Source organism: Arthrobacter sp. W4I7, assembly GCF_030816215.1.
Lineage (GTDB): Bacteria > Actinomycetota > Actinomycetes > Actinomycetales > Micrococcaceae > Arthrobacter > Arthrobacter siccitolerans_A.
In genome coordinates this window covers 2,637,023-2,694,560 of sequence record NZ_JAUSXU010000001.1, presented here as the reverse complement: position 1 = coordinate 2,694,560, position 57,538 = coordinate 2,637,023, and the positions used below count along the sequence as shown (strand labels likewise).

Below are 57,538 nucleotides of genomic sequence, written 5' to 3'. Positions count from 1 at the left end.
TGCCGGGCTTTTTCACCAATGCGGCCTACATCGTGGCGATGGTGATCTCGATCCTGGTCAAATGGCCGGTGGCCGGCCTGCTCTTCGGCTTCATCCGCAACGAGGGCCTGGACTGGCGCAAGGACCCCGCCCGGCTGAAGGCGTACCGGCTTGGCACATGGATCATCGTTGCCGTCCTGGTGCTCCGGCTTGTGGTGCAGGTCCCGCTCTATCTCCTGGGGCCGGAAGGGCTCGCCGCCCTCGCCACCACCAGGCTCATCATGGGCACTCCGCTGTACATCCTGGGCATCTGGGCCGCCTGGCTCATCACGAGACCGGCCCCGCCGGGCATCGACGGGGAGGACGGCGCAGCCCCAACGGATGCAACAAGCCGCGACTAGCCGTCGAAGAGACTAACCGTCGAACCCGTCGTCCTCCGGGGCCTGCTGGTCCGCGTGGCCCGTGCCGGCGTCAACCCGTGGCCTCGGCGGTTCCGAGGATTCGGGGGAGAGCAGCGCGCGCAGCTCGTCTTCCGCGGCAATGGTCGTGACGAAGAACAGTTCGTCGCCGCCGTCGATGACGTCGTCACGGCTTGGCGTAATCGGTGCATGGTCCCGCAGGATGGCCACCAGGGTGGAGTCCTCCGGCCACTGGATGTCTCCCACGGTGCTGCCGATGACGTGCGAATCGTGCGGGACGGTGAACTCCACCAGCGAGGACACACCGGTCTGGAGCGTGAGCAGCCGGACCAGGTCGCCAATCTCCACGGCTTCCTCCACCAGCGCGGTCATGAGCTGGGGAGTGTTGACGGCAACGTCCACGCCCCATGAATCGTTGAACATCCAGTCGTTTTTAGGATTGTTCACCCGGCCCACGGTGCGGCCGACCCCGAATTCTGTCTTCGCCAGCAGGGATACCACCAGGTTGACTTTGTCGTCGCCGGTGGCTGACACCACCACGTCCGCGTCCTCCACCTTGGCGCCCTGGAGCGTGCTCAGCTCGCAGGCATCACCGACCAGCCAGTGCGCACCGCGAAGTCCGCTGCGCCCAATCACCTCAGGCTTGAGGTCGATCAGCAGGATTTCGTGCTTGTGCGCCAGGAGTTCCCGGGCGATGGACGATCCGACGCTGCCGGCACCCACAATCACAACTTTCACTGGTACTCCTTGGCGGGTGCTTTGGCGAGGATCTGGGAGACCTGGGCGCTCCGGTCAACCTGCAGCATGGCATGTACGGTGTCGCCGTCCTGGTAGGCGGTACCGGCGTCGGGAAGCAATCCTTCGCCGAACCGGGTGAGGTAGGCGACGCGGACGCCGGCCGCTTTTTCGATGCTGCTGACCCGGTGGCCGATCCAGCCGGCGTCGAGATCCAGTTCGGCCAGCACCAGGCGCCCGGAAGGCTCCCGGAAGTCACCGGCCAAGTGCTGTTCCGGGAGGATCCGCCGCAGCACCTGGTCCGCGCTCCAGCGGACCGCCGCCACGGTGGGGATTCCCAGGCGCTGGTAGATTTCGGCCCGGCCGGGATCATAGATCCTGGCCACAACATGGGGCACGTGGAAGGTTTCCCGGGCCACGCGGGTGGCGAGGATGTTGGAATTGTCACCGCTGGATACTGCAGCGAAGGCGTATGCATCGGCAACGCCGGCCTGCTTGAGGGTGTCCCGGTCGAAGCCCACCCCGGTGACCTTGCGGCCCGTGAAGCCTTGGCGGAGCCTGCGGAAAGCCCGGTCGTCCTGGTCGATGATGGCCACGGAATGCCCGGCGTCCTCAAGGGTGTGCGCCAGCGTGGCCCCCACCCGGCCACATCCCATGATCACGAAATGCGCCACCAGTATCTCCTTATGTTTCTTTCCCGTTCGTCCTGCCGCTAGAACTCTACCGTCAGCGTCCCGGATGCCGCTGTTGACCGGCCGTCATGACACAGACCGGGAATCAGACTAGCTTTGTGGAGTGCTGACAATATTCAATGCGGTCAAGCGCGTGCTGGTGGGCAGGCCATTCCGAAATGACCGGATGGCCCATACCCTGCTCCCGAAAAAGATCGCACTTCCGATTTTCGCGTCGGACGCGCTGTCCTCGGTAGCGTACGCGCCGGATGAAATCCTGCTGACCCTGGCCCTGGCCGGGGTCAGTGCCGTGGCCTTCTCGCCGTGGGTGGGCCTGGCCGTGATGGTAGTGCTGCTGACCGTGGTGGCCTCCTACCGGCAGAATGTCCACGCGTACCCTTCCGGCGGCGGTGACTATGAGATCGCCAATGAGAACCTGGGCAAGTTCGCGGGCCTCACCGTGGCGTCGGCCCTGCTGGTGGACTACGTCCTGACGGTTGCCGTGTCCATGTCCTCGGCAGCGTCCTACCTGACGACGGCGGTCCCGTCACTGCACGGCCAGCAGGCCATGATTGCCACCATCGGCGTTGTCATCCTCGCCCTGGTCAACCTGCGCGGCATCAAGGAAGCCGGCAGCGTGTTCGCGGTGCCCACCTATATCTTCATGGCGTCCATTATTGGTATGACGGCCGTGGGCATCTTCCAGGCCGCCACCGGGCAGCTGGGGCAGGCGCCGTCCGCTGCCTTCACGATCGTCCCGGCGGCGGGCTTCGATGAAGGCCTGGTGGGCCTGGCGGGAGCCTTCCTCCTGCTGCGGGCCTTCTCCTCCGGAGCCGCGGCACTCACGGGCGTGGAGGCCATCAGCAACGGTGTCCCGAATTTCAAGGTCCCCAAGAGCAAAAACGCTGCCACCACGCTGCTGCTCCTGGGCGTGATCGGCGCGGCGATGCTGGCGGGCATCATCTACCTGGCCAACGCCACCAAGGTCCACATTGTGCTGGACCCGGCCAAAGAGTTCCTGCTCAACGGCAACCCGCTGCCCGAGGACTACATCCAGAATCCGGCCATCAGCCAGATCGCCCAGACCATCTTCGGGCCCGGCTCCATCCCGTTCTACATCGTGGTGGCCGCCACCGGCGTCATCCTGGTCTTTGCCTCCAATACTGCCTTCAACGGCTTCCCGGTCCTGGGCTCCATCCTTGCCCAGGACGGCTACCTTCCCCGCCAGCTCCGCACCAGGGGCGATCGGCTCGCCTTCAGCAATGGCGTCCTTGCCCTCGCCGCCGGTGCACTGGTGCTGATCATCGCGTTCGACGCCGATGTCACTAAACTGATCCAGCTCTACATCGTGGGCGTCTTCATCTCCTTCACTGCCAGCCAGCTGGGCATGATCCGCCACTGGGGCAGGGAACTGAAACTGGCCAAGGACAAGGCCGTGCGGCGCCGCATGGCGAAGTCCCGCGCCATCAACACCGTGGGCTTCGGCATGACCGCCCTGGTGCTGGTCATCGTCCTGATCACCAAATTCGAGCAGGGCGCCTGGATCGCGCTGCTGGCCATGTTCGTCCTCTTCCTGATCATGTGGAGCATCCGGGCGCACTACGACAATGTGGCCAGGGAACTTGCAGTGGACGCGGATTCCTCACCGCGTGCCCTGCCCACGCGCGTCCATGCCGTCCTGCTGGTGTCCCACGTCCGCAAGCCCGTCCTCCGTGCCCTGGCCTACGCCCGGGCTTCCCGCCCGTCGCGCTTAGACGCGATCACGGTTGACATCGATCCCGAAGAAACGGCACACACGGTGGGCGACTGGGAAAAGCTGGACATTCCCGTGCCGCTGACGGTGCTGGCAAGCCCCTACCGTGAGACGGTCACGCCCATCATGGAGTACGTCAAACAGATGCGGCGGGATTCGCCGCGCGACCTGGTGGTGGTGTACATCCCCGAGTACGTGGTGGGCAAGTGGTGGGAGCAGCTGGTCCACAACCAGACCGCACTGCGCATCAAGACCCGGCTGCACTTCGAACCCGGCGTCATGGTGGCCAGCGTTCCCTGGCAGCTCAAATCATCCGAAGAAGCGAAAAACCTGCAGGACGTCCAATGATTTCAAAGACACAACTCCAGCCGGCACCTGCCGGAGAAGCCGGCACTGAAGTAGTGCTCGACGTCGGACCCGTGGCCCACGGCGGGCACTGCGTGGCCAGGCATGAAGGCCGCGTCATTTTTGTCCGCCACGCCATCCCCGGCGAGAAGGTGCGGGCCCGGCTCACGGACGCTGACGAGAAGGCCAAGTTCTGGCGTGCTGACGTAGTGGAAGTCCTCGAAGCCTCGCCGGACCGCGTGGACCATTTCTGGCACGCGGCGGATTCACGCAGAGCCTGGAGCCACGGCCACCCGCCGGTGGGCGGAGCGGAGTTCGGCCATATCGCCTTGGCCCGCCAGCGCAGTCTCAAGGCAGACGTACTCGCCGAACAGCTCAAGCGGCTCGCCGGCGTCGAGCAACTGCCGGAAAGTCCGGCAGGAACGTCCGTGGAAGCCGTGGGCGGAACGTCCGACGGCGGAAGCGGCCTCGGGTGGCGGACGCGGGCGAGCTTCTCCGTCACCCCCGCCGGCAGGCTGGGGATGCACGCCCACCGTTCCGGGCACATCATCCCGGTAAGGGAGATGCCCCTGGCCACGGACGCCGTCAACAACCTGCGCCTGTGGGACATCGACCTGCAGGGGGTGGACCGCGTGGAGGTGGCTGCGCCGGCGAACGGCTCGCGTCCGCTGGTGCTCCTGGCCCCGGCGGAGGGCACCAAACCCAAGCGGCTCGCGGCCATCGCAGCCCAACTGCCCGCCGACGTATCCGTCGCGGCCTTTGATCCGTTAACGGAAGCCGTCGAGCAGTTGCGCGGACGGCTGTGGGTGCAGGAATCAGCAGCCGGACATGAGTACCGCGTGACCGGCGCCGGGTTCTGGCAGATCCATCGCGACGCGCCCGGGACACTTGTGGGGGCTGTCACAGAATTCCTGCAGGGCGGCGGCTTCCTCCATCCCGGCGCTGTAGTGGCGGACCTGTACGCCGGAGCGGGCCTTTTCACGGCGGTCCTTGCCGACGCGGTCGGCGACACGGGCTCGGTCCTTTCGGTGGAAGGCGCCCCGGGAACGAGCCGCGACGCACGAAAGAACCTGCACGCGGCGCCGCACGTGGAGATCGTCCAGGGCCGTGTTGAGCGCGTCCTCCGCCAGAAACCGCGGGATTTCGACGCCCTGATCCTGGACCCGCCCAGGGCGGGGGCCGGGAAAGCGGTGGTGGGGCAGCTTGTTGCCTCGAACCCCCGGGCCGTCGCCTACGTGTCCTGCGACCCGGCGTCGTTCGCCCGTGACGTGGGGTACTTCCGCCAGGCCGGCTGGGAGCTCTCTGCCCTCCGGGCCTTCGACCTCTACCCGCACACCCACCACCTGGAGACGGTGGCCCTGCTGACTCGGCGTCCCTGATGCCCTAACGTATTTCGACTACTATGGCGGTAGTAGTCCCACGTCGCGCTCCGTAATCACGGCCGGCCGTGTGCAATTTTCGGGCCCGGACATATTAGGGCCTCCTAACTAGCAGGCGGTCAACCGCGCGACAAAGATGAAACTGTTGCGAGAGGAGTCCTGCGATGAGCACTGTGGACAGCTTCGGTTCAAAAGGCAAACTTAATGTAGCCGGAACCGAATACGAAATTTTCCGGTTGAACTCCGTTGAAGGTGCAGAAAACCTTCCGTTCAGCCTCAAGGTATTGCTTGAAAACCTGTTGAGGACCGAGGACGGCGCGAACATCACTGCCGATCACGTCCGCGCCTTGGCAGGCTGGGATCCCAACGCCCAGCCCGATACAGAAATCCAGTTCACGCCGGCACGCGTGATCATGCAGGACTTCACCGGCGTTCCCTGCGTGGTTGACCTGGCGACGATGCGTGAAGCGGTCAAGGAACTGGGCGGGGACCCCAAGCGGGTGAACCCGCTGGCACCTGCCGAAATGGTCATTGACCACTCGGTCCAGATCGATGCCTTCGGCAACTCCGGCGCGCTGGAGCGCAACATGGAGATCGAATACCAGCGCAACGGGGAGCGTTACCAGTTCCTGCGCTGGGGCCAGACGGCGTTTGACGACTTCAAGGTGGTTCCCCCGGGAACCGGCATCGTGCACCAGGTCAACATCGAGTACCTGGCCCGCACCGTGATGACCCGCGAAGTTGACGGCGTTGTGCGCGCCTACCCCGATACCTGCGTGGGCACCGACTCGCACACCACCATGGTCAACGGCCTGGGTGTACTCGGCTGGGGCGTCGGCGGCATCGAAGCCGAGGCCGCCATGCTGGGCCAGCCCGTTTCCATGCTGATCCCGCGCGTTGTGGGCTTCAAGCTGACCGGGTCCATCCCGGCCGGCGCCACCGCCACCGACGTGGTGCTCACCATCACCGAACAGCTGCGCAAGCACGGTGTTGTGGGCAAGTTCGTGGAGTTCTACGGCGAAGGCGTGGCCGCTGTGCCGCTCGCCAACCGCGCCACCATCGGCAACATGAGCCCGGAATTCGGTTCCACCGCCGCCATGTTCCCGATCGACGACGTCACCCTGGACTACCTGCGCCTCACCGGCCGCTCGGAGCAGAACGTGGCCCTCGTGGAGTCCTACGCCAAGGAGCAGGGCCTCTGGCACGATCCTTCCCGCGAGATCAAGTTCTCCGAGTACCTGGAACTGGACCTGTCCACGGTAGTTCCGTCGATCGCCGGCCCCAAGCGCCCGCAGGACCGCATCGAACTGACCGAGGCCAAGGACGAGTTCCGCCACGACCTCAAGAACTATGTCTCCCACGATGCCAACGCCGGCACCCTGGACGAATCGCTGGAAGAGACCTTCCCGGCGTCGGACTCGCCCTCCTTCACGGCAGGCTCCACGCACATCTCCGACACCGACCGTGAACCGCCGAAGTACTCGGCAGCGCACGGGGGAGCGGGACGCATCTCCAGCCCCGTCCCCGTGAAGATGGCTGACGGCCGCGAGTTCGAACTGGACCACGGTGCAGTCACCATCGCCTCCATCACCTCGTGCACCAACACGTCCAACCCCTCGGTCATGCTGGCCGCTGCGGTCCTGGCGCGCAACGCCGTCGAAAAGGGCCTCACCGCCAAGCCTTGGGTGAAGACCTCCGTTGCCCCCGGCTCCAAGGTGGTCACGGACTACTACGAGAAGTCCGGCCTGACCCCCTACCTGGAGAAGCTCGGCTTCTACATCGTGGGCTACGGCTGCGCCACCTGCATCGGCAACTCCGGCCCGCTGGAAGCCGAAATCTCCGAGGCCGTCCAGGCCAACGACCTCGCCGTCGCGGCCGTCCTCTCGGGCAACCGCAACTTCGAAGGCCGCATCAACCCGGACGTGAAGATGAACTACCTGGCCTCCCCGCCGCTGGTCATCGCCTACGCCCTGGCCGGCTCCATGGACTTCGACTTCGAAACCGACGCCCTGGGCAAGGACGAGGCCGGCAACGACGTCTTCCTGAAGGACATTTGGCCGAACCCGGTGGAGGTCCAGCAGGTCATCGATTCCTCCATCGACAAGGAAATGTTCGCCAAGGGCTACGAAGGCGTCTTTGAGGGCGACGCGCGCTGGAAGGCCCTGGACACCCCCGCCGGTGACACCTTCGCCTGGGATCCGAACTCCACCTACGTCCGGAAGCCCCCGTACTTCGAGGGCATGCAGGCACAGCCGGAGCCGGTCACGGACATCACGGGCGCCCGCGTGCTCCTGAAGCTCGGCGATTCGGTCACCACCGACCACATCCTCCCCGGCCGGTTCCTTCAAGTCCGACACCCCTGCCGGGCAGTACCTGCTGGCAAACGGCGTGGAGCGCAAGGACTTCAACTCCTACGGTTCCCGCCGCGGCAACCACGAGGTGATGATCCGCGGAACGTTCGCGAACATCCGCATCAAGAACCAGATCCTGGACGGCGTCGAAGGTGGCTACACCCGCGACTTCAGCCAGGAAGGCGGCCCGCAGGCGTTCGTTTACGACGCCGCGCAGAACTACCAGGCAGCCGGCACTCCGCTGGTGGTCCTGGCCGGCAAGGAATACGGTTCCGGCTCATCCCGTGACTGGGCTGCCAAGGGCACCGCCCTGCTGGGCGTGAAGGCTGTCATCGCCGAGAGCTACGAGCGCATCCACCGCTCCAACCTCATCGGCATGGGCGTCCTGCCGCTGCAGTTCCCCGCCGGCGAATCGGCCGCGACCCTGGGCCTTACCGGCACGGAAACGTTCTCCGTTGAGGGTGTCACCGCCCTGAACGAGGGCACCACGCCCAAGACGCTCAAGGTCACCGCCACGGCTGAAGACGGATCCGCAAAGTCCTTCGACGCAGTCCTGCGCATCGATACCCCGGGTGAAGCGGACTACTACCGCAACGGCGGCATCCTGCAGTACGTGCTGCGCCAGATCTCCGCAAACTAGCGGTTTCTGCCCAGCAGTCAGCACCTCCCGAAGCCCCGGCCGGTCACCGACCAGCCGGGGCTTCGGCTTTGCATTCGAGCTTTTCTGCTGAGTCTGGTCCTGCGGACCGAGGCGTTAGAGTTAAACGGCACGTCTACCACCCGAAGGAGGGGTCATTTGGGAATCTTGGACACCATCCGGAATCCGCAGGACCTGAACGAGTTGTCTGAAGAACAGCTGAACCAGCTGGCTTCAGAGATCAGGGATTTCCTGATCACTAACGTCTCCCAGACGGGCGGCCACCTCGGGCCAAACCTCGGCGTGGTGGAGCTCACGCTCGCCGTGCACCGCATTTTCGACTCTCCCCGCGACAGTATCGTCTTTGACACCGGGCACCAGTCCTACGTCCACAAGCTCCTCACCGGGCGCCAGGACTTCAGTACCCTCCGCCAGCAGGGCGGCATGTCGGGCTACCCGTCCCGGGCAGAATCCGATCACGACATCGTCGAAAGCTCCCATGCTTCCTCGTCGCTGTCCTGGGCTGACGGGATCTCCCGGGCCCGCCAGCTCACCGGTGAAGGCGACCGGCACGTCGTCGCGGTGGTGGGCGACGGCGCACTGACCGGCGGCATGGCCTGGGAAGCGATCAACAACATCGCCGCGGACAAGCGGCGCCGCGTGGTCATCGTGGTTAACGACAACGGCAGGTCCTACGCCCCCACTGTGGGCGGCTTTGCCGATTACCTCGCCTCCCTGCGTCCCACCATCGATTCCTTCCGCGCCACCCCCGCCTATGAACGGGCCCTGGACTGGTGGAAGAAGAAGCTGCAAAACGGCGGACCCATGGGCCAGTTCACCTACAAGAGCCTGCATGCCATGAAGAAGGGCATCAAGGACTGGTGGGCCCCGCAGGGCATGTTCGAAGACCTCGGCATGAAATACATCGGTCCGGTGGACGGCCACAACCTCCAGGCCATGGAACACGCACTGTCCACTGCCAGGCACTATGCCGGGCCCGTCATAGTCCATGCCATGACCGAAAAGGGACACGGCTACGCCCCGGCCCGCGCCCACGAGGCTGACCAGTTCCACGCGGTGGGCATCATCGACCCCGAAACCGGCGAACCCACCGGCAGCGCCGGGGCCCAGTCCTGGACTTCCGTATTCGCTGACGAGATCGCCGCCATTGCTGATGAACGCAAGGACGTTGTGGGCATCACCGGCGCCATGCTCATCCCCGTGGGCCTGCACAAGTTCGCCGCCCGGCACCCGGACCGCGTGATCGACGTCGGCATCGCCGAGCAGCACGCCCTGACCTCGGCAGCAGGCATGGCCTTCGGCGGCCTCCACCCCGTGGTGGCTGTTTACGCAACGTTCCTGAACCGCGCCTTCGACCAGCTTCTGATGGACGTTGCCCTGCACAAGGCCGGCGTGACCATCGTCCTGGACCGCGCCGGCGTCACCGGCCCGGACGGCGCCAGCCACCACGGCATGTGGGACATGTCCATGGTGCAGATCGTCCCCGGCCTGCACCTGGCCGCGCCCCGCGATGCCAGCAGGCTGCGGGAGGAACTCCGCGAAGCCGTGGCCATCAGCGATGCTCCCACGGTGGTCCGCTACTCCAAGGGTTCAGTCGGAGCCGAAGTGGAGGCGCTGGAACGGCTCAGCGACGGCGTGGACGTCCTCTCCCGCCGGCCGTCGGGTTCCACTGAGAACGATGTGCTGATCATCTCCGTTGGCGCCATGTCCGAGCTCGCGCTGGATGTTTCCAACCGGCTCGGCGCCCAAGGCATCAGCACCACGGTGGTGGATCCGCGCTGGGTGCTTCCGGTCCCACGGTCCATCGTTGCGCTGGCATCGCACCACCGCCTGGTGGTCTGCATCGAGGACGGTGTCCGTGCCGGCGGCGTGGGCTCCCGTATCCGTCAGGAGATGCGCGCGGCCGGAGTGGACACCGCCCTGAACGAGGTGGGCCTGCCGGTCGAATTCCTGGACCACGGCACCCGCAACCAGGTCCTGGAGCGCGTGGGCATGACGGCCCAGCAGATTACGCACGACGTCGTAGCCCAGGTTCTGGGGACAAAGGTCCCCTTTGCGCGTCCCCTGCCCGGCCAGCAGCATCCCACCACCGGCAGCCTTCCGATCCTGTGAGGGGAGAGGACCTACTGAAGTATCCGGGCGTTGTGGGGGACCCTGCAGGAGGAAAGCATCCGGGGCCCAGCCGCGAACCGCAGGGCCTTGTTCCCGGCCACCTCGTGGTGGCGCGCAATCGCAAATGGAACGGCAAAGCGCATTGGGTGGTCCCCGGACGCTACCTGGGTGAGGACCGGCACGGCTGGTGGATCTTCCAGGGAACCAACGAATTCTGCTCCCGGCCAGGCGCCGCGTTCTATACAAAGTCTGACGCCGTCCTGCTCATTCCCCGTGAGGGCGACTGGGTGGCCACGTTCTACGACGACGCCCACCCCGGCGGCGTCCGGATCTACATCGACCTGGCCGTGGCGCACGAATGGAACCCGATCCGCCCGGCAGTCACGGAGTTCCACGTCATCGACATGGACCTGGACGTGGTGCGGACAGCGGACCGCGGCGTGTTCATCGACGACGAGGACGAGTTCGCCGAACACCGCGTGGCCATGGACTACCCGCCACACCTGGTGGAAGCACTCGAGGCCTCCACCGGACAGCTTTACCAGGCCGTGAAGGCGGAGCAGGCACCCTTCGACGGCACCGATATTGAATGGTTTACCAAGGGACGGTTATGAGCGGCATTGTCAGGGTCTACAAGCGCGACGACGAGGGCACGCTCCACTTCCGGGAAGCCTGGTTCGACGAGGACTACAGCCAGTTCGTGATGAACTACGGCGCGGTGGGCCACCAGAGCAAGACCGAGGAGACCGACATTCCGGACGCCGCGGCGGCCGAGGGGCTCCTGGACGCTTTTGCGGTCCAGTGCGCCGAGGACGGCTACGCCGAGATCCCCGATGAGGAGCAGTTCTGGGTGGTGGCCCAGTTTGCCCTCAAGACCAGGGAAGGTACCGAGAGGGACCACTACCTGGAGGAAAAAGCCAAGGACGCCCTGATCAGCCACCTCGCCTGGCGGGGGCTCGGCACCGTGGAACGGTCCGAATTCACGGACTTCAAGCTCAACATCTTCTGCCTCTGCCCGGAGGTCAACAAGGCCGTCAACGCCATCAAGGTCTGTGCCCGGAACGAGGACCTGGACTTCACCAAGCTGAGCATCGGCGCAGCCCCGCACAGTGATCCCCGGAACTTCAAGCTCAAGCACTCCGCCAAGCCCGCCACCACCTTCAGCCTTTAGGAGTCTCCGTGACCACCTACCGCCGTGTCGGAAAGTCCGGCCTCACTGTTTCCACCGTTGGCCTGGGCTGCAACAACCTTGGCCGCGCCAACACCCTCACCGAGTCGCAGGAAGCAACCGACGCTGTGGTCCATGCTGCGGTGGATGCCGGAATCACCCTGTTCGACGTCGCGGACACCTACGGCAGGGAACCCGGACTCAGCGAAACAATGCTCGGCAAGGCCCTCGGCAGCAGGCGGGCCGGCGTCGTCGTTGCCACCAAGTTCGGCATGGACATGAAGGGCGCCAGCGGCCCCGACTTCGGCGCCAGGGGCTCCCGCCGCTACATCATCCAGGCCGTGGAAGCCTCGCTCCGCCGCCTGGGCACCGACTGGATCGACCTCTACCAGTTCCACACGCCGGACCCGCTCACCCCAATAGATGAAACCCTGTCCGCCCTGGACACGCTCGTCACCAGCGGCAAGGTGCGCTACATCGGGCACTCCAACAGGGCCGGATGGCAGATCGCACAAGCGGAGTACGTCGCCCGGGAACTCGGGGGTACACGCTTTATCTCAACCCAGAACCACTACAACCTCCTGGACCGGCGGGCCGAGCTTGAAGTCACCCCGGCAGCCGAGGAATTCGGCCTGGGCGTCCTTCCCTACTTCCCTTTGGCCAACGGACTGCTGACCGGCAAGTACGCGCCGGGCTATGCCCCGGACGGCTCGCGGCTCAGCCACACCCGCCAACACATGGTCCACGACGCCGACTGGGACCAGCTGGGCCGGTTCAGCAGCTTTGCCAGGGAACGCGGGCTGAGCGAGATCCAGGTCGCCTTCTCCTGGCTGTCAGCCCAGCCGTCCGTCGCCAGCGTCATCGCCGGCGCCACCCGGCCGGAACAGGTGCGGCAGAACGCCGAAGCAGCGGACTGGATTCCCTCCGAAAAGGACCTCGCGGAGCTGGACAGCATTTTCCCCGCAGTGCCCAAGGTGGCGCTCTTCTAGGACCGCCATGACTGCCTTCCTCCTGGACGTGGACACGGGCATCGACGACGCCCTGGCCCTCGCCTACCTCGCCGCCCTGCCGGACACGGAGTTCGTGTGCGTCACCGCCACGCCCGGAAACGTGGACGCGGACCAAGTGGCGCGCAACACCCTGGCGCTGCTGGAGCTGTGCGGCCGCCCCGGAGTGGAAGTGGCCATCGGCGCCCGCGCACCGCTGTCCATACCGCTGCTGACCACGCCCGAAACCCACGGCCCACAAGGCATCGGATACGCCGTCCTGCCGGAGCCCGCCGGGGCTGTTTCGGAGCGGAACGCCGTGGACCTGTGGGTTGAGCACGCCCGGGCCCGGCCCGGGGAGCTCACCGCCCTGATCACCGCACCCCTGACCAACTTTGCGCTGGCACTCCGGCAGGAACCACGGCTGCCCGAGCTGCTCGCGAAGGTGGTCATCATGGGCGGCAGCTTCTACCATCAGGGCAACACAACACCCACTGCAGAGTGGAACACGCACGTGGACCCGCACGCGGCCAAGGAAGTCTACGCCGCCTTTCAGGGCCGGCCGCTGGAAAGGCTCCCGATTGTCTGCTCGCTGGACACCACCGAGCGGATGGAACTGCACCCCGACCATGTCCGGCAGCTGGCGGAGGCCGCCGGCGCCACGGTTCCCGAACTGGTGCTCCCCGGCCAGCCGGAGGGCCTGCGCAGCACCTCCGGCACCACGCTCGTCCGGCACTTGTCCGACGCCCTGCGGTTCTACTTCGAATTCCACCGGCACTACGACCAGGGCTACCTGGCCCACGTCCACGATTACTTCGCCGCCGGCGTCGCCGCAGACACCCTGGACTTCGAGGCCCGGCCCGCCACCGTGGACGTGGAAACTGGTTCACAGATGCTGATGGGCACCACCGTTGCCGACTTCCGTGGCCTCTGGGGAATCCCACCGAATGCCCGAGTGGTGTCCGCAAACCATCCCGAAGCTGCCTTCCGGGAGCTGGTGACCGCCGTCGGCAGCCTGGCCCGCCGGCTGGGTTGAGCAGTCCCGGTGGTTGAGCCTGTCGTCCGGGTGGTTGAGCCTGTCGTCCCGGTGGTTGAGCCTGTCGAAACCCCGGGGGTTCGACAGGTTCAACAACCGAAACTCTTCGCGCTGCCGCAGGGGGCGCCGCGGTAGAATTATCCACGGACCGGACAGGCGCAGATTGCCTGCCGGCTGCTGCTGAGGTGACATAGGCGGCGCTCCATGCGGCACGGGCTTCCCGGGCCGTCCGTGCGCACCCTGAAGGAACTCCATGTCATCGCACTCCCTGACGTTGCCGTCCACGTCACCTGCAGCAGTCCGCAAACGCCGGCTGCTGGAAATCCTTGGCGCCGTGGCCATTGCCGGCACCTACCTTTATCTGGTCCTCAACCAGCCTGCTGACATTACCGGCGGACCGGGAAGTGCCTCGGCCCTGATCGCTTTGTCCGGCTTCCTGGCCGGTGCCATCCTGCTCATTGTTGCCGTCCTGCCTGCCTTGCCGACGTCCACCCTGGTGTTGATTCCGGTGGCCCTGGTGCTCAACATCGTCCTCGGCCAGTTCGTTGGCAGCACCCTGGTGCCGTTCTACCTCGACGCGATCGGTACCGTGCTGGTCGCGGTCCTCGCTGGCCCGGCCGCCGGTGCGGCAACCGGTGCCCTGAGCAGCATCGTCTGGTCCTTCTTCAACCCCACCGTGCTGCCGTTCGCCGCCGGGGCCGCGTTGATCGGGTGCCTCGCCGGCCTCGCCGCCCGCTACGGCCTTTTCCGCCGCTTCTACCTGGCACCCGTGGCCGGATTTGTCACCGGCATCGTCGGCGGAGTGGTATCTGCCCCCGTGGCCGCTTTCGTCTTCGGCGGCACGTCCGGCCTTGCCACGGGCGCGATTGTCAGCGCCTTCCGCTCCATGGGGGACAGCCTCCTGGCAGCCATCACTAAGCAGGCCCTCATCTCCGACCCCATGGACAAGGCCATCGTGTTCACCGTCGTGGCCGTGCTCATCTACGCCCTGCCCCGGCGTGCGAGCCTGCAGTTCCCGTTTGTCCGGCGGCACCGCGTGCTGGCCGGCAAGGCTTCGGAACAGGGCGCCTGACAGACTCCCGATGCGACTGCATCCGCTGACCTCCCTCGCGGCCGCCGGCAGTACCGCAATCATCACGACGGCGGCAGCGTACCTGCCGTTGTCGCTCACCGTGATAGCGGCGGCACTGGGCCTCGCCGGCTGGAGCGGCACGTTGCGCCGGCTGGTGCCGGCGGCAGCTGCCATCCTGGTACCGCTGTGTGTATCGCTGCTGGTGCTGCATGGCCTGTTTTTCCCGGAAGGCCATACCGTGTTGGCCCAGTGGGGCCCGGCGCGCGCCACGTCCGAGGGGCTCTCCTTCGCACTGCAGCGGGCGGCCCAGCTTTCCGCCGCGGTCCTGGCCCTCCTGGTGTTCTCCTTCAGCGTAAGTGTGCCCGACCTGGTGGCGGCCTTGTCGGCCAAAGGCGTTCACGGACGGTTTGCCTTCGTGCTGGCGTCCACCCTGACCTTGCTGCCTGCCATCACAGCCCGGCTGGAGCGCATCCGCCAGGCCCAGGAAGCACGCGGGCTGGTGATCCGGCATGGCCTCCCGGCCCGGGCCGCGGCCTTCCGCCTGCAGGTGGTTCCGCTGGTGACCGCCCTCGTTGAGGACGCGGCAACCCGCGCCGCGGCCCTGGAAGCCCGCGGCTTCGGCAGCACCGGCCCCCGGACCAGCTACCGCGACGTACCGGACCGGCCGGGGGAGCGATGGCTCCGGATTGTCCTGCTGCTGGCCGCCGCCGCTGCGGTTGCCGCCCGGTTGTTCCAGCCGGGAGCCTAGGTGAAATCCACCATCGGATTGTCCTGCTGCTGGCCGCCACCGCTGCCGTTGCCGCCCCGTTGTTCCAGACGGGAGCCCAGGTGAAATCCACCATCGCCCTTGCCGCTGGCATCGGGAGCTTCGCTTTCCATGACAACGACGCGCCGGTCCTGCGTGACGTGCACATCTCCTTCCAGCCCGGAACTTTTACGGCAATCCTCGGGCCGTCCGGCAGCGGCAAATCAACGCTGGGCCGGCTCCTGGCAGGTTGGCTTCCCCCAGGACCGGGCGGACGGCTGCAAGGGTGGCTGACCCTTGCGGAAACGACGCTCGAGTTCCAGGGAGCAGCGGACGATCCGCGAATCAACCCCGCCCAGTGGGCCCGGCGGGTGGGTTTCGTTCCGCAGGACGCATCAGCCATCCTGTCCACAGTCCGGGCCACCGTCGCCGAAGAACTGGCGTTCGGCCTGGAAAATGGCGGCACGGAACGGTCTGCCATGGAGGCCGCCGTGGCAAGGACTGCGGGACTGCTTGGCCTCAGCCAGCTGCTGGAGCGCCACCCGGACACGCTCTCCGGCGGACAGCTGCGGCGCCTCGCCATCGGGTGCGCCGTCATCGCGGAGCCCGAAGTGTTGATCATGGACGAGCCCTTTGCCTCCCTGGACGCAGCCGGGGCGGACGAACTCGCCATCCTCCTGAACTCGCTCGTAACGCGGGGGACCGCCGTCGTGATCCTCAGCCAGGCCATTGACGAGGCAATCCTCCGGGCAGAACGCTGGATTGTCCTCGACGCCGGCACTGTGACGGCAACCGGAACTCCGGCTGAGCTTACTGCCGCGGCGGGACGGCTGCCGGCCGGCATTCGCTGGGCCGGCACCAGGCCGGGTGCAACGCGGGATCCCCGGCCGGTTCCCCGCCAGAATCGCGGGGCAAGGTTCCGGAACGGTGACGCCCCGGATGATCAACGGGATCATCATCCTGCCGGCGCTCTTCCTGTCCTGGAGCTCCGGGGTGTGGGCTTCGGATACGCGGACAAGTCACGGCGAAGCAGGAAGGCCAGGGCAGCCGCAGACGGGGCTCCGGCGGAAGGGCCTCAACAAGTGCTCCGGGACATCGACCTTGAGCTCCTTGCAGGGGAGATCGTTGCCGTGACCGGACCCAACGGGGCGGGGAAATCCACCTTCCTGCGGCACCTCAACGGGTTGCTGCGGCCCACCTCGGGCTCCGTCCTGGTGCACGGTGAGGACATTGCAGCCAGGCCGGTGGGTGAGGTGGCGGCGTCCGTGGGCCTGCTGTTCCAGAACCCGCGCCACCAGTTGTTCGAACAGACTGCCGCCCGGGAGGTGCGGTTCGGCCTGGACCGGCGCTTCGGCGCCAGTGAAGCGGCAGCCAGAACCGGGGCCGCGTTGGCTGCTGTCGGATTGTCCGCAGCTGCAGGTGAGCACCCCGCTGAGCTGCCGGCTTCGCGGCAACGGCTGCTGGCCCTGGCGACCGTCCTGGCCCGCAAGCCGGCGGTGCTGGCTTTGGACGAGCCCACCGTGGCCCTGGACGGGGACGGGCTTCGGCTGCTGGACGCTGCGGTGAGGAGCGCAGCAGCGGCGGGCGCCGCCGTCGTCCTGGTCACCCATGACGTGCCCTACGCGCGTTCGGTGGCGGACCGATGGTTGACGCTCGACGGCGGGCGGCTTGCAGCGCGCTGAGCCCGGGACGACGCGAAGGGAGAGGCACTGCACACGGCACGTACATCAAGGGCTGCGTCCGGAAGAACCGGACGGAGCCCTTGCTGTGTGCGCTGATCCTGCCGGGCGCTGGAGTTAGGCGCTGGTTCCCAGGAGTTGATTCCTAGGCCTTGGCAGGTTGGCTTGCGCCCGGACGGGAAGCCGCGCCGGGCGGCAGGAACCGCTTGCCGTTGACCCGTTCTGAGGCTCCCACCCGGTCCAGGTAGGGGGTGATGCCGCCCAGGAAGAGTGGCCAGCCGGCGCCGAGGATCATGCAGAGGTCGATGTCTTCCGGCCCCGCAACCACACCTTCCGCCAGCATCAGGCCGATCTCCTCGGCGAGGGCGTCCTGGGTGCGGCGCAACACCTCGTCCGCGGTCGAGGGGCTGGTTCCGAAGGACATCAGGGACAGCGTGGATTCGGGGATCACCTGTGAGCCGTCCGGACCTGGAGCCCACAGGCTCTTGACGCCGTTGTCGATCAGCTTCTGCAGGTTGGCGGACACCGTGAAGCGCTCACCAAACGCGGCATGCAGTGATTCCTGCACGTGCTGTGCCACCGGAAGGCCGACCATCGCGCCGAGGGTGAAAGGCGTCATGGGCAGGCCCATGGGGCGGAGCGCGTTGTCGGCCACTTCGGCGGGAGTGCCTTCATCGAAGGCAGCCGTCACCTCGCCCATCAGCCGCAGCAGGATGCGGTTGACCACAAAGGCTGCGGCGTCCTTGACCAGCACCCCCGTTTTCTTCAAGGCCTTTGCGAGTTCAAATGCGGTGGCCAGCACGGCGTCATCGGTCCGCGGGGCACGGACGATCTCCAGCAACGGCATCACGGCCACCGGGTTGAAGAAGTGGAAGCCCGCCAGCCGTTCCGGGTGCTGCAGGTCCTCAGCCATGGCCGTGACGGACAGCGAGGAGGTGTTGGTGGCGAGGATGCATTCCGGGGTAACAATCTGCTCCAGTTCGGCGAACACCTGCTTCTTGACGTTCAGCTCTTCAAAAACCTGCTTCGATCACAAAGTCTGCGTCCGCGAAAACATCCTTCGAGACGGACCCGGTCACCAGGGCCTTGGTGCGGTTGGCGGCGTCCTGGCTGATGCGCTTCTTGGCCAGGAGCTTGTCCACTTCGGCGTGGACGTAGCCCACGCCTTTGTCCACCCGGGCCTGGTCGATGTCCGTCAGCACCACGGGCACCTTCAATTGGCGGGCGAAGACCAGCGCCAGCTGGCTTGCCATCAGGCCTGCGCCAACCACGCCCACTTTTGTGACCGGGCTGGCCAGTGCGCGGTCCGGGGCGCCGGCCGGACGCTTGGACCGCTTCTGGACCAGGTCCAGGAAGGCGTACACGGTGGCACGGAATTCGTCGGTCTGCATCAGTTCGGCGAGCGTTTCGCACTCCAGCGCCGCGGACTCGGCCCGGGTCATGGTGCGGTTGGCTTCCAGGATGTCCAGGACCTTGCCGGGAGCGGGGGCTGCGTTGGACATTTTCGCTTCCACCAGTGCCCGTCCGGCTGCCACCGCTGCCGACCAGCGCGCGGCCGTTTCCGGATCAGCGGGGTCGACGGCGTTGGGACGCTCAGGCGCCACCTCGCCGGAGATGACTTTCGCGGCCCAGGCAAGGGATTGTTCGAGGAAGTCCGCCGGTTCGAACATGGCGTCGGCAATGCCGAGCGCGAACGCCTGCTGGCCGGTGAGCGTGCGGTTGTTGCTGAGGGCGTTCTCGATCATGACCTTCACCGCGTTCTCCGGGCCGATGAGCCGGGGCAGGAGGTACACCCCGCCCCAGCCGGGAACCAGGCCGAGGAAGGCTTCCGGCAGGGCCAACGCCCCCGCGCCGGTGGACACAGTGCGATAGGTGGACTGCAATGCGATCTCCAGGCCCCCGCCCAGCGCCAGGCCATTGATGAACGCGAAGCTTGGCACGCCGAGGTTGGCGAGGGTGGCGTACACATCGTGGCCCAGCTGGGCCATCCACAGTCCATGCTCGCGCTCTTCCAGGTTCTTGACGGCGGAGAGGTCAGCACCGGCCACCAGGAAATACGGCTTGCCGGTCACGCCCACGCCCGCTATCTCGCCTCGCCGGGACCGCTCCCGGAGTCCCTCAAGCACCGTTCCCAGCTCCACCAGCGTGTTCGGCCCAAGGGTGGTGGGCTTGGTGTGGTCCAGGCCGTTGTCCAAAGTGATGAGGGCGAAGGTGCCGGGGCTGGGCTTGCCGGCCGGTGCGGGGAGTTCGATGTCCTGGACGTAGGAATGCGTCACGGTCTCATGGGGGAAGAGATCGGCAAGCCTGGTGAAATCTGCGGCGCTCATGCGGCTCCTTCAGTAGCGGTTTCGGCGGCGGTAACTGAATCAGCGGCGGTAACTGATTCGGCGGCGGATCCCGGCAGGGCGCCGCTGTAGCCGGCGTGGTGGGGGTTCTCCCAGATCACTGTGGCACCCATACCCAACCCGACGCACATGGTGGTGATGCCGTACCGCACGGAGTGATCCTCCTCGAACTGCCGCGCCAGCTGGTTCATTAGACGCACGCCCGAGGATGCGAGCGGATGGCCCACCGCGATGGCGCCGCCGTAGCGGTTGACGCGGGGATCGTCGTCGGCAATGCCGAAGTGCTCCAGGAAACTCAGTACCTGGACGGCAAAGGCTTCGTTGATTTCGAACAGGCCGATGTCGTCGATGGAGAGGCCGGCGTTTTTCAGCGCCTTCTCCGTGGCGGGAACAGGACCGATGCCCATCACCTCGGGTTCAACCCCGGCATAGGCGTAACTGACCAGCCGCATCCGGACCGGCAGCCCCAGTTCGGCGGCGGCATCGGCGGATGCCAGGATGGCGGCGGTGGCGCCGTCATTGAGTCCCGCGGCATTTCCTGCGGTAACGCGCCCGTGCGGACGGAACGAGGTGCGGAGCGCCGCCAGGTCTGCGGCCGTGGTGCCCGGGCGTGGTGGCTCGTCAACCGTGTTGAGGGTCCAGCCCTGGCCTGGCTTCAGGGTTGCCACGGGAACGAGGTCCGGCTGGATCCGGCCGTTGCGGCGGGCGGCGTCAAACTTGGCCTGTGACGCGACCGCATACGCGTCGGTCCGGTCCCTGGTGATGGACGGAAACCGGTCGTGCAGGTTCTCCGCCGTGTTGCCCATGTTCAGCGCTGCCGGGTCCACCATGCGTTCGGACATAAAACGGGGATTGGGGTCGGCGCCCGAGCCCATCGGGTGGTTGCCCATGTGTTCCACACCGCCGGCGATCACCACGTCGTAAGCGCCAAAACCGATACCGCCGGCGGTGGTTGTTACGGCGGTCATGGCGCCGGCGCACATCCGGTCGATCGCAAAGCCGGGAACGGTCCTGGGAAGACCAGCCAGGAGGGCCGCGGTCCGGCCCAGGGTGAGGCCCTGGTCGCCGGTCTGGGTAGTGGCGGCGATGGCAACCTCGTCAACGCGTTCGGGCGGCAGCGACGGGTTCCGGCGCAGGAGTTCGCGGAGGCATTTCACTATCAGGTCGTCGGCCCGGGTTCCGGCATAGATGCCTTTTTCTCCCGCCCGGCCAAAGGGGGTACGGAGGCCGTCGACAAAAATGACGTCCCGGACACTGCGCGTGGATGCGCTGCTGTTTTCTCCGCTGGAGCGGGCTTGGCTCACGTGTAACTCCTCATCGAGACGTAGGCGCCGGCGCATGCCGCAATACGGCAAGCAGCCAAACGGCAATACCTGCGATGTTACTCGTGAGTAACTTAGTCGGCAAGGCCCCCGTGGAAGGACGCTCTCTCACTTAAGGCGCCTTTTTGGCCAACGCTCGCTCGCTTTCTTCAAGAAAGTGGGAGAGCGTTGCTCAAATCCACGCATCAAGTGATCGAGCGTTGCCCAAATGCACGCATCAAGTGATCGAGCGTTGCTCAAATCCACGCATTAAGTGAGAGAGCGTTTCCAAAATTCATGCATCAAGTGGGAGGGCGTGGGGATTCGGTTTGGGAGCCCGGGGCCCCATCAGCGCCTGTTACCCCGCTGCGGCTACGTCCGGCTTGGGTTCCTTGGCCGGCAAGGGCTGCGGATGGAGGAACGCGTCCGTGATGAGGGGCGCTGCGAGGTCCACCTGCCATTCGCGGGCGCCCAGAGCGCGGAGTTCGGCAGCGAGGGATGCCTCGGTGATCTCTGCCGGAGGCCGCCAGGCGACGCGGCGCAGGTAATCGGGGGCCAGGAGGTTTTCCAGCGGCAGGTTCAGCTGGTCGGCTTTCTCCTGCAGCATGGGACGGGCGGTGGCCAGCCGTGCGGCGGCTTCCGGGTCCCGGTCGGCCCAAACACGCGGCGGCGGGGGTGCGTTGGTGGCCAGGTGCAGCGGCGGAAGTTCAGCCAGGTCGCGGGCCGTGGCGATGCACCGCAGCCAGCGGGGAGCTTCGCGTTGGGCTGCGCGCCCGTGGAAGCCTTTGGTGCCCAGCAACTGGGGCACGGTGGACGGCATGGCCTTGGCAGCGGCAACCAGGGCCGAGTCGGGGATCAGCCGGCCCGGGGCCACGTCCCGCTTCCGGGCCAGGGAATCGCGTTCCAGCCACAGCTCCCGGACGGCTGCCAGCTGGCGGCGGTCACGGATCTGGTGCAGGCCGGATGTTTTCCGCCACGGGTCAATGCGGGCCGGGGGCAGTCCTGCGGCCAGGATGGCGGCAAACTCCTGCTCCGCATACTCCAGCTTGCCGTCTGCCTCGAGGAGTTCGATCAGTTCCTCCCGCAGCTCGGTGAGGACCTCAACGTCCAAGGCGGCGTACCGCAGCCACGGCTCGGGCAGGGGCCGGGTGGACCAGTCCGCCGCGGAGTGCTCCTTGGCGAGCCCGAAGCCCAGCAGCTGTTCAATGACGGCGGCAAGGCCCACCCGCGGCAGGCCGGCCAGGCGGGCTGCCAGTTCGGTATCAAAGAGCTTGTCCGGCCACATCCCCAGCTCGGACAGGCAGGGGAGGTCCTGGCTGGCCGCGTGCAGGATCCATTCAACGCCGTGCAGGGCGTCGTTGATGATGTCCAGGTTGTCAAAGGGTTCGGGGTCGATCAGCCAGGTCCCGGCGCCTTCGCGGCGGATCTGGACCAGGAAGGCGCGCTGTCCGTAACGGAAACCGGAGGCGCGCTCCGCGTCCACTCCGGCCGGTCCGGTACCGGCGGCGATGGCGGCTGCGCAGCGCTCCAGTCCGGCTTGCGTTTCGATGACCAGCGGAACGCCGTCGCGGGGCGAATCGAGCTCAATGATTTCGGGGATGGGGGCGTCAAAGCCCTCCACCGTGATGTGGGGTGCGGTCTCAGCAGCCGGGACGCCGGCCGTGGTGTTTTCCGGAATGTTAGGGGTCATGATGCCCTTAGTTTACCGGCCGGCCGGATCCGGACTGCCGCCGAAAGCCCCCACGGGCTTTGCCTGCCCTTCGCCACGCGCCGCGCCATTAGTTCCGGCGCCGCTGCGGGAGCGGGGTGACGCCGTCCGGAAGGGGCGGCAGGCCGGCGAACGTGCACACCATGTCGGACCAGGCTTCGAGGTGGGCGGTGACATCGGAGGTGGCGGGGGTCCAGGAGGCGCGGAGTTCGATGTCAATGGACCCGGGCCTGTCCGCCAGGGTTCCAAAGCTTTCGGAAAGAACCCGGGTTGCCGTGCCGCCGGCGGCGCGGTACGGCGCTTTGTGGTTCTCAAGCGCCTCGACAAGCCAGGTCCACGCCACTTTTCCCAGCATCTCGTCGTTGCCCATCTCCGGTTCGAGCTGTGCCCGGATATAGGTGACGATGCGGAACTCGCCGTCCCACACGGCCGAGCCCTCGGGGTCATGGAGCAGGATGAAACGCCCCGTTGCCAACTCTGTCCCGTCGTCGTCCGCGGTTCCTGAGGCAGCTGCCAAGGCCATCGCGGCAGGGCCATGCACGGGAGTGGAGGCGGTTCCCGGCCCCGGTGCCAGGACCTCCGCGCCCAGCGCTACGGCGAAAGGCGCCAGGCGTGCGGGCGCCGGGATCTCCGCAAGGTGGAGTTCCCCGCGGCACCGGGCTTTCCTGAGGGTTCCCAAGGCGTGGAGAAATTCCGGGGGAACCTGGTCAAGTGCGTTCACCTTCGCAGGTTACGCAACCGGGCCGGTGACGGCGGGAAGGCTCGCCGTCGTCCTGCCGTCACTGGCCGGCCTGCCCGCTCCCGTCAGCGCCAAGTTCGTGCCGGATTGCTGCAGCAAAGGCATCAATATCCTCCTCGGTGGTATCAAACGAACACATCCAGCGCACTTCCCTGGCTGCCTCGTTCCAGTCGTAGAAACGGAAGGACGTCCGCAGCCGGTCCGCTACACCTTCAGGAAGGATGGCAAAGACGCCGTTGGACTCGGTTTTCTGCGTCGGCTCCACACCGTCGATGGTGTCGACGGCGGCGCGCAGCCTGGCTGCCATCGCGTTGGCGTGCGAGGCGGACCGCAGCCAGAGGTCACCTTCCAGGAGGGCGATGAACTGCGCTGACATAAAGCGCATCTTGGAGGCCAGTTGCATGTTCATCTTGCGCAGGTACACCAGCCCGTGCGCCGCCTCGGGGTTCAGTGCCACCACCACCTCACCGAACAGGAGCCCGTTTTTGGTGCCGCCGAAGGAAAGGATGTCCACGCCGGCGTCCCGGGTGAATGCGCGCAGCGGGACCTGAAGGTGCGCTGCCGCGTTCGCCAGCCGGGCACCGTCCATGTGGAGCTTCATCCCCTTGGAATGGGCGTGGTCGGCGATGGCCCGGACCTCCTCCGGGGTGTAGCAGGTGCCCAGTTCGGTGGTCTGGGTGATGGAGACGGCGAGCGGCTGGGCCCGGTGTTCGTCGCCCCAGCCCCAGGCCTCGCGGTCGATCAGTTCCGGCGTCAGCTTGCCATCCGGTGCGGGGACGTGCAGGAGCTTGATTCCCCCGATACGTTCCGGCGCGCCGTTTTCGTCCATGTTGATATGGGCGGTGGACGCGCACACCACGGCGCCCCAGCGGGGGAGCAGCGACTGCAGGGACAGGACATTGGCGCCCGTGCCGTTGAAGACCGGGAAGCTCTCGATGCCGGGGCCGAAATGGTCCTCCAGCACGTCCTGCAGCCTCGCGGTGTACTCGTCCTCGCCGTAGGACACCTGGTGGCCCTCGTTGGCGGCGGCCAGTGCCGCCAGGATTTCGGGATGGACACCAGAGTAGTTGTCCGAGGCGAACCCGCGAATGGTGGGATCGTGCAGCCGGATTCCGGTGGCAGTTTCAGCTGTTGTTGTCATGGCTTTGGTCACGCTTTCAGTCTAAGTACAGTCATGAGGCCACCTGGTTCGCCAGCACGATCCGGCTGCCGTTCAGCTTGTCGGCCGGGCTTTCAAAGAGACCGACGACGGCGCGGGCAAGGTCCGCCACGTCGGTGGCGCCGGGGAAACTGCGTTCCGGATGGTTGCGGCGCATCGCGTCGTCCACCAGGGCCTTGACCACCAGGACGACGGCGGCCGGCCCGCCTGGGTTGTTGCCTGAGCCAGGGTCTTTGTTGTCGGTGGCGCCGTTGGCGGCTGCCCGGCGGAAGCCGTCCGCCATGGCCATTGTCCAGGCTTCGGCCGCGGCTTTGGCAGCGACGTAGCTGGCGGTTGCTGCCGCCGGCTTGTCCACGGCTGTGGAGGACACCATCGCAAAGCGGCCATGGTGCGAGGCGGCAATATCCCCATAGAACACGCGGGAGACGTTCCGGAGCGTGGTGATGGCGCCCCGTTCCAGGAAGTCCCAGTCCTCGTCCGTCTGGTCGGCGATGCCTTTGGCTCCGCGCCAGCCGCCCACCAGGTGGATCAGGCCGTCTACGTGCCCACCGGCCGCGAGCACCGACGTCCGCAGCTGCCGCACATCCGCCAAAGCGGCGAGGTCGCACACGAGGCCCGTGACGCCGTCGCCCGCCTGCTGCACTGCGGCGTCGATCCTTGCCTGGTCCGAACCGACGGTGAAGACCCCGTGGCCGGCGTTGTGGAGCGCCCGAGCGACGGCGATGCCGGACGGTCCACTGCCGCCGGTTACCAGGATGTTCAGCCGCGGGACCCCGGCTTGCGGTGCCGCTGACCCTGATTCTGTTGTTGCCGGTTCCTCCGTCACAGTGCGGAGGCTCCGGTGATTCCGGCGGTGGATTCGATGACGTGGCGCATCTTCTTCTCTAATGCTTCATAGAACATGGACAGCGGAAACTCGTCCTCCAGCACCTGGTCCGTCAGGCCGCGCGGCGGACCAGCCAGTGCCAGCGCTTCGGGACCCTTGGCCCAGAGGGATGCCGGGTTAGGAGTAACGGTAGCGGAGATGAGCTGGTACGCGGCGAGCCAGTGCGCGGTCTTCGGCCGGTCGATGGAACGCCAGTACAGTTCATCGATGGTGGCTCCCAGGGCGATGACGGCATCCGCCACCTCGTCCCAGTCGATGGTGAGCCGTGTGTCGGTCCAGTGCAGGACGTGCTGCTGGTGCAGCCAGGCGAACAGGAGCTGGCCGCCGAGTCCGTCGTAGTTGCGGACGCGGCTGCCGGTGATCGCAAAGCGGAAAATCCGGTCGAAGATGATGGCGTACTGCACGAGCTTGGCGTGGCGGCGCGCCTCCAGGTCGGCGTCGTCATCCTTTTCGATCCGGACCGATTCGCGGAAGGCGGTCAGGTCGCAGCGCAGCTCTTCCAGTGAGTACAGGAAGTACGGCATCCGCTGCTTGATCATGAACGGATCGAACGGAAGGTCGCCGCGCATGTGGGTCCGGTCGTGGATGAGGTCCCACATCACGAAGGTGGCCTCCGTCAGGTCCTGGTCAGCGAGGAGTTCCGCCGCTCCTGCGGGGAGTTCCAGGCGGGTGGTCTCGGCGGCGGCCTTGAGCACCCGGCGGAACCGGGCGGCTTCCCGGTCAGCGAAAATGGCGCCCCAGGTGAACGTCGGGGTTTCGCTGACCGCAACGGTCTCCGGGAACAGTACTGCGGAGTTGGTGTCGTAGCCGGCAGTGAAGTCCAGGAAACGGATGGGGACGAACAGCTTGTTCGAGTACTCAGCGGCCTCCAGTCCGGCAATGAACTCTGGCCAGATCACTTCAATCAGGACGGCCTCAACCAGCCTGTTGCTGCTGCCGTTCTGCGTGTACATGGGGAAGACCACCAGGTGCTGGAGACCGTCCTGGCGCTGTTCCTGGGGCTGGAAGGCGAGCAGCGAAGACAGGAAGTCTGGGACGGCGAAACCTGTGGCCTCCCAGGCGGAAAAGTCTTCGACGACGGCATCCAGGTAGGCGGCATCGTGCGGGAACGCGGGGGCAAGGCCGCGCACCGCATCAACGATGCCTCGGACGTACCGGGATGCCTCACCATGGTTTGCCGGGTCGGGAATGGAGCCGTCCTTCACCTGAAGCGCCTGGATGGCAGTGGCTGCCTCCTTGAGCTTGGCCCAGTCCTGGTTTTCTGCGGAAATCCGGGTGGAAGCGGTGATCAGTGTTTCGGTCATCGTCGGCGCCTTTCTGGTTGCTTGCTATCTACGGCGAGCGTAACAAGCAACCAGCAGAACTAATCTGAAAAGCGGCCTAGCCTAAGAAAAGCTTTTCCTTCCGGGTGCTGCGGCAGGAAGAAGGTCCAGCCTTTCGGTGATCTCAGGCCTGCGCTTCCTGCCCGCTGACCTCGGGTTCTTCGCGCGGAACGAGTTTCAGCGAGACGGAATTGATGCAGTAGCGCTGGTCCGTGGGTGTGGGGTACCCCTCGCCGTCGAACACGTGCCCCAGGTGCGAGTCGCACGTGGCGCAGCGCACCTCCACCCGTTCCATGCCAAGGGTCCGGTCGTGGATGTAGCGGACGGTACCTTCTGCCAGTGGGGCGAAGAAGGAGGGCCAGCCGCAATGGGAATCGAACTTCTCGTTGCTGGTGAACAGTTCTGCGCCGCAGGCCCGGCACTGGTAGACGCCGGCAGTATGCGTATCCCAGTATTCGCCGGTGAAGGGACGCTCGGTTCCGGATTGGCGGAGTACGTGGTATTCCTCCGGGGTGAGCTCCTGCCGCCACTCGGCGTCGGTTTTGTGAACGCCGGGACCGGCGGCCGGGGACTCGGGAGCTGCGTCCTTGTTTCCGAGGATGTTCTTGCCCAGGATGTTGTTTCCGAAAATGCTCATAGCCTTCTCAACGCTCAGGAGTCGCCGATAAATCCCGAACCTGCGTACAGATGCAGGACGGGCAGGCCCAGTTGGTCCTGGGCTTTGTTGGCCCAGTCGGTGTGGAACGTATCCGCCACTGCATGCGGGCGGGTGACCACCACGGCCTGCGCAGCACCGGATTCCTTGACCTTGGCTACCAGGGCCTGCACCGCACCGCCGTCGACTACTTCTCCCGTGACGCCTGCACCCAGCCCCGCCAGCGCCGCCAGCGACACCGCAAGGGTCTCCGCCGCCTGGACGCGCTCGGTGGCAGGATCCGGCGCGTGGGACGTCAGTTCACGGAACGCCTTGGCTATGTCCAGCATGGAAAGGTTCTCGAGGAAGTCCACCAGCAGATGCCGTTCGGTGTTCGCCGGAACCAGGACCAGGAGTGGGGTATCTGCTCCGTCCACGAGGCGCTCGATGTTCAGGCGGTCGTCCGCCCCCAGGGGTTCTTCGGTCAGGATGACGATGGGATCACTCATGGCCTTAGCCTAGCCCGTGCATGATGCGGCGGCACCGGTTCAGGGATGCGCCGGTTTTGGCGCCCTCCCGCGGAAATGCGGACTGCCGGCGCCGGGGCGGTAAGAATGGTTCCATGGCACTTTTCCAGCGCAGCAGTCCGGCACCCGTCCTGAGTATCAAGGATTCCGGCGCAGGCCTGTCGCTGCGGACGAAATGGGCCATTGGTGGGGCAATCGGCGGAGGCGCACTGGCGGGACTGCTGGCCACGGGATCGTCAGCCCTGGCTGTGTACTTTGCCCGCCGCGTCATCACCCCCGCGCGCCAGAGGGCGGCAAACCAGGAAGTACTGGCAGTGGTCAGGGACGGGCAGCAGCAGCACGTGATCATGGCCGCCAACGAAGACACCACCGTGGACGGGGTGTATGGGTTCTTTTTCGACGGCGGCAAGGGGCACGCCCGCATTGGCCGCATCGTCTCGTACTCTCCGGCTGAGCGGACGGTGTCCCGCGAGGTGGAGGCGGTTTACGCCGGGGATCTCAGCACGGCCCGCTGGGGATGGTGGAGCGGTGCTGTCTACCCGGACCCGGCCGCCGTCGGAATCCCTGCCGAAGATGTGATGATCGAAGTAGACCGCGGGCAGGCCCCCGCCTGGCTGGTCCGTGCGGGCGGGACGGCGCGGACTTGGGCGGTGATGGTGCACGGGCGCGGTGCAAGCCGGCAGGAAGCCCTGCGCGCCGTCGGGCCCGCCCTCGAGCTGGGACTGACAAGCCTGGTGGTGTCCTACCGCAATGACGGTCTGGCGCCATCTGCCGACGACGGGCGCTACGGCCTGGGTTCCACCGAGTGGCGCGATATAGAAGCCGCCATCGAGTACGCCCTGGCAAACGGGGCCGAGGAGATTGTGCTGTTCGGCTGGTCCATGGGCGGCGCCATCTGCCTGCAGACTGCCGATTTGTCCCGCTACAGGCACCTGATCCGGGCCATGGTGCTGGACGCCCCGGTCATTGACTGGGTGACAGTATTGGCCCATCACGCGCAGCTGAACAGGATTCCCTCCCTGGTGGGCCGTTACGGCCAACTGATGCTGGGGCATCCGCTGGGGCGGCGGCTCACGGGACTGTCCGCACCGGTGGACCTCAAGGCGATGGACTGGGTGTCGCGGGCAGTCGAACTCCGGACTCCCACCCTGGTCATCCACAGCGTGGACGACGAGTATGTTCCGTACGGCCCGTCCGTGCAATTGGCTGAACGCAACCGGGAAATGGTCACCTTCGAAGCCTTTCACCATGCACGCCACACGAAAGAGTGGAACGTTGATCCCGAGCGGTGGGAGCGTGTGGTCAAGGCGTGGCTGCGGAAACAGCTGGCGCCACGCCTGAACCCGGGTGGAGCCCGGCAGGGCCAGGGTCCTGCCCTTGGCGGGGACCGCGCTCAGTAGTCGCTGGTCGGTATGTCCGGCAGGGCATCATGCGGGGGATGATCTCTGGCTGACAGCCGATCCGGCCAGCGGGCGACGTGTGCGTCGACTTTTCCGCAATTCACGCAATGCCGGTTGAAGTTGCCGTCAGGGTCCGCTGCAGCCACCCAATGGTGTCCCACGTTGATCTTGCACAGCAGGGTTTTGAGCATGATGTCGCCCCTGTGGAAGCGGCCTCGCCGGCTAACGGGCCGATTGATAGTCGATGAGTGTCAGCCGATCGGGTGACCCTGGCTGCAGGTGTTTTCTCCTGGCAGGATCTCGTGTCCTTGAAGGCACGTCGCTGACGGGGGCGGCGGGTTTTCGTGGGCGATGAAGAAGAGGCTGCTCCTGCCGTGGCTTATGCCGGCATCTTCGCGTTGGAGCCAGGAAGAATGGTGAACACTATTTTTCGTGCCTTCGCCGGCTTCGTGCGGGTGTTTGAAGGGATTCTTGACCACGGTGACCGTGACCTTTCCTACCGTCGCTGCTCCTGCAGCAAATTGAGCGGTGCAGTGATTATAGGCCTGCGGCACGAAGATCAGCCTCCCCTTTTTCTAGTTCTTCGTGGCCTGCACCGAGCTGATGGGTGCTGTCACGGCGTCCGTGAGGCGGATCAGGTCGGCAGGAGCCAGTTCGATGTCCAAGCCGCGTTTGCCGCCCGACACCAGCAGGGTCTCCAAGGCCAGGGCGCTGTGGTCCAAAACCGTGGGGGAGGGGAGCCGCTGGCCCAGCGGGGAGATGCCGCCGAGCACATAGCCGGTGCGCCGCTGGGCTGCGGCGGGGTCCGCCATCGCCGCCTTCTTGGCTCCCAGGGCGGCTGCGACCGCTTTGAGGTCCAGTGTGCCGCTGACCGGCACGATGCCCACCGCCAGCTTGCCTTCGACCTCCACCATCAGCGTTTTGAACACCTTCGACGGTGCGAATCCCAGGACCTGGGCAGCTTCCGCGCCGTAACTTGCGGTGGCGGGATCGTGATCGTACGGGTGCAGTACAAAGGGAACCCCGGCTGCCGCCAGTACGGCGGTGGCCGGAGTTCCCTGTGATGTGTTCTTGCGTCCCATCGATACCGGGCTGCCGGTTAGGAGCGCACGGCGCTGGATGCTGAAACCTTGCGCTTGATCCTTCCGAGCATGGCCGTCATTCCCCGCATCCGCAGGGGCGTGATGGCGCGGGTGAGGCCCAGCAGTTCCGGCATGTCATCGGGTACCGAAAGGATTTCTTCGGCGGACAGTCCGTCCAGGCCTTCGTGCAGGACTCCGGCGAAACCGCGGGTGGTGGGAGCCTCGGCCGGGGCCTTGAAGTAGAGCCGCACGGCGCCGGCCGCGCCGCCGCCTTTTTCCGTCTCGATGGTCAGGAACAGCGGGGACTGGCACTCCACCACCTGTTCGAGCAGTTCGGGATGGTCCTTGAGCCGGTCCGGCAGCTCGGGGAGTCCCTGCGAGAACTCGAGCAGCAGTTGCAGCCGTTCGGGCTCGGTCAGGGCCTGGAAGTCGTCCACAATGGCCGCAAGGGCGGAGGGCAGTGCTTGAGTAGTCATCATTCCAAGTTTACGCGCCGAACTTCGGGTGAGGCCGCGTCAGGCTCCGACGGCGACGGGAAAGGACCCGCGCTCGGCGCCTTTGACGATCGGCACGCGGACGGCGTTGCCCCACTCGGTCCAGGAACCGTCGTAGTTGCGGACGGACTCGAAGCCCAGGAGGTACTTAAGCGCGAACCAGGTGTGGCTGGAGCGCTCACCGATGCGGCAGTAGGCCACAACGTCGTCACCCTCAGTCAGGCCGGCCTCGCCCAGGTACAGCGCGTCGAGTTCCTCGCGGCTGCGGAAAGTTCCGTCGGGCGCGGCAGCCCGGGCCCACGGAATGGAGGCGGCGGTGGGAATATGGCCGCCGCGGAGCGCACCTTCCTCGGGGTAGGCCGGCATGTGGGTGCGCTGGCCGGTGTACTCCTCGGGTGAGCGGACGTCGATAAGGGGCTTGCCCAGGTGGGCCAGGACGTCGTCCTTGAATGCCCGGATGGGAGCATCCTCGCGCTCAACCACCGGGTACTCGCCCCTGGCCGGTGCCGGCTTTTCCGTCGTCAGTTCCCTGCCCTCGGCAATCCACTTGTCACGGCCGCCGTCGAGCAGCCGCACGTCCTGGTGCCCGAAGAGGGTGAAGACCCACAGCGCGTAAGCAGCCCACCAGTTGGACTTGTCACCGTAGATCACTACGGTGCTGTCGCGGGAAATACCCTTCGACGCCGCCAGTTCCGCGAACGCGGCCCCGTCCACGTAGTCGCGGGTCACTTCGTCGTTCAGGTCGGTGTGCCAGTCGATCTTGACGGCGCCGGGGATGTGCCCCGTTTCGTAGAGGAGCACGTCTTCGTCGGACTCCACCACTACCAGCTGGCCGCTGGCGACGGCACCGTTTTCCACGGCGGCTGCAAGCCATTCAGTGGAGACGAGGCGCTCCGGGTGGGCGTAAGCTGCAAACTTTTCGTTCTGTTCAACGGGGTAGGACATAGCTTTGCCTTTCATCGAGAACACGGGTGATCCGCGGGACCGGATGGGGACCTGCTCCCACACTAGCCACCGTCACCGGTGATGTGCGGTTTCCGTTAACAGGAGGAAATGTTGCCTTCATCACGCCTGCGGCCAGTGTGGCCGGGGTCATCGGGAGCGGCAGTGCATTGCCGGTATCCTTTCTGGGGACCAACAACCAGCAGAACGGACCACCTTGGTACAGATTGAACAGCTTGCCGCCCGCACTCCGGCAGTATCGGTGGACGAACTCCTCAAAGGCTTCTTTCCCTCGTCCCGGTTCGGCCAGGTCTCCTTTGCAAGCTACCGCCCCGATCCCAAGCAGCCCAGCCAGGCGCAAGCTGTCCGTGCCCTGCAGGGATTTGCCGAGGGCGTGGGGTCCGGTGACGGCGGGGGCCTGTTCAAGAAGCTGTTCGGAAAAAAGGAGACTTCCCGGGCCGGCATCTATCTGGACGGCGGCTTCGGCGTGGGCAAGACCCACCTCCTCGCCTCGCTCTGGCACGCAGCGCCAGGGCCGAAGGCCTTTGGCACCTTCGTGGAGTACACCAACCTGGTGGGCGCCCTCTCCTTCCGCAAAACGGTGGATGCGCTGAGCGGGTACAAACTTGTCTGCATTGACGAATTTGAGCTCGACGATCCGGGCGACACCGTGCTGATGTCGCGGCTGATGCGCGAACTCGCGGACGCAGGAGTGAAGCTGGCCGCCACGTCCAACACGCTGCCGGGCTCACTTGGTGACGGCAGGTTCGCTGCGGTGGACTTCCAGCGTGAAATCCAGGTCCTCGCGGACCAGTTCGACGTGGTCCGGATCGACGGTGAGGACTTCCGGCACCGCGGACTCCCGGCGGCCCCCGCGCCCCTCAAGAACAGCGAACTGTCCGCGCACATGAAAGCGGAGTTTGACGGCAAGACTGTTGCCCAGGACGAGTTCAGCACCCTGATCTCCCACCTGGCCGGTGTGCACCCCAGCCGCTACCGGCAGCTGATCGACGGCATCGACGGGGTGGTGTGGCGCAATGTTGGCACCATCACGGAGCAGGCCGTGGCACTGCGGTTCGTGGTGCTTGCTGACCGGCTCTACGACAAGGATGTGCCGATCCTCGCCAGCGGTGTTCCGTTCGATCAGCTGTTCACCGAAGAAATGATGACCGGCGGCTACATGAAGAAGTACTTCCGTGCAGTCTCGCGCCTTACTGCCCTGGCCCGCGAAGGCCAGAACCACGAACCTTCGTAGCCCGCACAGCCAGTAGGCCGCCCCAGCCGGCCACCCGCCGTCGGACGTTCAACAACAGCGGCAGGGCGATTCCCGGAGCGGCGCCCTTAAACGCCAAAGGTGCGGGTGCCGCCTCCCGGCGGGACCCGCACCCCCTTGACGTACTAGGGCAAAGCCCTGGCCAAATCCTTTTTACGGAGCCTTGTCAACCGGCGGAACCGGGTTGACCGGCGGAACCTGCTCAGCGGCAGGTGCCGCGCCCGGGGTTCCGTTCTTGTCAATGAGCTTGGAAGCGCCATCCTGGATCTTGTTGACGTGGCCGGAGTACTTGCCTCCGGTCTTGGTGTCGACGAGATCGCCGGCCTTGGTGATGCCGTTCTTGATGGCCTGCTCGTTGCCATGGATGAGACCTTGAGCTTTGCCCTTTAGATCGTCAATCAGTCCCACGAGCACCTCCCTTCAATCGCGGAGCCAGGTCGCTCCTCCGCATTCGATCCTAGCCCTGCCGGGAAGGCGTGCCAAGGAAATCAGGGGCTTTGGGCGTTCGCCCGGAGCGGATGCAGCGTTCCCCTCCACTGGTTGCCCTATCAGGTTTAGTCGTCAAAACACCGTGTTGGGGACCGTAAGTGACAGGGCAACGGTGGCAGGGCAAGAAAAAAGCAGCTCCGGGGAGCTGCTGAATGTGGGCGATACTGGGATCGAACCAGTGACCTCTTCCGTGTCAGGGAAGCGCGCTACCGCTGCGCCAATCGCCCGGGACCGGAAGACCGGCTTATGGGGTGGTAAGAAGTAAGAGAGCGGACGACGAGATTCGAACTCGCGACATCCACCTTGGCAAGGTGGTGCTCTACCAGCTGAGCTACGTCCGCGTATGCAGTGCGTTCCGGCCGGGGCCGGGGGACTGCATGAAGCAAGTTTCCTTGCTTGGTGGGCGATACTGGGATCGAACCAGTGACCTCTTCCGTGTCAGGGAAGCGCGCTACCGCTGCGCCAATCGCCCATGTTCATCCGGAAGTTATCCGGAAACCATGGTTTTCACCGAGGTGGGTACGGGATTCGAACCCGTGTATACGGCTTTGCAGGCCGCTGCCTCGCCTCTCGGCCAACCCACCGTGTTAGCGCCGGTTCCGAGGAACCTTTGCCATGACAGTGTCCTGCGAGCGGACGACGAGATTCGAACTCGCGACATCCACCTTGGCAAGGTGGTGCTCTACCAGCTGAGCTACGTCCGCATTTTGGAGGGCTGATTCGCTGCCGTTCCCGGCATTTCCTCGCTTTCCAACGAGTAAAAACAATATAGGAGGTTCCGGGATTCTCCAAATCGGCCCCGGGCGCGGCGGACATAATGGGGCTGCATCCCAGTAATAGCGCGGATCTTCCGAAGTTACAGGCATGTAATTTGCGACGGCGACACGAGGCTTTGTGGGTGCCCCGGCTGCTAGGGAGGGGCAGCGCAAGCGGACCATCCCTGCGGTTCGCCGCTCCAACATGGACCGCCGCGTGCCCCTGGTTGGCTGGCGTTTGTGCCGCGACTCCGGGCCGATTTCCGAAATGGCCGGAAGGTCGGCTAACATTCAAATGCATCAGGGCGATTGGCGCAGTGGTAGCGCGCTTCGTTCACACCGAAGAGGTCACTGGTTCGAACCCAGTATCGCCCACCGCATATTGGTCCGTTTCCGCTCATCTGCAGCGGAAACGGACCTTTTTTGTGCGCGCGGACATTCTGTCAGCCCCTTGTGAAAGAGTTTTTCTTATGACAGCTCCACTTCTTGCCCACGCCACGGACTATGGGCGGATGTACGCCCGGTCCACCTCCGAGCATTTCTCCGCGCCGTCCATCACCACTGTGATCGGCCAGCAGCCGCACGGGCTTGATGGCTGGTTTGGATACATGGGCGCCAGCAGCCTGGCCAAAGATCCGTTGCTGGCCGACTGCCTGGGAAGCCCGGCCAAAATCAAGCAGGCCGTCAACCGTGCGGCCAAGGCGGCTGAAACTTACCGTGACGATGCCGCCAAGCGCGGGGACCGCGTCCATTTCTACTGCGAGCAGGTTGCCCTGCGGGCCCTGGGCCGTCCCCACGGCATGAAGGAAGCGCGCGAAGCCTTGGCAGCCAACGGCGAAGAAGCCTTCGCGGTCCGGTTTGACGAATGGTGGGAGCTGTTCAAGGTTGAGCCCATCGCCCCCGAGATCACCGTCTGGAACAACTCGGTGGGCTACGCCGGAACCCTGGACCTGGTGGCACGGATCAACGGCCGGATCTGCCTGATCGACTACAAAACCAAGGGCACCACCAGGGACGGCCAGGTCAAACCGCTCGACGACAAGGTGGTTATGCAGCTCGTGGCCGGCATGAAGGCGGAGGAGAGCCTGGTTGACCCGGAAGAAGGGACCTGGGAACCCTGGAAGTTCGGCGAAAACCCCGTCCTGCTGGCGGTGGCCATTGGCGAGACCGAGGTCCGTCCCGTCCGCGCCAACCCCGACGTCCTCAAGCACCACTGGTGGAAGTTCTGCGCCCTCCGGCGAGTCTGGGAACTGTCTGCGGACACCACCTCAGCTGGTACGGCGCTCCTGCCCATTGCCCCTCCGCCGCTCGCACAGGTACAGCCCGCCTAGGAATGCCGGGCGCGGACAGCCCCGGAGTTGTCTGCGCCTAAACTGGATGGGTCCCCTTTGCCGCCTACCGTAAGGAAAAACAGCGCATGGCTATTCTGAATATCCGCATCATCGGTGACCCTGTGCTCCGCACAGTTGCCGATCCTGTGACGGATTTCGGGCCTGAGCTGGCCAGGCTGGTGGCGGACATGACCGAAACCATGGAGGACGTGGACGGGGCCGGCCTTGCCGCACCCCAGATCGGCGTCAGCAAGCGCGTTTTCACCTACCGCATCGACGGGGTGGAAGGGCACATCATCAACCCGGTGCTGGAAAACAGCGAGGACTTCCAGCCGGACCACGTGGAAGGCTGCCTGTCCATCCCGGGCCTGGGCTTCCCGGTGAAGCGATACCGTGCCACGCGGGTCACCGGCGTGGACATGCACGGCAACCCCGTCACCCTCCAAGGCGAGGGGATGCTGGCACGCTGCTTCCAGCACGAGAACGACCACCTGGACGGGATCCTCTACACGGACCGGCTTGAGGGGGAGGACCGCAAGGCGGCCCTGCGTTCCATCCGCAACGCCAACTACGACTCCATCACGGAACAGACGACGGCGAAGCGCGCCAGGACCGTCGGCTCCAGTTTCGGGGGTTCCAGCTTCGGCGGTGCAGCTTCCGGGTCAAGTTTCGGTGGCGGAGCCGCCGGTACCAACGGGTGAGGGTCCTCTTCGCGGGAACCCCCGCCGTCGCCGTCCCGTCCCTCAACGCGCTCGTTGAAGCAGGATTCGACGTTGTCGCGGTCCTTACCAGGCCGGACGCGCCAATCGGACGGAAGCGCGTGCTCACTCCGTCGCCGGTGGCCGCCCGGGCCGCCGAGCTCGGGATCGAGATTATTCACGCTGCCCGGATCAACGAAGACACCATGGCCAGGATTTCCGCTGCCAGCCCGGATGTCGCGGCGATCGTGGCTTACGGCGGGCTGGTTCCTCCGGCTGCACTCAGCATCCCGCGGCACGGGTGGATCAACCTGCACTTCTCCCTCCTTCCGGCCTGGCGCGGCGCCGCACCTGTCCAGCGTGCCGTGATGGCCGGCGACGACGTCACCGGCGCTGTGACCTTCCAGCTGGAGGAAGGCCTGGACACCGGGCCCGTGGTTCGGAACCCTGACAGAAACGGTGGGCCCCGAAGACACCGCCGGGGAACTGCTGGAACGGCTGTCCCGCAGCGGCGCCGTGCTGCTATCCCAGACCCTGTCCGCCATCGAGGCCGGCAAGGCCGCCGCTGTGCCGCAGACCGGTGAAGTCTCGCTGGCACCCAAGCTGACCCTCGAGGACGGCCGCCTGGACTGGAAACACCCGGCCCTGGCCATCGGACGGCAGGCGCGGGGAGTCACTCCGGAACCGGGAGCCTGGACAGTGCTGGAAGGCCAGCGCATCAAGCTGGAACCCGTCCGGCTGCGGCCGGATGTTCCACAGTTGGTGCCCGGCGCCGTGTCCGTCCAAGGCAAGAGCGTTCTGGTGGGAACCGGTTCGCACGCCGTGGAGCTGACCCGGGTCCAGCCCGCCGGCAAAAAAATGATGGCCGCTGCCGATTGGGCACGTGGCATGGCTTCCCTTGAAAGCGTGGTGTTCGAATGAGCGGTTCCGGCGACAACCAAGGCGGTCGGGGAAGAGCCGGCGGCGGCGGCTCAGGCGGCGGCCAGCGGGGCGGAAGCGGCGGCTCAGGGGGTGGCCAGGGCGGCGGCCAGCGCGGAGGAAGCGGCGGCCGCGGCAACGGCGGACCGCGCGATTCCAGCAACCGCAACGCTAAGGGGCGGGAACGGAACCGTGCGTCCCAGCGCAGCTTTACTGACAGCGCACCTTCCCAGCGGACGCGCCGGGCCGACCCCGCCCGGCTGGTGGCGTTCGAAGTCCTGCGGGCCGTGGCGGCCGAGGACGCGTACGCCAACCTGGTACTGCCGGCGCGGATCCGGCACCACGGACTGGATAAACGCGACGCCGGGTTCGCAACAGAACTCAGCTACGGGGCACTGCGCAGCCAAGGAACATACGACGCTATCCTGGCCCGGTGCGTGGACCGTCCCCTGGACCAGCTGGATCCGGCCATCCTGGACGCCCTCCGGCTCGGAGTCCATCAGCTGCTGGCCATGCGCGTTCCAGCGCACGCAGCACTGGACCAGACCGTCGGACTGGCCCGCGCGGTCATCGGCGCGGGACCCTCAGCCCTCATCAATGCCGTCCTGCGCAAGGTCGCTGCGCATCCCATTGAAGAGTGGCTCGAGCTGCTGACCGGCGGAGAGACAGACGAGACCAAGACGGCGTCCCTCCGCTACGCGCATCCTGAGTGGATCGTCCGCGCCATGCGCCAGTCGCTGGTGGCCCATGGGCGTCCAGCCACGGAAATCAACGACCTCCTGGAGGCCGACAACGCCGCCCCGGTGGTCAACCTGGTGGCCCTGCCCGGCATCGGAAGCCTCGATGAGGCCCTTGAGAACGGAGCCACTCCCGGTGAACTGGTGGAAGGTTCCGCTCTCTCCAGTGGCGGGGATCTGGGCCGGCTTGCCTCCGTAAGGGAGGGCAGCACCAGGGTGCAGGACGTCGGCTCGCAGCTGGTGGCACGCGCCATGGCCGCCGTTGACATCGGCGGCCATGGCGGGGACAACGCGGCCGGCACTGTCGGAGCTGAAGGGGCTGACACTGCTGAGGCGGCTGGCAGGACAAACGACGGCGAGGCCTGGCTGGACCTGTGCGCTGGACCGGGCGGCAAGGCCGCCTTGCTCGGTGCCCTGGCGAGCCAAAGGGGTGCCACGCTGCTGGCCAATGAACCTGCCCCACACCGGGCCAAGCTGGTCAGCCAGGCGCTCTCGGCCGTACCCCGCGAAACATGGCAGGTCCGGACCGGCGACGGCCGCGACGTGGGCACCGAGAAGCCGGAAACTTTCGACCGGGTACTCGTCGACGTTCCCTGCAGCGGGCTGGGAGCGCTTCGGCGCCGGCCCGAGTCGCGCTGGCGCCGCACGCCAAAGGACCTGGCCGATCTGGGCCCGCTTCAGCGCGAGCTGCTCGCGTCGGCACTCGCTGCTGTCCGCCCGGGTGGAGTGGTCGCCTACGTGACCTGTTCGCCCCACCCTGCCGAAACCACCGCCGTGGTCACCGATGCACTCCGCAAACGCGATGACCTCGAACTGCTGGAGGCCGGGCAGGTCCTGGACAGCGTGAGTTTGACCGGGAACCTTGGCGCCGGGCACGAGTCCACGGCCCAGCTGTGGCCCCACGTCCACGGTACCGACGCCATGTTCCTTGCCCTGATCCGCAAGAAGCCCTGATCCGCCAACGTCACTGATTCTCTTAGAGCCCTGATCCGTAGAAGTTCCTGTGCCGTCAAAAGCACTGACTCCAGCAGTCCTGCCCCGTGAAAGGTGTCCCTGTGACGCAATGCTGCATCAACCCGAGCATCCTCTCTGCCGACTTCGTCAACCTTGAGGCGGAGCTCAAGCGCATCAGCAATGCCGATGCCGTGCATGTGGACGTGATGGATAACCACTTTGTGCCCAACCTCACCATCGGGCTGCCGGTAGTGCAGCGGATCCAGGCAGTCAGCCCAGTGCCCCTCGATGCGCATCTGATGATTGCCGATGCGGACCGCTGGGCGCCCGGCTTCGCCGATGCCGGCCTGGCCTCCGTCACGTTCCACGCTGAAGCCGCCATCGCCCCCATCAAGCTGGCACGCGAACTGCGGGCAAGGGGTTCGAAGGCAGGCATGGCACTCCGCCCGGGCACACCGGTGGAGCCGTATCTGGACATGCTGTCAGAGCTGGACATGCTGCTGATCATGACGGTGGAACCGGGCTTCGGCGGCCAGTCGTTCCTGGACGTGACCCTGCCCAAGATCCGGCGCGCCAGGAAAGCCATCGACGGTTCGGGCATCAGTGTGGCCATCCAGGTGGACGGCGGCATTACCGAGGACACCATTACCCGCGCGGCAGAGGCGGGTGCAAACGTCTTCGTCGCCGGCTCCGCCGTGTATGGTGCCGAGGACCCCGCTGCCGCCATTGACCGGTTACGCCAGGCGGGAAGCGAAACGTTACGTTCCGCGGCGGAATAGCGGGGAGCCCTCGCTCGTTATGGCACAATAGCAACACACATACGTGCTCCGGGGTCGGTGTAAGTCCGAACCGGCGGTGACAGTCCGCGACCCGCGAGCCGGTGCTTTCCTTCGGGAGGACACCGGCAGACGGTTGAACCGGTGAAATTCCGGTACCGACAGTTAAAGTCTGGATGAGAGAAGCACGTACAGCTGTATCTGCGGCGTCCTGCGACGCCGCGGCCTTCTGCTGTCGTATACCCCCGGAGCCATCGCGGTTCGAGAGGGAAGGAACGACACAAGCATTATGAACCGTTTGCGATGGCTCTTTGAGGCCACTATTCCTGCTGCCGGCGTGCCTGCCGGCCCACCCATCGAGGCTGCCGCGTGACGGCCGGAGTGGTCACAGCGTTTACCGCTGCCGAGACCACCGCCATGGCGACCGCCCTGAAGGCGGCCCTCAACGGCCCCCGCGGTGCGAACCCTTTGGTGGGTGCCGTCGTCGTCAATCCTGAGGGCCGCGAACTCGTCACGGGCTTCCATCGCGGCGCCGGTACCGCCCACGCCGAGGTGGATGCCATTGCGCAGGCAGTTGCTGCCGGGATCGATCTTTCCGGCTGCACCATGCTGGTCACCCTTGAACCCTGCAACCACATCGGCCGCACCGGACCCTGCGCCCAGGCGATCATTGACGCCGGCATCACGGACGTGATCTATGCGGTGGACGATCCGCATGATCCCGCGGCGGGAGGCGCAACCACCCTTCGCCAAGCCGGCGTGAGTGTCCGCAGCGGACTCGGTGCCGGCGAAGCGCTGGACCTGAACCGCCAGTGGTTTGAGGCGGTGGCCGCAAAGCGTCCGTTCGTCACCCTCCACATCGCCCAGACGCTGGACAGCCGCATCGCTGCGGAGGACGGCACCAGCCAGTGGATTTCGAGCCCGGAATCCCTCGCGGACAACCATGCCATCCGGGGGCGCATCGACGCCATCCTCGTCGGCACCCAGACCGTGCTGGTGGACAACCCGCGCCTCACCGCGAGGGATGCTGAAGGCACCCAGGTTGCCAAGCAACCCGTGCGGGCCGTTATGGGGCTGCGCAGCATTCCAGCCGACGCCGCCATCCACGGAAGCGACGGCCTGGTGGTGCATCTGCCCACCCGCGACCCCCGGGAGGCCCTGTCCAGCTTGTACGGGAGCGGAATCCGCCACCTGATGGTGGAGGGTGGATCACGTATCCTCAGCGCATTCCTCGCCGCCGGGCTGGTTGACGAACTCATGGTTTATCTGGCTCCCACACTGCTCGGCTCCGGAACTCCCGCCCTCACGGGCCTGGGGATCACCACCCTTGCTGATGCACAGCACTGGGAGTGGGACCCGTCCGACGGCGGCGCCGTCCGGACCCTTGGCCGTGACCTCAGACTCCACCTCCGACCGCAACGCACTGTTGCCCTAGACCCACAACCGTCCCGCGCCACCGCGGAAGAAGCCCAGGGAGGCTACTGATGTTTACCGGAATTATTGCCGAGCAGGGGCAGGTCCTGTCCGTGGAAAAGGACGGCGACGCCAGCGCCACGCTGCGGCTGCAAGCACCGGCCACCACCGAGGGGCTCGCCCTGGGCGGCTCCATCGCCGTCAACGGCGTTTGCCTGACTGCCACCGAAATCGACGGCAAGGAATTCAGCGTGGACGTGATGGGGGAGACCCTGGTGCGCAGCACCATCGGCGAACTCGCAGCGGGCGACTCGGTCAACCTCGAACGCTGCGTTCCTGCAGGTGGACGGCTGGACGGGCACGTAGTGCAGGGCCACGTGGACGGTGTTGGCGCGCTGCTGGAGCGCGAGCCCCTGGGCAACTGGGAACGGCTCCGTTTCGGCGTACCCGCGAACCTGGCCCGCTACATTGCCGAAAAGGGTTCCATTGCCATCGACGGCGTATCACTCACCGTGACGGCCGTCAGCCCCGCCGCAGAGCAGGAGCCGTGGTTTGAGGTGGGGTTGATCCCCACGACCTTGGCCGAAACCGGCCTCGGTACCAAAGTCACCGGCAGCCGCGTGAACCTTGAAGTTGACGTCCTGGCCAAATACACCGAACGCCTGCTGGCGTTCAGCACGGCAGCGCCCGCCGCTGAAGGAGAAACACGATGAACGCCGCCGTCCGAGTCGAACCCAAGGTGGCCGCCCCTGCCGGCCCCCATCCCCAGGAAGGCGCTCCCGTGCGGCTGAACACCATCGAGGAAGCGGTGCAGGCCATGGCCGCCGGCAAGCCCGTGCTGGCGGTAGACAACGAGGACCGGGAAAACGAGGGCGACATCATTTTCGCCGCCCAGTTCGCCACCCCGGCGTTGATGGGATGGACCATCCGCTACAGTTCCGGCGTCATTTGCGTTCCGCTCTCCGGCGAACGGGCCGATGCCCTGGCGCTGCCCCCGATGGTGGAAGTCAACCAAGACGCGAAGGGCACCGCGTACACCGTTTCCTGCGACGCTGCCACGGGCGTCAGTACCGGAATTTCCGCCACGGACCGGGCCCTGACGGCCAGCGTACTCGCGGATCCGAAGTCCGTCCCGTCGTCCATAACGCGCCCCGGGCATATTTTCCCGCTGCGCGCGGTTGACGGTGGTGTGCGGGAACGTCCCGGCCACACTGAAGCCGCCGTAGACTTGTGCCGCCTGGCCGGCCTGGAAGCTGTGGCTGTCATCGCCGAAGTTGTTTACGACGACGGCGAAATGATGCGGCTGGACGGGCTCCGTGCCTTCGCTGCTGAACACGGATGCCCACTGATCTCCATTCAGGACCTGGTGGCCTACCTCGAAGCAGCGGGCACATCGGCTGACGGTAATACCCGGGCAGGACGCGCGGGCGAAGAAGAGGAGATACGATGACGGCTTCCGGAGCTTCGGGTAACGGCCACCACCTGTCCGATTCAGGCAATGGCCACCACCTGTCCGAATCGGGTAACGGCCACCACCTGACCGAATCGGGTAACGGCCACCACCGGCCCGAATCGGGGAACGGCCGCGTACCCCATCCCGTCAGCGGCGGACCCATCGTGCAGTTGCCCACGGCTTTCGGTGACTTCGTCGCCCAGGCGTGGATTGACCTGGTCACCGGCCATGAGCACCTCGCGGTCAGCTCCCCGAACCCGCCCAAGGACGGAAAGGCACCCCTGGTCCGGCTCCACTCCGAGTGCCTCACCGGGGATGTCTTCGGTTCATACCGCTGCGACTGTGGCGAGCAGTTGGCCTATGCGCTGGAAATGATCCACGAGCACGGCGGCACCTTGCTGTACCTGCGCGGGCAGGAGGGCAGGGGCATCGGCCTCGCCAACAAGATCAAGGCCTACGCGCTGCAGGAAGCCGGCTTCGACACGGTCGAGGCCAACGAACAGCTCGGTCTCCCTGTCGACGCCCGGTGCTACAAGGCAGCCGCCCAAGTGCTGGCTGAAATGGGGCTGCATGAGGTGCGGCTCCTGAGCAACAACCCGGACAAGCAGAACAGGCTGGCGAAGGCCGGCGTCAAGGTGGTGGAAATGGTCCCCACCGAGGTGCCCTCACGCGACCAGAACATCCGGTACCTGCAGACCAAAAAGGACCGCATGGAGCACCGCCTGGTGCTTGACTCCCACTTGGGTGGTGCAGTGCCTGTCACCACGCCGGGCCGTGCCTTTGACCACGAACAAGACTGACGAACCAACAAGACCGACGAACGAACAAAGCTGAACGGAACAGTACTGACCTATGAGCGGACACGGCGCCCCCGAGATTGACCTCACCACCCTCAACCCGGCCGAAACGTCCCAGCTGAAGCTGGCGATCATCGCAGCCAGCTGGCACACCCAAATCATGGACGGCCTCCTGGACGGTGCCCTGCGCGCCGCCAAGGACGCCGGCATCGCCGAGCCCACCGTCCTGCGGGTGCCGGGCAGCTTTGAGCTGCCGGTGGCAGCCGCGCGCCTCGCACCGCACTTCGACGCCGTGGTGGCCCTCGGCGTAGTAATCCGCGGCGGCACGCCGCACTTTGAGTACGTCTGCCAGGCCGCGACGTCGGGACTCACCGACGTCAGCGTGCGCACCGGTGTTCCGGTGGGCTTCGGCGTCCTGACCTGCGACACCGAGCAGCAGGGCCTGGACCGTGCCGGACTCCCCGGCTCGAAGGAAGACAAGGGCCACGAGGCCGTGACCGCAGCGCTGGCCACCGCCGTGCTGCTGAAGCAGTACAGCAGCTAGCAGGTTGAAGGTGGCGGGCGCGTGTGTGTTCACTCACATCGCGCCCGTCATGCAACCGCCCGACAGGCGCCCTGTGGGCCGCAGCAAGTAGGCTGGAGGGCGTGAAGAATTTCGAGACGCTGTTCGCTGAGCTCAGCGAGAAGGCAGCCACCCGCCCGGAAGGCTCCCGCACCGTCGCTGAATTGGACTCCGGTGTGCACGGCATCGGCAAAAAAGTCGTTGAAGAAGCAGCCGAAGTGTGGATGGCTGCCGAATATGAATCCGATGAAGCGGCGGCCGAGGAAATCTCCCAGCTGCTGTACCACCTGCAGGTTCTGATGCTCGCCAAAGGCCTGACCCTGGAAGACGTCTACAAGCATCTGTAGCCACCGGTCCGGCGCGCCTCGTGCCGCCGGTGCCTGCCGTGGCCTGCATTGCTTGAACACCTAGACATTTCCACACCAGAAAGATTTCCCCATGCTGCGAGTAGCCGTCCCCAACAAAGGTTCCCTGTCCGAAGCCGCCTCCGCGATGCTGTCCGAAGCCGGATACCGCCAGCGCCGTGATACCCGTGAGCTGGTGATGGTGGACCCCGACAACGACATCGAGTTCTTCTTCCTCCGCCCCCGCGACATCGCTGTCTACGTGGGCCAGGGAACGCTCGACGTCGGCATCACCGGACGCGACCTGCTGCTGGACGCCGAGGTGGAGGCGGAGGAGCTGCTTCCGTTGGGATTCGCGGCTTCCACTTTCCGCTTTGCCGGTCCGGTAGGGGATTTCGCCAAGGTTGAGGAGCTGGAGGGCAAGCGCCTGGCCACCAGCTATGACGGCCTGCTCCGCGGTTACCTTGCCGAGCGGGGCATCAACGCCAAGGTGGTCCGCCTGGACGGCGCCGTGGAGTCCTCCGTCCGACTGGGGGTGGCCGACGCCATTGCCGACGTCGTGGAAACCGGAAATACCCTCAAGGCCGCCGGGATGGAAATCTTCGGCGATCCGATCCTCAAGTCCGAGGCCGTCCTGATCCGGCGCAGCGGCAATGGCGGTGCTGCGAACGGCACGGCCAAGGAGATCGAGGTGCTGATCCGCCGCCTGCAGGGTGTGCTGGTGGCGCGCCAGTACGTCCTGATGGATTACGACATCCGCAAGGAACTCGTGGAACAGGCTGCCTCGCTGACGCCGGGCCTGGAATCACCCACGGTCTCGCCGCTGCGTGACTCGGACTGGGTGGCGGTCCGCTCCATGGTGCCCAAGCGGGAAACCAACCGGATCATGGATGAGCTCTACGACCTCGGGGCCCGCGCCATCCTGGTCAGCAGCATCCACGCCTGCCGCATCTGATTCCGCCCAGCGGATCCAGCGCAGCCGACATCCACCACAGAATTCCCAGGAGTTTCCCATGGCAGTAGCCGTACGCGTCATTCCCTGCCTTGACGTGGACGCCGGGCGCGTCGTCAAAGGCGTCAACTTCGAGGGCCTCCGCGACGCCGGGGACCCCGTGGAGCTTGCCCACCGATACGACAACGCCGGGGCCGACGAACTGACGTTCCTCGACGTCACCGCATCTTCGGGCAACCGCGAAACCACCTTCGACGTGGTCCGCCGGACTGCCGAGGAAGTGTTCATCCCGCTTACGGTCGGCGGCGGCGTGCGCGGCGTGGCCGAGGTGGATAAGCTCCTCCGGTTCGGCGCGGACAAGGCCTCCATCAACACCGCGGCAGTGGCCCGGCCCGACGTCATCGACGAGATCACGCGGCACTTCGGTTCCCAGGTCCTCGTCCTGTCCGTGGACGCCCGCCGCACCCGCCCTGGGTCCCAGCCCACGCCGTCGGGATTCGAAGTGACCACTCACGGCGGGCGCACTGGCACGGGGATCGACGCGGTCGCCTGGGCCAAGGAAGCCGCGGACCGCGGAGTGGGGGAGATCCTGCTCAATTCCATCGACGCCGACGGTACCAAGGACGGCTTCGACCTCGAACTCATCAAGCTGGTCAGGGCCGCCGTCAAGGTGCCCATCATCGCGTCCGGCGGTGCCGGGGAGCCCGCGCACTTCCCGCCCGCCGTCGCAGCCGGTGCAGACGCCGTCCTGGCGGCATCCATCTTCCACTGGGGCCCCGACGACATGATGTCCCAGGTCAAAAAGGCAATCCGCGAAGCAGGCTTCGAAGTCCGCTGATTACAGCTGGGTTTCGACAGGCTCAACCACCGCCGGCGGTTGAGCCTGTGGAAGCGCTAAAGCCCCACTTCAGCTGACTGCAGGAGTGCGACGGCGTCCGGCTGGCCTTCGAAGGTGACCAGGGCGTGGCGGGTCCGTCCGTGGGCGTGCATGAGCAGCTCGCCGGGCTCGCCGACGATGGCCACCGAAACAGGGGCGCGCTTGGCCACGTGCCGGGGGCCGGAGGGCCGCACCAGAACGATCCCGAGGTCCACGCCCCGGTACAGGATGGCGGCGCGCTTCACCAGCTCATCCCACAGTGCTTCCGAATAGGCCTCATCCAGCGCCCTGGGCGCCCAGCGGTCCACTGCACGGCGGACGTCCTCGGTGTGCACAAAGTATTCGATCAGGTTGGAGCTTTCGTCCAGGGCCTTGATCTTCATGGGGGAGAGCGCCGGCGGGCCTGCCCGGAACGTGTTCACGAGTCCCGTGTACGACTCGGGCGTGGTCAGCGTTGCTGCCATCCTGGCCGTGGCCTGGTCCGATGCCTTGGCCAGGCGTTTGATGATCAGCCCGAGTCCAACAGCGGCTTTACGCTCACGAAGGTAAAGGTGTGCGGCAAGGTCCCTGGTGCGCCAGCCCTTGCAGAGTGTGGGCGCGTCAGGACCGGCCGCAAGGAGGGTTTCGGCCAGGACTTCTCGGGACGGATCGACGAAATGCATCACTTGTGAAACTAGCACGACACCCGCGCAGTTGGGCAGCGCAGCTACCGGGGCTGGCGTGCCGTCGTTCACACACGAATCCGGGCATGGCAAAGGCACTAGACTTGACCTGATGTCTGAGCAGCCTGCCCCCGTCCCCACCCCTGCTTCCGCCCTGCCCGCAACGCCCTTGCCCGGCCCGGCGGGAACTCCCGCCGCTGCATCCGCGGCCAGTCCGCTGCCGTCCGACCTGGCCGCCGCGCTGAAGCGTGACAGCGCAGGGCTGGTGGCCGCCGTCGTGCAGCAGTTCGACACCAACGAGGTGCTGATGCTTGGCTGGATGGATGATGAAGCGCTGCACCGCACCATGACCACCGGGCGGGTCACTTTCTACTCCCGCTCCCGCCAGGAGTACTGGCGTAAGGGAGACACCTCCGGGCACGTGCAGTGGGTCAAATCCGTGGCCATGGACTGCGACGGCGACGCACTGCTGGTGCGCGTGGACCAGGTGGGCGCCGCATGCCACACCGGCACCCGCACCTGCTTCGACGGCCGGGACCTCGCTGTCACCACAGGCAACGCGCTCTGAATTTCCCTTACCGCAGGCATTCTGCGGTAAGCAGGGGGAGGGGTTGCCACCCGTGCAGGCACAGCACCACGAGCCGGAGCAGGCCTTACCAGCACCGGCACCACCAGAACCAGAACCGGCACCGACGAGAACAGGCGGAACAGCATAGCCATGCAGGACCTTGGAACCATCAGCCCAAGCCTCGAGGAGTTCCGGGAACTGGCCGGCCACAGCCGAGTCATCCCCGTCCGGCTCAAAGTACTCGCCGACGCTGAAACGCCCATCGGTCTCTACCGGAAGCTCGCGCAGGGGCAGCCCGGGACGTTCCTCATGGAGTCGGCTGCCGTGGGCGGGGCATGGTCCCGCTACTCCTTCATCGGCGCCCGCTCCCGGGCAACCTTGACCACCAAGGACGGAAACGCGCACTGGCTGGGGGAGCCACCGCGTTGGGGTCCCCGTGGGCGGAAGCCCGGTGGACGCCATCCGGGACACCATCGAAGCCCTGCGTACCGACAGGTTCGAGGGCCTGCCGCCGTTCACCTCCGGCCTGGTGGGATTCCTCGGCTGGGAAACGGTGCGGCACTGGGAACGCCTGGTGAGCCCGCCCGAGGACGACCTCCAGCTGCCGGAGATGGCGCTGAACCTCGTCACGGACATGGCTGTCCACGACAACGTGGACGGCACGGTGCTGCTGATCGCCAACGCCATCAATTTCGACGACAGTTCCGAACGGGTGGACGAGGCCTGGCACGACGCCGTCGCCCGGGTCAAGGCGCTCCTCGCCACAGTCAGCACCCCCGTAGCCCAGCCCGTTTCGGTGCTCGCGCCCGCCGCGCTGGATTTCGCGTCCAGCGTCCAGGAACGGTGGGACGAAGCCGAGTACCTGGCAGCCCTGGACCGCGGCAAGGAAGCCATCGTTGACGGCGAAGTGTTCCAGGTGGTCATTTCCCGCCGCTTCGAGATGGAATGCAAGGCCTCCGCCCTGGACGTCTACCGGGTCCTGCGCAACACCAACCCCAGCCCGTACATGTACATTTTCAGCCTCGAGGACGCCGAGGGCCGGGAGTATTCCATCGTGGGATCCTCGCCGGAGGCTCTGGTCACCGTGACCGGTGAAGAGGTGATCACCCACCCCATCGCCGGATCCCGCCCGCGCGGCAAAACGGTGGAGGCGGACAAGGCCCTGGCCGAGGAGTTGCTCGCGGACCAGAAGGAACGCGCCGAACACCTGATGCTGGTGGACCTGTCCCGCAACGACCTCTCCAAGGTATGCGTCGCCGGGACGGTGGATGTCACCCAGTTCATGGAAGTGGAGCGCTTCAGTCACATCATGCACCTGGTATCCACCGTGGTGGGTCAGCTCTCCCCGCAGGCCAAAGCCTACGACGTGCTGAAGGCCACCTTCCCGGCAGGCACCCTGTCTGGCGCCCCCAAGCCGCGCGCCCTGCGACTGCTCGACGAGCTCGAACCGCACCGCCGCGGTATCTACGGCGGTGTGGTGGGCTACCTCGACTTCGCGGGCGACATGGACATGGCCATCGCCATCCGCTCCGCGCTGCTGCGCGAAGGCCGGGCATATGTCCAGGCCGGCGGCGGCATCGTGGCTGATTCAGTTAACCCCACCGAAGCCCTCGAAACCGTCAACAAGGCCGCCGCCCCCCTCCGCGCCGTGCACACCGCAGGCTCGCTGCAGAACATCTCTGCGGAATCCCTCCCCAGCGGGACCGACTCCTGATGTCGGGTTCCGTTGTCCCCGGGGGTGCGGGGCCGGAAGCAGATCAGGCCGGGACGTCAAAAAAGCGGCCTGCCACGCCGGCCTGGGCCCGCAAATCCACGCTGGTGCTGCTGGTCGCCGTCCTGGCGCTGGGAGTATTCGGCACCACCACCCAGACATGGATGACTGTCACCCTGGACCCGAACCAGGTGGGCCAGGCCGGTGGCGCCCAATCGGCGCTGGAGGTCCAGGGCAGCAAAGCCGCCACTGCGGTAACGGCGCTGGCGCTCGTGGCCCTCGCCGGCGGCTTGGCAGCCGCCATCGCCGGCAGGATCGCCCGGTGGATCATCACCGGCATCATCGTCCTGGCCTCGGCCGGCATTGTTGCCGCAGCGGCCACGGTCCTGGCCGATCCGCTGGCGGCAGCCCAGGGGGCCATTGCTGCCGCGACCGGCGTCACCGGCAGCCAGGCGCAGGTGGCGGTCACGGCTTTTCCTGTCCTCGCGGTCGTCGCCGGTTGCCTGCTCGCCTTCGCCGCCTTGCTCATCATCCCGGCGGGCCGGTACTGGAAGACCCGGACCAAATATGACGCGCCGGCCGCCGGCAGCAACGCCGCCACGTCAGGTCCGGTTGATGAGATCGACAGCTGGGACAGGCTCTCCCGCGGCGACGATCCCACCTAAACAGTCCATGCCGCTGCGCCCGCCGGCCGGCCAGGCCGTCCGATACGCGGCGGGCAGCCAAAAAATGGCAGAATGTAAGCAGTATCCACCCTGAGGAGATTTTCCATGAGCAAAGCACCTGCGTCCGTTTCCAAGTCAGGCACCCGCACGGTTGCCCCCGGCGCCATTGACCACAGCCAGGAACTCGGCCACGGCAACAGCCCCGCGGCCTGGACCTGCGTCATCGTGATGCTGGTGGGCGCCCTCATCGCGTCAATCGCCTTCGTTATCGCCAGCACCCCCATCTTCATCGCCGGAGCCGCCGTGATGGTCGTCGGCCTCATCCTCGGCTACGTTATGCGCAAGGCAGGCTACGGCGTCGAAGGCAGCAAGCTGAAGAACTCCGGCCACTGATGGCAACTGTTCTCGATGACATCAACGCCGGTGTCAGGGAGGATATGGCCGCCCGGAAACGCCTCGTTTCGCTGGCCGAACTGAAGGACCTGGCCCAGGGCGCGGCACCCGCCCGCGACGCCTGGGCCGCCCTTGGCGGTACCTCCCCGTCGCGTGGGCAGCTGAAAGTCATCGCGGAAATCAAGCGCCGCAGCCCTTCCAAAGGTGACCTCGCCGCCATTGGCGATCCCGCGTCCCTGGCGCAGCAGTATGCCGACGGCGGAGCCGCCGTCATCAGCGTCCTCACCGAACAGCGCCGCTTCAACGGGTCCCTCGCGGACCTGGACGCCGTGCGTGCCGCGGTGGACGTGCCGTTGCTGCGCAAGGACTTCACGCTCGACGAGTACCAGATCTGGGAAGCCCGGGCACACGGCGCGGACCTGATCCTGCTGATCGTGGCGGCGCTCTCCGATGCACAGTTGAACGAGTTCTCGGCGCTGAGCCGGGAACTGGGCATGAACGTGCTCGTTGAAACGCACACGGAAGAGGAAATCGAGCGGGCGGTCGCCGCCCAGGCGCGCATCATCGGCGTCAACGTGCGCAACCTGAAGACGCTCGACGTCGACCGTTCCGTTTTCGCGTCCCTGGCGGGCCTGATTCCGGTTGAGGCCCTCGTGGTGGCCGAGTCCGGTGTCCGCGGCGTGGAGGACGTGACGCACTACGCCGCCAGCGGCGCCAACGCAATCCTGGTGGGGGAGGCCCTGGTGAGCCACTCCACGCCGCGGGAGCGGATTGCTGAGTTCACGGCGGCAGGCGCCGCCGCCATCGCCGCCCGGGGATGATGCAACGCCCGTGGACACGGGACCGTGGCCAGGGGCTGCAGCCGCATGACGGTTTTTTGTTCCGGCCCCGCCGGAACGCAACACTTACTGAACGATCTACTGGAACAGGACGGGACTGATGGCTGACGCACCCTCGGTTAACGCTGACAACAACGCCGCGGAAGCATTCCTGCAGGGCGGCTCCCTGAAGCACGCCCCGGGGCCGTACTTCGGCAGCTACGGGGGGCGCTGGATGCCCGAGTCCCTCATTGCAGCCCTGGACGAGCTTGAAGAGACGTTCGACAAGGCCAAGGATGACCCTGACTTCCGCGCCCAGGTCGCGGACCTGAACAAGAACTACTCCGGCCGGCCCTCGCTGCTGACCGAAGCCAAGCGCTTCTCCGAGCACGCCGGGGGAGTACGGATCTTCCTCAAGCGCGAGGATCTGAACCACACCGGTTCCCACAAAATCAACAACGTCCTGGGCCAGGCGCTGCTCGCCAAGCGCATGGGCAAGACCCGCGTCATCGCCGAGACCGGCGCCGGCCAGCATGGCGTGGCCAGCGCCACCGCCGCCGCCCTGATGGGCCTGGAGTGCGTGGTGTACATGGGGGCCGAGGACTGCCGCCGCCAGGCACTGAACGTTGCCCGGATGGAGCTCCTTGGCGCGACGGTCATCCCCGTCACCAGCGGCTCGCAGACGCTCAAGGACGCCATCAATGACGCCCTGCGCGACTGGGTGGCCAACGTGGACAACACCCACTACCTCCTCGGTACCGCCGCCGGCGCCCACCCGTTCCCGGCGATGGTCCGCTACTTCCATGAGGTGATCGGCGAGGAAGCCCGCGCCCAGATCCTGGACCAGGAAGGCCGGCTGCCGGACGCCGTCTGTGCGTGCATCGGCGGCGGCTCCAACGCCATCGGCATCTTCCACGGCTTCCTGGACGACCCGTCCGTGAAGATCTACGGCTTCGAAGCAGGCGGCGACGGCGTGGAAACGGGCCGGCACGCGGCCACCATCACGCTCGGCAAGCCCGGTGTACTCCACGGCGCACGCTCCTACCTCATGCAGGACGACGACGGCCAGACGATCGAGTCCCACTCGATCTCCGCCGGCCTCGACTACCCCGGCGTGGGACCCGAGCACTCGTACCTCTCCGACATTGGACGGGTCAGCTACGAGCCCATCACGGACAGCGAGGCCATGGAAGCCTTCCGGCTCCTGTGCCGCACCGAAGGCATCATCCCGGCCATCGAATCCGCGCACGCGCTGGCGGGAGCCATCAAGGTGGGGCAGCGGCTCGCCGCCGAAGCCGCAGCAACCGGTGGCAACGCCCAGGACAAAATCGTCATCGTGAACCTGTCGGGCCGCGGCGACAAGGACGTGGCCACCGCAGCCGAATGGTTCGACCTGCTGGACAAGAATTCCGCCGAGTCTGAAATCGGCAAAGAGGGGGAGCAGCTGTGAGCACCGCACAGACCATCAGCAAGTCGGCCGCGGCCATTGACAAGGCCCGCGCCGAAGGCCGCGCCGCCCTCATCGGCTACCTTCCCGCCGGGTACCCCAGCGTGGAGGAAACCATCGCCGCGGGCATCGCCCTGGCCGAGAACGGCGCCGACCTCATCGAAATCGGTATCCCGTACTCGGACCCGGTGATGGACGGCCAGGTCATCCAGGCCGCCACCACCGAGGCGCTGGCCAAGGGCTTCCACGTGCGCCAGGTCTTTGATGTGGTGGCAGGCATCACCAGCAAAACCGACGCCGCAGTCCTGGTAATGACCTACTGGAATCCGGTTATCCGCATGGGTGTGGATGAGTTCTCACGGCGCCTGTCCGAAGCAGGGGGAGCCGGGCTCATTACCCCTGACCTCATCCCGGACGAGGCCGCGGAGTGGATGGAAGCCTCAGACAAGTACGGCCTGGACCGGGTGTTCCTCGTGGCGCCGTCCTCCACCACTGAGCGCATGCAGCGCACAGTGGATGCCAGCCGCGGCTTTGTCTACGCCGTGTCCATCATGGGTGTCACCGGCGCCCGCACCTCCGTCAGCACTGCTGCCAAGGACGTCGTAGCCGCGGCTCATGCTGCCGGTGCGGAGCGTGTGTGCGTAGGACTCGGCGTCTCCACTGCCGAACAGGTCCGCGAGATCGCCGCCTACGCGGAAGGCGTGATCGTGGGCACCGCACTGGTGGCCGCAATCCGCGACGGCGGCGTGGAGGCCGTCGCCGCGCTCACCAAGGACCTCAGCACTGGCCTGACGCGGGAAACCGGCCTGACCAGGGAAGAAGCCTAATCCAATGCAGACGCTCCTTCAGGCCGCGGCCCTGGTGCCGGCCAGCATTCCCAGCCCGGACTGGTCCGGGTTCGACATTCCCCTGCCCTGGGGAACGCTGCGCATCCACGCCTACGCCCTGTGCATCCTGGCTGGCATTGTGGTGGGCCTGTGGCTGACCTCCGTGCGCTGGGCCAGGCGCGGCGCCCCTGAAGGCAGTGTCTGGGACATCGTGGTCTGGGCTATTCCCTTCGGCATCATCGGCGGGCGCCTCTACCACGTGGTCTCGTCCCCGGATGCCTACTTTGGCCCCGGGTTTGACGGCACCGGCGACCTCTCCCTGATCCCGCAGATCCAGCGCGGAGGCCTGGGCATCTGGGGCGCAGTGGTGCTTGGCGTTGTGGGTGCGTGGATCGGCTGCCGCCGCAGCGGGGTCAAGCTGAGCGCCTTCCTGGACGCCGCCGCACCCGGGCTGCTGCTGGCCCAGGCCGTGGGCCGATGGGGCAACTACTTCAACCAGGAACTCTTCGGCGGCCCCACCACGCTGCCCTGGGGGCTGCAGATCGACGCGGACAACCCCAACTTCCCCGCCCGAGTGACCGCGGACACCCTGTTCCACCCCACGTTCCTGTACGAATCGCTGTGGAACCTGGCCGGCGTCGTCATCCTGCTCGCGCTGGACCGGAAGTTCAACTTCCGCCGCAGCAGGCTGTTCTGGCTCTACGCCATGTACTACACGCTGGGCCGGGTCTGGATCGAAGCCATGCGGATCGACGACGCTGAGCAGATCTCCCTGTTTGGCATCACCACCCGGCTGAATGTCTGGACCAGCATCTTCGTATTCCTGGCCGCGCTGACGGCGTTCATCCTGCTGGGTCGAAAGAAGCCGGCGGACGCTGACAGCCCCTATCTTCCGGGCCGTGAACCCGCGGAAAAGCAGGGCGCAGGGGACGTAGCAGGTGCCGGCGATTCGGTCCGTGATACGGACCCTGTTGTCTCAGATAGTGAATCGCGTGATAATCTCCCTGATAACCAAAGCGGTTCCCGGCGTGCTTCCGTCCCCACGGAAGAGGCCGAGGCTGCGCCGGCCGGCCCCAAGCCGGAACCCGACGCAACCGCTGCCGGACGTTCCGGCAGCACAGCCACAGGAACCGCGCCGGAAGCCGGCGCTACGCAGTAACGCGCGGCCAGACAGGGCAGCAGAGCCACCGCTCGAAGCTCCCAAACACCACAGTGTCGTGGCATCGGGGCCACCCCGGCCAGCACAGAGTTGCTGGCTGGTGTTGCCCGGGGGCAGGGGCCTGCGTAACTGTTAGTTCAGCAGGCCACGCTGACCTACAATTTCCAGTAAGTAACACTTTGTTGTGCCCATGTGAGCGGCGCCCGACGAGTGGGGCCAACGGTGTCCCTTCCATACGCACGATCAGGAGGAAGGACGTCTCCCATGACCCAAACTCTTCACACTCCCAGCTGGTCTGAACCGGATCAGCCTGAGACTGCCATGTCTCCGTTCAAGCGCTTCGCGGCCTTGCCGGAGGCACGCGGGTTGTACAACCCGGAGCAGGAGAAAGACGCCTGCGGTCTTGCGATCATCGCCACCCTCCGTGGCGAACCCGGCTACGACATCGTGGACGCCGCCCTCACCGCCCTGCGCAACCTCGAGCACCGCGGTGCCGTAGGTGCAGACGAGGGAACCGGTGACGGCGCAGGCCTCCTTATGCAGATCCCGGATGAGTTCTTCCGCGCCGTCACGGAGTTCGAACTTCCCGCGCCCGGCCAGTACGTGGCCGGTACTGCGTTCCTTCCCGCCGAGCAGCGCGAAGCCGACGCCGCCAAGGCCGGTATCGAGGGCCTCGCAGCTGACGAGGGCCTGAAGGTCCTCGGCTGGCGTGAAGTGCCCATCGTCGCCGACCTCGTCGGTGCCATGGCGCGCGCCTGCATGCCCTACTTCTCCCAGCCGTTCCTGGCATCCGCCAGCGGCGAGGAACTGGACCGCAACGAACTGGACTCCCGCGCCTGGCGTATCCGCAAGCGTGCCCAGAACAAGTTCGGCGTGTACTTCCCGTCGCTGTCCTCGCGGACCATCGTCTACAAGGGCATGCTCACCACCGCCCAGCTGGAGCCGTTCTACCCGGACCTCTCGGACAAGCGGTTCAAGACCAAACTGGCGATCGTCCACTCGCGCTTCTCCACCAACACGTTCCCGTCCTGGCCGCTGGCCCAGCCGTTCCGCACCATCGCCCACAACGGTGAAATCAACACCGTCAAGGGCAACCGGAACTGGATGCGGGCACGCCAGTCGCAGCTGGCCAACCCGCTGCTGGGTGACTCGCCGGAAGAGCTGTACCCCATCTGCACCCCGGGTGCTTCGGACTCCGCGTCCTTCGACGAGGTCGCCGAGCTGCTCTGGCTCTCCGGCCGCCCCATCACGCACTCGATCATGATGATGATCCCTGAGGCCTGGGAAAACCACGCCACCATGGATCCGGCACGGCGTGCGTTCTACGAGTACCACTCCCTGCTGATGGAGCCGTGGGACGGTCCCGCAGCTGTTTCCTTCACGGACGGCAACCTCGTGGGCGCCACCCTGGACCGCAACGGCCTGCGCCCGGGCCGCTTCTGGATCACCGAGGACGGCCTGATCGTCTTCGCCTCCGAGGTGGGCGTCATCGACGTCGAAGCCTCCAAGGTGGTCAAGAAGGGCCGCGTGTCCCCGGGCAAGATGTTCCTGGTGGACACGGAGTCCGGCCGCATCATTGACGACGAAGAGGTCAAGGCCGAGGTGGCCGCCGCCAACCCATGGGCGGAGTGGGTCAAGGACAACCTGATCGACCTCAACGACCTTCCCGAGCGCGAGCACGTGGTCCACACGGCCGCGTCCGTCAACATCCGCCAGCGCACCTTCGGCTACACCACTGAGGAACTGAAGATCCTGCTCGGCCCGATGGCCCGCACCGGTGCCGAACCGCTTGGCGCCATGGGCTCGGACACACCCGTGGCCGTGCTGTCCAAGCGCCCCCGGCTGCTGTTTGACTACTTCGTGCAGTCCTTCGCCCAGGTGACCAACCCGCCGCTGGACGCCATCCGCGAAGAGCTCGTTACGTCGCTGACCTGTGCCATCGGCCCCAACGGCAACCTCCTGGACACCAAGCAGGTCCGCCAGCCCCAGGTCCAGCTGCCGTTCCCGGTGATCAACAACGACCAGCTCGCCAAGATCGCCAACATCGAGGACGCCGAGGGCAACCGGGTCGCCATGAAGGTCCGCGGCCTGTACCGCCCCGAAGGCGGCGAGAACGCGCTCCGCGCCCGGCTGACCGAAATCTGCGAGCAGGTTTCCGGCGCCATCAACCGGGGTGTGCAGTACGTTGTGCTGTCCGACCGCGACTCGAACGCACAGTGGGCGCCCATCCCGTCCCTGCTGCTGGTCAGCGCCGTGCACCACCACCTGCTGCGCAGCGCCAACCGCACCAAGACCGCCCTGGTGGTCGAAGCCGGCGACGTCCGCGAGACGCACCACGTCGCTGTGCTGATCGGCTACGGCGCCTCTGCCGTGAACCCTTACCTGGCCATGGAATCCGTGGAGCAGCTGATTGCTGCCGGCGACGTCACCGGCGTCACCCCGCAGGACGGCGTCTACAACCTCATCAAGGGCCTCGGCAAGGGCGTCCTGAAGATCATGTCCAAGATGGGCATCTCCACCGTGGCGTCCTACACCGGCGCGCAGACGTTCGAGGCACTGGGCCTGGGACAGGAACTGGTGGACGAATTCTTCGCCGGAACCCACTCCCAGCTCGGCGGCGTGGGCCTGGACGTCATCGCGGCCGAAGTTTCCGCGCGCCACCAGATGGCCTACCCCGAGGGTGGCATCGAGCAGCCCCACCGCCCGCTTCTGGGCGGTGGCGAATACCAGTGGCGCCGCGACGGTGAGCCGCACCTGTTCAACCCGGAGACCGTCTTCCGGCTGCAGCACGCCACGCGTGAGCGCCGTTACGACATCTTCAAGGCCTACACCAAGGGCGTGGACGACCAGTCCCAGAACCTGATGACCCTGCGCGGGCTGCTCAAGTTCAAGAACGAGCGTCCCGCTGTTCCGCTGGAAGAAGTGGAGCCCGTCTCCAGCATCGTCAAGCGGTTCTCCACGGGTGCCATGAGCTACGGCTCCATCTCCCAGGAAGCCCACGAGACGCTGGCCATCGCCATGAACCAGCTCGGCGGCAAGTCCAACACCGGTGAAGGCGGGGAGGACGTGGAGCGCCTGCTTGACCCCAAGCGCCGCTCCGCTGTGAAGCAGATTGCGTCCGGGCGTTTCGGCGTCACCAGCCTCTACCTGACCAATGCCGACGACATCCAGATCAAGATGGCGCAGGGCGCGAAGCCCGGCGAAGGCGGCCAGCTGATGGCGCAGAAGGTCTACCCCTGGGTGGCCCGTACGCGGCACTCGACCCCCGGCGTCGGACTCATCTCCCCGCCCCCGCACCACGACATCTACTCCATCGAGGACCTGGCGCAGCT

General features: G+C 66.2%; 50 protein-coding genes, 6 tRNA genes, 4 pseudogenes and 1 riboswitch (2 of these 61 cut by a window edge). Of the genes and pseudogenes, 37 read left to right on the top strand and 23 right to left on the bottom strand.

Annotated features, from left to right (window positions below):
• Positions 1-380, top strand: partial view of a DUF3159 domain-containing protein gene (locus QF047_RS12330; RefSeq protein ID WP_306633072.1) — the 3' end only. The gene continues 436 nt to the left of window position 1, outside the view; only the last 380 of its 816 coding nucleotides appear in the window; the start codon falls outside the window, past its left edge; its stop codon occupies positions 378-380.
• Between the two features lie 12 nt (positions 381-392).
• On the opposite strand, the gene QF047_RS12325 is transcribed toward QF047_RS12330, so the two are convergent.
• Together QF047_RS12325 and QF047_RS12320 are read right to left on the bottom strand one after the other, a co-directional pair.
• Entirely contained in the window at positions 393-1,136 is a 744-nt protein-coding gene (locus QF047_RS12325) for a TrkA family potassium uptake protein (RefSeq protein WP_306633074.1), read from the bottom strand.
• The gene (locus QF047_RS12320) at positions 1,133-1,807 is read right to left on the bottom strand and encodes a TrkA family potassium uptake protein (RefSeq protein WP_306633075.1); all 675 of its coding nucleotides are present in this window, start codon (positions 1,805-1,807) and stop codon (positions 1,133-1,135) included. Before QF047_RS12320 ends, QF047_RS12325 begins: the two co-directional genes overlap by 4 nt.
• Positions 1,808-1,928: 121 nt before the next feature.
• On the opposite strand from QF047_RS12320, the gene QF047_RS12315 reads away from it, so the two are divergent.
• The 11 genes and pseudogenes from QF047_RS12315 to QF047_RS12265 all read left to right on the top strand — a co-directional run bounded on the left by QF047_RS12315 (position 1,929) and on the right by QF047_RS12265 (position 17,091).
• Positions 1,929-3,905: an APC family permease gene (locus QF047_RS12315; RefSeq protein WP_307277385.1), complete on the top strand. Its 1,977-nt coding sequence runs from the start codon at positions 1,929-1,931 to the stop codon at positions 3,903-3,905.
• Positions 3,902-5,281, top strand: coding sequence for a class I SAM-dependent RNA methyltransferase (locus tag QF047_RS12310; protein ID WP_307277381.1), 1,380 nt, complete (start codon positions 3,902-3,904; stop codon positions 5,279-5,281). Before QF047_RS12315 ends, QF047_RS12310 begins: the two co-directional genes overlap by 4 nt.
• 164 nt (positions 5,282-5,445) lie before the next feature.
• Positions 5,446-8,272: pseudogene (locus tag QF047_RS12305) on the top strand (aconitate hydratase).
• Positions 8,273-8,428: 156 nt separating this feature from the next.
• On the top strand, positions 8,429-10,402 hold the full coding sequence (dxs, locus tag QF047_RS12300; RefSeq protein WP_306633081.1) for a 1-deoxy-D-xylulose-5-phosphate synthase: 1,974 nt from the start codon (positions 8,429-8,431) through the stop codon (positions 10,400-10,402).
• 32 nt (positions 10,403-10,434) lie between these two features.
• Complete coding sequence (locus tag QF047_RS12295) at positions 10,435-11,016, top strand: DUF402 domain-containing protein (protein ID WP_307277376.1); 582 nt, start codon at positions 10,435-10,437, stop codon at positions 11,014-11,016.
• Complete coding sequence (locus QF047_RS12290) at positions 11,013-11,573, top strand: hypothetical protein (protein WP_306633084.1); 561 nt, start codon at positions 11,013-11,015, stop codon at positions 11,571-11,573. Before QF047_RS12295 ends, QF047_RS12290 begins: the two co-directional genes overlap by 4 nt.
• Before the next feature lie 8 nt (positions 11,574-11,581).
• The gene (locus QF047_RS12285; RefSeq protein WP_307277373.1) at positions 11,582-12,559 is read left to right on the top strand and encodes an aldo/keto reductase; all 978 of its coding nucleotides are present in this window, start codon (positions 11,582-11,584) and stop codon (positions 12,557-12,559) included.
• A 7-nt stretch (positions 12,560-12,566) separates the two neighbouring features.
• Positions 12,567-13,592, top strand: a complete 1,026-nt coding sequence (locus tag QF047_RS12280; protein WP_307277371.1) for a nucleoside hydrolase — start codon at positions 12,567-12,569, stop codon at positions 13,590-13,592.
• 253 nt (positions 13,593-13,845) lie between these two features.
• Positions 13,846-14,664 carry an ECF transporter S component gene (locus tag QF047_RS12275; RefSeq protein WP_307277370.1) on the top strand — a complete coding sequence of 273 codons (819 nt, stop codon included), beginning with the start codon at positions 13,846-13,848 and terminating at the stop codon, positions 14,662-14,664.
• A gap of 10 nt (positions 14,665-14,674) precedes the next feature.
• Entirely contained in the window at positions 14,675-15,412 is a 738-nt protein-coding gene (locus QF047_RS12270) for an energy-coupling factor transporter transmembrane component T (RefSeq protein ID WP_307277368.1), read from the top strand.
• Between the two features lie 80 nt (positions 15,413-15,492).
• Positions 15,493-17,091: an ABC transporter ATP-binding protein gene (locus QF047_RS12265; RefSeq protein ID WP_307277365.1), complete on the top strand. Its 1,599-nt coding sequence runs from the start codon at positions 15,493-15,495 to the stop codon at positions 17,089-17,091.
• Between the two features lie 142 nt (positions 17,092-17,233).
• Here the strand turns inward: QF047_RS12265 and QF047_RS12260 are convergent.
• The 9 genes and pseudogenes from QF047_RS12260 to QF047_RS12220 form a co-directional block, all read right to left on the bottom strand.
• Positions 17,234-19,415, bottom strand: a pseudogene (locus tag QF047_RS12260) (3-hydroxyacyl-CoA dehydrogenase NAD-binding domain-containing protein).
• Entirely contained in the window at positions 19,412-20,737 is a 1,326-nt protein-coding gene (locus QF047_RS12255; protein WP_307277362.1) for an acetyl-CoA C-acyltransferase, read from the bottom strand. Before QF047_RS12255 ends, QF047_RS12260 begins: the two are co-directional and overlap by 4 nt.
• Before the next feature lie 355 nt (positions 20,738-21,092).
• Positions 21,093-22,424, bottom strand: a complete 1,332-nt coding sequence (locus QF047_RS12250) for an HRDC domain-containing protein (RefSeq protein WP_307277359.1) — start codon at positions 22,422-22,424, stop codon at positions 21,093-21,095.
• An 88-nt stretch (positions 22,425-22,512) separates the two neighbouring features.
• Positions 22,513-23,163, bottom strand: coding sequence for a DUF3000 domain-containing protein (locus QF047_RS12245; protein WP_307277357.1), 651 nt, complete (start codon positions 23,161-23,163; stop codon positions 22,513-22,515).
• 58 nt (positions 23,164-23,221) lie between these two features.
• Positions 23,222-24,322 carry a low specificity L-threonine aldolase gene (locus tag QF047_RS12240; RefSeq protein WP_307281921.1) on the bottom strand — a complete coding sequence of 367 codons (1,101 nt, stop codon included), beginning with the start codon at positions 24,320-24,322 and terminating at the stop codon, positions 23,222-23,224.
• Positions 24,323-24,353: 31 nt separating this feature from the next.
• Entirely contained in the window at positions 24,354-25,103 is a 750-nt protein-coding gene (locus QF047_RS12235; protein ID WP_307281919.1) for an SDR family oxidoreductase, read from the bottom strand.
• 59 nt (positions 25,104-25,162) lie between these two features.
• Positions 25,163-26,530, bottom strand: coding sequence for a DUF6421 family protein (locus tag QF047_RS12230; RefSeq protein WP_307277353.1), 1,368 nt, complete (start codon positions 26,528-26,530; stop codon positions 25,163-25,165).
• Positions 26,531-26,672: 142 nt separating this feature from the next.
• Positions 26,673-27,185, bottom strand: a complete 513-nt coding sequence (msrB, locus tag QF047_RS12225) for a peptide-methionine (R)-S-oxide reductase MsrB (protein WP_307277350.1) — start codon at positions 27,183-27,185, stop codon at positions 26,673-26,675.
• 14 nt (positions 27,186-27,199) lie between these two features.
• Positions 27,200-27,691 (bottom strand): hypothetical protein, encoded by a 492-nt coding sequence (locus QF047_RS12220; RefSeq protein ID WP_307277345.1) that lies wholly within the window; start codon positions 27,689-27,691, stop codon positions 27,200-27,202.
• Between the two features lie 113 nt (positions 27,692-27,804).
• On the opposite strand from QF047_RS12220, the gene QF047_RS12215 reads away from it, so the two are divergent.
• Positions 27,805-29,109: a S9 family peptidase gene (locus QF047_RS12215; RefSeq protein ID WP_307277342.1), complete on the top strand. Its 1,305-nt coding sequence runs from the start codon at positions 27,805-27,807 to the stop codon at positions 29,107-29,109.
• On the opposite strand, the gene QF047_RS12210 is transcribed toward QF047_RS12215, so the two are convergent.
• The 5 genes from QF047_RS12210 to QF047_RS12190 are packed head-to-tail and all read right to left on the bottom strand — an operon-like array spanning position 29,103 to position 31,630.
• The gene (locus QF047_RS12210) at positions 29,103-29,300 is read right to left on the bottom strand and encodes a hypothetical protein (protein ID WP_307277340.1); all 198 of its coding nucleotides are present in this window, start codon (positions 29,298-29,300) and stop codon (positions 29,103-29,105) included. The two genes, QF047_RS12215 and QF047_RS12210, sit on opposite strands and share 7 nt — an antisense overlap.
• A 60-nt stretch (positions 29,301-29,360) precedes the next feature.
• Entirely contained in the window at positions 29,361-29,663 is a 303-nt protein-coding gene (locus QF047_RS12205) for a hypothetical protein (RefSeq protein ID WP_307277336.1), read from the bottom strand.
• A 21-nt stretch (positions 29,664-29,684) separates the two neighbouring features.
• Positions 29,685-30,191, bottom strand: a complete 507-nt coding sequence (gene ybaK, locus QF047_RS12200; RefSeq protein ID WP_307277332.1) for a Cys-tRNA(Pro) deacylase — start codon at positions 30,189-30,191, stop codon at positions 29,685-29,687.
• Positions 30,192-30,208: 17 nt separating this feature from the next.
• Positions 30,209-30,667 (bottom strand): SufE family protein, encoded by a 459-nt coding sequence (locus QF047_RS12195; RefSeq protein WP_306633113.1) that lies wholly within the window; start codon positions 30,665-30,667, stop codon positions 30,209-30,211.
• Between the two features lie 39 nt (positions 30,668-30,706).
• Positions 30,707-31,630, bottom strand: coding sequence for a sulfurtransferase (locus QF047_RS12190; protein WP_306633115.1), 924 nt, complete (start codon positions 31,628-31,630; stop codon positions 30,707-30,709).
• A 214-nt stretch (positions 31,631-31,844) separates the two neighbouring features.
• Between QF047_RS12190 and zapE the strand changes: the two genes are divergently transcribed.
• Positions 31,845-32,882, top strand: a complete 1,038-nt coding sequence (gene zapE, locus QF047_RS12185) for a cell division protein ZapE (protein WP_307277327.1) — start codon at positions 31,845-31,847, stop codon at positions 32,880-32,882.
• Between the two features lie 171 nt (positions 32,883-33,053).
• Here zapE and QF047_RS12180 read toward each other — a convergent pair whose 3' ends face one another.
• The 6 genes from QF047_RS12180 to QF047_RS12155 all read right to left on the bottom strand — a co-directional run bounded on the left by QF047_RS12180 (position 33,054) and on the right by QF047_RS12155 (position 34,093).
• Positions 33,054-33,308: an antitoxin gene (locus QF047_RS12180; protein WP_307277324.1), complete on the bottom strand. Its 255-nt coding sequence runs from the start codon at positions 33,306-33,308 to the stop codon at positions 33,054-33,056.
• Positions 33,309-33,544: 236 nt separating this feature from the next.
• Positions 33,545-33,616, bottom strand: a tRNA-Val gene (locus tag QF047_RS12175).
• Between the two features lie 41 nt (positions 33,617-33,657).
• A tRNA-Gly gene (locus QF047_RS12170) sits at positions 33,658-33,730 on the bottom strand.
• 56 nt (positions 33,731-33,786) lie between these two features.
• Positions 33,787-33,861: transfer RNA gene (locus tag QF047_RS12165), tRNA-Val, on the bottom strand.
• Positions 33,862-33,902: 41 nt separating this feature from the next.
• Positions 33,903-33,973 (bottom strand) — tRNA-Cys (locus tag QF047_RS12160).
• A 47-nt stretch (positions 33,974-34,020) separates the two neighbouring features.
• Positions 34,021-34,093: transfer RNA gene (locus QF047_RS12155), tRNA-Gly, on the bottom strand.
• Between the two features lie 354 nt (positions 34,094-34,447).
• Between QF047_RS12155 and QF047_RS12150 the strand changes: the two genes are divergently transcribed.
• The 14 genes and pseudogenes from QF047_RS12150 (at position 34,448) to hisF (ending at position 45,917) form a co-directional block, all read left to right on the top strand.
• Positions 34,448-34,519 (top strand) — tRNA-Val (locus QF047_RS12150).
• 95 nt (positions 34,520-34,614) lie between these two features.
• Entirely contained in the window at positions 34,615-35,475 is an 861-nt protein-coding gene (locus QF047_RS12145; protein WP_307277322.1) for a cytochrome, read from the top strand.
• Between the two features lie 86 nt (positions 35,476-35,561).
• Entirely contained in the window at positions 35,562-36,176 is a 615-nt protein-coding gene (gene def, locus QF047_RS12140; RefSeq protein WP_307277318.1) for a peptide deformylase, read from the top strand.
• Positions 36,173-37,094 (top strand): annotated as a pseudogene (gene fmt, locus QF047_RS12135) (methionyl-tRNA formyltransferase). The gene def and the pseudogene fmt overlap by 4 nt, the downstream one beginning before the upstream one ends.
• Positions 37,091-38,782, top strand: a complete 1,692-nt coding sequence (locus tag QF047_RS12130; protein ID WP_307277316.1) for an RsmB/NOP family class I SAM-dependent RNA methyltransferase — start codon at positions 37,091-37,093, stop codon at positions 38,780-38,782. Before fmt ends, QF047_RS12130 begins: the two are co-directional and overlap by 4 nt.
• Positions 38,783-38,883: 101 nt before the next feature.
• Positions 38,884-39,561 (top strand): ribulose-phosphate 3-epimerase, encoded by a 678-nt coding sequence (gene rpe, locus QF047_RS12125; RefSeq protein WP_306633126.1) that lies wholly within the window; start codon positions 38,884-38,886, stop codon positions 39,559-39,561.
• Between the two features lie 39 nt (positions 39,562-39,600).
• Positions 39,601-39,751, top strand: a riboswitch (FMN riboswitch).
• 224 nt (positions 39,752-39,975) lie between these two features.
• Positions 39,976-41,043 carry a bifunctional diaminohydroxyphosphoribosylaminopyrimidine deaminase/5-amino-6-(5-phosphoribosylamino)uracil reductase RibD gene (ribD, locus tag QF047_RS12120; RefSeq protein WP_307281915.1) on the top strand — a complete coding sequence of 356 codons (1,068 nt, stop codon included), beginning with the start codon at positions 39,976-39,978 and terminating at the stop codon, positions 41,041-41,043.
• Complete coding sequence (locus QF047_RS12115; RefSeq protein ID WP_307277313.1) at positions 41,043-41,684, top strand: riboflavin synthase; 642 nt, start codon at positions 41,043-41,045, stop codon at positions 41,682-41,684. The genes ribD and QF047_RS12115 overlap by 1 nt, the downstream gene beginning before the upstream one ends.
• On the top strand, positions 41,681-42,421 hold the full coding sequence (gene ribB, locus QF047_RS12110) for a 3,4-dihydroxy-2-butanone-4-phosphate synthase (protein ID WP_306633131.1): 741 nt from the start codon (positions 41,681-41,683) through the stop codon (positions 42,419-42,421). Before QF047_RS12115 ends, ribB begins: the two co-directional genes overlap by 4 nt.
• Positions 42,418-43,224 (top strand): GTP cyclohydrolase II, encoded by an 807-nt coding sequence (ribA, locus tag QF047_RS12105; protein WP_307277311.1) that lies wholly within the window; start codon positions 42,418-42,420, stop codon positions 43,222-43,224. The genes ribB and ribA overlap by 4 nt, the downstream gene beginning before the upstream one ends.
• Before the next feature lie 52 nt (positions 43,225-43,276).
• Entirely contained in the window at positions 43,277-43,765 is a 489-nt protein-coding gene (gene ribH / locus QF047_RS12100) for a 6,7-dimethyl-8-ribityllumazine synthase (protein ID WP_307277309.1), read from the top strand.
• Between the two features lie 101 nt (positions 43,766-43,866).
• The gene (locus QF047_RS12095; RefSeq protein ID WP_015936881.1) at positions 43,867-44,130 is read left to right on the top strand and encodes a phosphoribosyl-ATP diphosphatase; all 264 of its coding nucleotides are present in this window, start codon (positions 43,867-43,869) and stop codon (positions 44,128-44,130) included.
• 91 nt (positions 44,131-44,221) lie between these two features.
• Positions 44,222-45,082 carry an ATP phosphoribosyltransferase gene (hisG, locus tag QF047_RS12090; RefSeq protein WP_306633138.1) on the top strand — a complete coding sequence of 287 codons (861 nt, stop codon included), beginning with the start codon at positions 44,222-44,224 and terminating at the stop codon, positions 45,080-45,082.
• A gap of 58 nt (positions 45,083-45,140) precedes the next feature.
• Positions 45,141-45,917, top strand: a complete 777-nt coding sequence (hisF, locus tag QF047_RS12085) for an imidazole glycerol phosphate synthase subunit HisF (protein ID WP_306633139.1) — start codon at positions 45,141-45,143, stop codon at positions 45,915-45,917.
• 56 nt (positions 45,918-45,973) lie between these two features.
• Here the strand turns inward: hisF and QF047_RS12080 are convergent, their stop codons facing one another.
• Positions 45,974-46,618, bottom strand: coding sequence for a TIGR03085 family metal-binding protein (locus QF047_RS12080; RefSeq protein ID WP_306639043.1), 645 nt, complete (start codon positions 46,616-46,618; stop codon positions 45,974-45,976).
• A 112-nt stretch (positions 46,619-46,730) separates the two neighbouring features.
• On the opposite strand from QF047_RS12080, the gene hisI reads away from it, so the two are divergent.
• The 9 genes and pseudogenes from hisI to gltB all read left to right on the top strand — a co-directional run.
• Positions 46,731-47,186: a phosphoribosyl-AMP cyclohydrolase gene (gene hisI, locus QF047_RS12075; protein WP_307277305.1), complete on the top strand. Its 456-nt coding sequence runs from the start codon at positions 46,731-46,733 to the stop codon at positions 47,184-47,186.
• 150 nt (positions 47,187-47,336) lie between these two features.
• Positions 47,337-48,900: pseudogene (locus tag QF047_RS12070) on the top strand (anthranilate synthase component I).
• Positions 48,900-49,562, top strand: coding sequence for a Trp biosynthesis-associated membrane protein (locus tag QF047_RS12065; RefSeq protein ID WP_307277302.1), 663 nt, complete (start codon positions 48,900-48,902; stop codon positions 49,560-49,562). Before QF047_RS12070 ends, QF047_RS12065 begins: the two are co-directional and overlap by 1 nt.
• A 105-nt stretch (positions 49,563-49,667) precedes the next feature.
• Positions 49,668-49,955, top strand: coding sequence for an HGxxPAAW family protein (locus tag QF047_RS12060; RefSeq protein ID WP_306633143.1), 288 nt, complete (start codon positions 49,668-49,670; stop codon positions 49,953-49,955).
• The gene (gene trpC, locus QF047_RS12055) at positions 49,955-50,776 is read left to right on the top strand and encodes an indole-3-glycerol phosphate synthase TrpC (protein ID WP_306633145.1); all 822 of its coding nucleotides are present in this window, start codon (positions 49,955-49,957) and stop codon (positions 50,774-50,776) included. Before QF047_RS12060 ends, trpC begins: the two co-directional genes overlap by 1 nt.
• Before the next feature lie 118 nt (positions 50,777-50,894).
• Entirely contained in the window at positions 50,895-52,223 is a 1,329-nt protein-coding gene (gene trpB / locus QF047_RS12050; RefSeq protein ID WP_307277298.1) for a tryptophan synthase subunit beta, read from the top strand.
• Entirely contained in the window at positions 52,220-53,047 is an 828-nt protein-coding gene (gene trpA, locus QF047_RS12045) for a tryptophan synthase subunit alpha (protein ID WP_307277295.1), read from the top strand. The genes trpB and trpA overlap by 4 nt, the downstream gene beginning before the upstream one ends.
• A gap of 4 nt (positions 53,048-53,051) precedes the next feature.
• A complete protein-coding gene (lgt, locus tag QF047_RS12040) occupies positions 53,052-54,206 on the top strand; it encodes a prolipoprotein diacylglyceryl transferase (RefSeq protein WP_307277293.1) in 1,155 nt (384 codons plus the stop codon).
• A gap of 264 nt (positions 54,207-54,470) precedes the next feature.
• Positions 54,471-57,538, top strand: the 5' portion of a protein-coding gene (gene gltB, locus QF047_RS12035) for a glutamate synthase large subunit (protein WP_307277290.1). It continues 1,546 nt past the right edge of the window; 3,068 of the gene's 4,614 nt are visible here — the first part of the coding sequence; it begins with the start codon at positions 54,471-54,473; its stop codon lies off the right edge, out of view.

Excerpts from the sequence above, each read along its gene's own strand:
- QF047_RS12145 (WP_307277322.1), top strand. The coding sequence starts at position 34,615 with ATGACAGCTCCACTTCTTGCCCACGCCACGGACTATGGGCGGATGTAC.
- ribA (WP_307277311.1), top strand. The coding sequence starts at position 42,418 with ATGACGGCTTCCGGAGCTTCGGGTAACGGCCACCACCTGTCCGATTCA.
- QF047_RS12275 (WP_307277370.1), top strand. The coding sequence starts at position 13,846 with ATGTCATCGCACTCCCTGACGTTGCCGTCCACGTCACCTGCAGCAGTC.
- QF047_RS12195 (WP_306633113.1), bottom strand. The coding sequence starts at position 30,667 with ATGACTACTCAAGCACTGCCCTCCGCCCTTGCGGCCATTGTGGACGAC.
- hisI (WP_307277305.1), top strand. The coding sequence starts at position 46,731 with ATGTCTGAGCAGCCTGCCCCCGTCCCCACCCCTGCTTCCGCCCTGCCC.
- QF047_RS12130 (WP_307277316.1), top strand. The coding sequence starts at position 37,091 with ATGAGCGGTTCCGGCGACAACCAAGGCGGTCGGGGAAGAGCCGGCGGC.
- QF047_RS12230 (WP_307277353.1), bottom strand. The coding sequence starts at position 26,530 with ATGACCGAAACACTGATCACCGCTTCCACCCGGATTTCCGCAGAAAAC.
- def (WP_307277318.1), top strand. The coding sequence starts at position 35,562 with ATGGCTATTCTGAATATCCGCATCATCGGTGACCCTGTGCTCCGCACA.
- QF047_RS12215 (WP_307277342.1), top strand. The coding sequence starts at position 27,805 with ATGGCACTTTTCCAGCGCAGCAGTCCGGCACCCGTCCTGAGTATCAAG.
- ybaK (WP_307277332.1), bottom strand. The coding sequence starts at position 30,191 with ATGGGACGCAAGAACACATCACAGGGAACTCCGGCCACCGCCGTACTG.
- QF047_RS12290 (WP_306633084.1), top strand. The coding sequence starts at position 11,013 with ATGAGCGGCATTGTCAGGGTCTACAAGCGCGACGACGAGGGCACGCTC.
- QF047_RS12220 (WP_307277345.1), bottom strand. The coding sequence starts at position 27,691 with ATGAGTGATCCCATCGTCATCCTGACCGAAGAACCCCTGGGGGCGGAC.
- QF047_RS12210 (WP_307277340.1), bottom strand. The coding sequence starts at position 29,300 with ATGCTCAAAACCCTGCTGTGCAAGATCAACGTGGGACACCATTGGGTG.
- QF047_RS12115 (WP_307277313.1), top strand. The coding sequence starts at position 41,043 with ATGTTTACCGGAATTATTGCCGAGCAGGGGCAGGTCCTGTCCGTGGAA.
- QF047_RS12310 (WP_307277381.1), top strand. The coding sequence starts at position 3,902 with ATGATTTCAAAGACACAACTCCAGCCGGCACCTGCCGGAGAAGCCGGC.
- QF047_RS12240 (WP_307281921.1), bottom strand. The coding sequence starts at position 24,322 with ATGACAACAACAGCTGAAACTGCCACCGGAATCCGGCTGCACGATCCC.
- ribD (WP_307281915.1), top strand. The coding sequence starts at position 39,976 with ATGGCGACCGCCCTGAAGGCGGCCCTCAACGGCCCCCGCGGTGCGAAC.
- trpC (WP_306633145.1), top strand. The coding sequence starts at position 49,955 with ATGGCAACTGTTCTCGATGACATCAACGCCGGTGTCAGGGAGGATATG.
- hisG (WP_306633138.1), top strand. The coding sequence starts at position 44,222 with ATGCTGCGAGTAGCCGTCCCCAACAAAGGTTCCCTGTCCGAAGCCGCC.
- QF047_RS12060 (WP_306633143.1), top strand. The coding sequence starts at position 49,668 with ATGAGCAAAGCACCTGCGTCCGTTTCCAAGTCAGGCACCCGCACGGTT.
- msrB (WP_307277350.1), bottom strand. The coding sequence starts at position 27,185 with ATGAGCATTTTCGGAAACAACATCCTGGGCAAGAACATCCTCGGAAAC.
- QF047_RS12280 (WP_307277371.1), top strand. The coding sequence starts at position 12,567 with ATGACTGCCTTCCTCCTGGACGTGGACACGGGCATCGACGACGCCCTG.
- lgt (WP_307277293.1), top strand. The coding sequence starts at position 53,052 with ATGCAGACGCTCCTTCAGGCCGCGGCCCTGGTGCCGGCCAGCATTCCC.
- QF047_RS12190 (WP_306633115.1), bottom strand. The coding sequence starts at position 31,630 with ATGTCCTACCCCGTTGAACAGAACGAAAAGTTTGCAGCTTACGCCCAC.
- hisF (WP_306633139.1), top strand. The coding sequence starts at position 45,141 with ATGGCAGTAGCCGTACGCGTCATTCCCTGCCTTGACGTGGACGCCGGG.
- QF047_RS12080 (WP_306639043.1), bottom strand. The coding sequence starts at position 46,618 with ATGCATTTCGTCGATCCGTCCCGAGAAGTCCTGGCCGAAACCCTCCTT.
- QF047_RS12270 (WP_307277368.1), top strand. The coding sequence starts at position 14,675 with ATGCGACTGCATCCGCTGACCTCCCTCGCGGCCGCCGGCAGTACCGCA.
- QF047_RS12250 (WP_307277359.1), bottom strand. The coding sequence starts at position 22,424 with ATGACCCCTAACATTCCGGAAAACACCACGGCCGGCGTCCCGGCTGCT.
- QF047_RS12065 (WP_307277302.1), top strand. The coding sequence starts at position 48,900 with ATGTCGGGTTCCGTTGTCCCCGGGGGTGCGGGGCCGGAAGCAGATCAG.
- ribH (WP_307277309.1), top strand. The coding sequence starts at position 43,277 with ATGAGCGGACACGGCGCCCCCGAGATTGACCTCACCACCCTCAACCCG.
- ribB (WP_306633131.1), top strand. The coding sequence starts at position 41,681 with ATGAACGCCGCCGTCCGAGTCGAACCCAAGGTGGCCGCCCCTGCCGGC.
- trpB (WP_307277298.1), top strand. The coding sequence starts at position 50,895 with ATGGCTGACGCACCCTCGGTTAACGCTGACAACAACGCCGCGGAAGCA.